The organism is Alcanivorax nanhaiticus (genome assembly GCF_000756665.1).
In the GTDB taxonomy this organism is placed as follows: Bacteria; Pseudomonadota; Gammaproteobacteria; order Pseudomonadales; family Alcanivoracaceae; genus Alcanivorax; species Alcanivorax nanhaiticus.
This window is the reverse complement of the sequence record NZ_ARXV01000004.1, coordinates 287,427-343,849: the sequence shown is the minus strand read 5'-3', so window position 1 is coordinate 343,849 and position 56,423 is coordinate 287,427. Positions and strand designations below refer to the sequence as shown.

The following is a 56,423-nucleotide window of genomic DNA, read 5'->3' as shown; positions in this document are numbered from 1 at the left end:
CGAAACGGTAACCACCTTCTTCTACCAGGCGGGAGCCTTCGCGGACTTGCCATTCCAGTGTTTGGGGCAGGGTGTCGTCGAGCAACAGAACCGCGTGTTTCACGGGGGCACTAATGACTGCTTTAACGATATTACGCAACAGGGATTGCCATTGCTGATCGCTGGGCTGGCTGTCGCCGGTGCCGACCAGCAGGATACGGTCGGCACTGATGCCGGCGGGGTTGTGCAACCAGGCAGTTTGCCCCTTGCTACCGCTAAAGTCGCCAGCCTTGATCAGGGCGGCCAGCTGTTTGCCTGTTTTTTCCGGGAGCGCGGTGGGCAGGTCGCTTTTCTTGCCCATCGTTACAATCAGTGCATCCGCCTTGATCTTGTCCAGGGGGCGGTTTGTTGCCGTGAAATCCATGTTGTCTCCAATTTCGGTGAGCTACTGCTGCATCGGGAAATAGTGGGGCCTCGGCGCAGGAAACGCAATCGGGGGCGCGAACCATTATCACCTTTCATGGTCGGTCAGTTACACTAGGCCAAATTCTCCGCAGTCACTGGTCTGTATTGTTCCCGGTGGCGTTTATTTCGAGCGGAGCGTGTCGGTGTCGCAGGGTTGCCTGCCATTATGGACATCAACATCTCTCTTGCAGACAAGGACGAGTGGGCTACCCCTTGATTCTTCATCGCTATATCAATCGGCAAGTCTTCATGACCACAGTCATGGTCACCTTCATTTTGGTGATGGTGCTGGTCAGTGGTCGTTTCATTAAATATCTGGCGGAAGCGGCGGCGGGTGAAATCGCTGCCGATGCCCTGTTTCTGGTAATGGCATTCCGGATGCCGGAATTCCTGCAGATGATTGTCCCTCTGAGCCTGTATATCGCCCTGTTATTGGTGCTGGGCCGTATGCACATGGATAACGAAATGGTTGTGTTGCAGGCCGGTGGGCAGGGCCATGGCCGGGTCGTGCGCTCATTAGTGGTGCCGGTGTTGATGGCGACCACGGTGGTGGGGATGTTCTCCCTCTATGTGACCCCACGAGGGGATGCGGAGGTCACTCGAATCTTTGAGGAGCAGAAGGATCGCTCCGTGCTGGAATTGCTCACCCCCGGCCGTTTTCATGTGAAAGGGTCCCGTAACGCTCAGCGCGCCACCTATGCCGAGCACCTGAATCGTGAGAAGGGAGTGCTGGAAAATGTGTTCGTGGCTGACGCGCGTTTTGAGGGGCAGGGGGAGGCCAATCGTCTGCTTACCGTGTGGGCCAAGAGCGGCAAGCTGGTTCTGGAAGATGGGGTAAGTTACCTGCTGCTCACCGATGGTTTTCAATATCAGGGTAAGCCGGGCCAGCGAGACTACCGTGAAATTGGCTTTAATGAGGCGAAGGTACGGATCGGTGGCGAGAAATCCGACAGCCGCCCCCCCAAAGTGCGTGGTCGGCCAACCCACGAGCTTGTTGCTGAGCGAGCAGATAACCGCGATGCCATGGCTGAACTGCAGTGGCGCCTGTCGTTGATTCTGACGGTGCCGATTATGGCGCTGGCGGCTATTCCGCTGGCCAGAGTGAATCCCAGGCAGGGGCGCTTTTATCGACTGATTCCCGCCGTGCTGGGCTACATGTTGTATGTGGGCATGTTGCTGGTGTGTCGCAGTGCCATTGAAGATCACCGAGGAGGGCCTGTGCCTTGGTATCTGCACATGGCCTGGATTCATCTGGTGGCCGCAATAACCGTATTCTTTCTGTATTTTGGCGGGCGCATTTTCCGCAGGAGGGCGACAGCATGAGGTTGCTGAATCGCTATTTCTGGCGAGCGGTACTGGTGCCCACCTTGGCGATTCTGGCCATTATCGTAGGCCTGGATTGCCTGTTCGGCTTTATTTATGAACTGGAAGCTTTACGCGGCAACTACCAGGTTTGGCAGGCGTTGCAGTTCATTCTCACCACCACGCCCAGACGAATCTATGAATATCTGCCCATGGCAATTTTGCTGGGTACCCTGATCGGTTTGGGATTGTTGGCCAATAGCGGCGAGCTGTCGGTCATTCGGGCTGCTGGTGTGTCCACGTTGCGGGTGAGCTGGCTGGTGCTGCGCCCGGTGCTGCTAATGATAATTCTGTCCATTCCCTTGGGCGAATATCTGACGCCCTATACCGAGCAGGTGGCGCAGAGTAATCGCTCCATGGCCGAGGGCGGCGGTGAAGCGCTGCGTTCCAAGTACGGTTATTGGCACCGGGAAGGGAAAGAATTTATTCATATCAATGCGGTACAGCCTAACGGCGTACTCTACGGCCTGACCCGTTACCGGTTCGATGAAAGGCACAAGTTGCAGGAAACCCAGTTCGTGGAGCGGGCAATTTATCAGGGGGAGGAGTGGGCTCTGGAAGGCATCACCGGAACCCGGCTAACAGAGGAACGTACCGAAACCTACAGCCGTGACAACGGCCAGTGGGAAACCAAATTGACACCGCAGTTGCTCAGTATTGTGGTACTAAAGCCCGATAATCTGGCGTTAGCCAAGCTGCTGGAATACACCGCTTACCTGAAGCGGCAAGGGTTGGAAACGGCGGATTATATGCTCAGTTTCTGGCAGAAGCTGTTCATGCCGGTGGCGACCATTGGCATGGTGTTGATCGCTATTTCGTTTGTGTTCGGCCCGCTGCGGGAAGTGACCATGGGCCTGCGTCTGACCGCGGGTATCGTGGCTGGGCTGATATTCCATTACGGGCAGCAATTTTTTGGCCAGTTGTCACTGGTATTTAATACCGAGCCATTGGTGGCAGCAGCGTTGCCGCCGGTGCTGTGCTTGATTCTTGGTGTGTGGTTGCTGCAGCGGGTGCGATGAGATGATCTGGAGGGGGCAGGGACGCACTCACAAGGGGAGAAGGGCAGAAAACGAGGATGCACTGGTCTGTCGCGACGGTGATGGCCTGTGGGCGGTTATCGATGGAATGGGGGGTCATGAAGCCGGCGACTTGGCGGCCACCATGGTGCGGGAAAGCCTGGAGTCTTTGTTTCTTGGTGGGGGGATTGCTCACCGGTTAGTTGCAGTGGAGACGGCTCTGCAAACCGTCAACCATGCCATTCGGCACCATGCCGCCATTAATATGCGCAGCAAACCCATGGGGGCCACAGTCGTGGTATTGCTGGTATACCGCGGTGAGGCGGCGGTGATGTGGGCTGGCGATTCCCGGCTTTACCGGTATAACGACGATGCGATGGCCATGTTGACTCGCGATCATACTCCGGTGCAGGCACTGGTGGATGCCGGGCAGTTGACGGAGCAACAGGCCATGGCGCACCCCAGGGCCAATGTGATTTACCAGGCTGTTGGGATTGGAGAGAAGCTGTCGCTGGAGCAGGCCCGCTTTGAGGTGACCGGCGATGAGCGTTTTTTGCTTACCAGTGATGGCGTCCATTCGGTGCTGACCGTTGAGAACCTCGCTTCATTGATGCAACACCGGGTTTCAGCGTCTGGCGTACTGAAAGCCGCGCTGGATCGCCAGAGCCGGGATAATGTGACTGCGGTTATTGTTTCCGCAGACGAGGAAGAATAACTGGAAAAGCCAGCGCGGGCTGGTATACTCGCGCCCCACTGCCAGAGTGGTGGAATTGGTAGACACGACGGATTCAAAATCCGTTGCCTTCACGGGCGTGCCGGTTCAAGTCCGGCCTCTGGTACCAAACAATAAAAAAGCCCGCTTTATGCGGGCTTTTTTATGTCGGATGTCCGACGGAGTGATGCATGACTGATTATGCTCCCCCAGCCGGTTTGCTCAAACGCCTGATGGCGTTGGTCTATGACGGCTTTTTGGTGATGGCGTTGTGGTTCGTCACTGCCGGTATCTTTGTACTGGTATACCCGACCCTTGGCCTGCCCGTGGAATCCATAAATGGCGTGGACAGAGCCGCACCTGCTTATCTGCAGGGGCTGCTTTTCCCCATCCTGATGCTGGAGACATGGCTGTTCTACGCCTGGTTCTGGATGCGTGGCGGCCAGACTCTGGGCATGCGGGCCTGGCGTCTGCAGGTGCGTGATTACAGGGGTGGTCCCGTGAAGTTGTGGCAAACCCTGGCGCGTTTTCTGGCTGCCTGCCTGTCATGGGGGCTGTTTGGCGCCGGCTATCTGGTGGTGCTGATTGCGCCTCACCAGACCCTGCATGACCGTCTTTCTGCCACGGCTACGGTGCAGTTGCCGAAACAGGCAAAGAAGCGCTGATTCCATCCCTCCCTTCTCGCAAAGCCGCTGTAGGCGTTCCTCTTGAGGGACGAATCACGTGTTAGTGAGAAGAACCGCCGGGTTTCTCCAGAGCGAGCTGGAGCCTGGTGCCATTGCATTTCCTCGCCAAGGCTCGGATTCGCCCCTCGAGAGGAGCTCCTACGGGGGACTCCGTAGAAGTCGTGAAGGGTGTTTTTTCCCTTTCCAATAGCGGGTATCCTTGGCACCCCTTGAACTTCCGTGCCGGTACAGTACGTGAACGTCGACGATTTTGATTTTGAACTCCCTGACGGGCTGATTGCCCGCCATCCTCCCGCCCAGCGCCGCGATGCGCGCCTGCTGGCGCTTACCCGTGACAACCTGCAGCACCAGCAATTCCCGGATCTGCTGAGCCATGTGCGTCCTGGGGATCTGTTGATCTTTAATGACACCCGGGTGATCCCTGCCCGACTGTTCGGCCAGAAGGACAGCGGCGGCAAGGTCGAGGTGCTGATTGAGCGGGTGGTGGATGATCACGAGGCGCTGGCCCATGTGCGCGCCTCCAAATCCCCCAAGCCGGGAAGCTGGCTGCAGTTTGACCAGGGCGTACGTGCCCAGGTCACCGGCCGCCGGGATGCCTTGTTTATCCTGCAGTTTCAGGGTTGTGGTTCTTCACAAGAAAGCGGCTGTGGCACCTTGCTGGATGTACTGGAGCAGATCGGCCATGTGCCGCTGCCGCCCTACATCGACCGTCCGGATGAAGTCGGTGACATGGAGCGCTACCAGACGGTCTATGCCCGTGAGCCCGGGGCCGTAGCGGCACCCACTGCCGGCCTGCATTTTGACGACGAGATGCTGGCGGCGCTGGAGCAGCACGGGGTTGATATTGGCTATGTCACCCTCCATGTAGGGGCAGGGACGTTTCAGCCTGTGCGAGTGGACCGGGTGGAAGATCATCACATGCACAGCGAGCGCTACCAGATTCCGGACACGCTGGTTGAACAAGTGGCGCAGGCCCATGCTCGCGGTGGCCGAATTGTGGCGGTTGGGACGACGGCATTGCGTGCGCTGGAAGCAGCCAGCCAGTCCGGCGGCTTGCAGGCAGGGCAGGGGGAAACCGATATCTTCATCTTTCCCGGTTATCAGTTCCGGCTGGTGGAGTGTCTGTTGACCAATTTCCACTTGCCCAAGTCCACGCTGCTGATGCTGATCAGCGCCTTCGCCGGGCAGCAAAGAGTCATGGCCGCCTACCAGGCTGCCATCGAGGCAGAGTACCGTTTCTTCAGTTACGGCGATGCCATGTTTATTGAAAGGCAGTCGGGCGTCGGACGTCCGGCGTCAGACCAGAAGGTCCATCCATGTCCCGAATGACATTCCAGCTCAACACCACCGATGGCGCGGCGCGTCGGGGGGAGATTACCTTTCCGCGGGGTACTATCCAGACTCCGGCGTTCATGCCGGTGGGTACCTATGGCACCGTGAAGGGCATGCTGCCGAAGGATCTGGCCGATACCGGTGCCGAGATCTGTCTGGGTAATACCTTCCATCTGATGCTGCGCCCAGGCACCGAAGTGATTGAGGCCCACGGCTCCCTGCATGGATTCATGCAGTGGGACAAGCCGATTCTGACCGATTCCGGTGGTTTTCAGGTGTTCAGTCTGGGCGAGATGCGCAAGATTTCCGAGCAGGGCGTGGTATTCAAGAACCCGATTAACGGTGACAGGGTGGAGCTGACCCCGGAGCGTGCCATGCAGGTGCAGCGTTCTCTGGGCAGTGATATCTGCATGATCTTTGATGAATGCACCCCGTTTCCTGCCACCGAGCAGCAGGCCCGCGATTCCATGGAGCTGTCGTTGCGCTGGGCGCAACGCTCCAAGGACGCCCATGAGGGCAATGATGCGGCCTGTTTCGGTATTGTTCAGGGCGGCATGTACGACAACCTGCGTCGCGAGTCGCTGGCCGGGCTGGTGGATATTGGCTTTGACGGCTATGCGGTGGGCGGCCTCAGTGTCGGCGAGCCCCAGGAAGAGATGCTCCGAACCCTGGGCAACCTGACCCCGCACATGCCGGAAGATCGCCCCCGTTACCTGATGGGCGTGGGCAAACCGGAAGACATCGTCGAAGCGGTGCGTCGCGGTGTCGATATGTTCGATTGCGTGATGCCCACGCGCAATGCGCGTAACGGTCATCTGTTTACCTCGCAAGGGGTGATCAAGATCCGTAATGCCAAACATCGTCATGACCTGGCTCCCCTGGAGGAAGGTTGTGATTGCTATACCTGCCAGCATTTCTCGCGCAGCTATCTGCATCATCTGGATCGCTGTAATGAAATGCTTGGCTCCCAGCTCAATACCATCCATAACCTGCGCTATTACCAGCGCCTGATGGCTGGATTGCGGGGGGCCATTGAAGGGGGTACATTGTCCGCCTTTGTGGACGACTTCTATGCTGCTCGGGGTGAGCAAACCCCGGCGTTATGACTGTTTACTGGAGTAATCAATGAAAATCGCAATGCGTTCCCTGCTGGCCTTGATGGCGTCCGCCTTGGTTTCCCCGGCGTTTGCTGCGCCTGCTGCACCGGCCGGTCCGGGTGGCGTCGAGCTGATCATGCTGGTCGTGATGATGGTGGTGTTCTACTTCTTCCTGATTCGCCCGCAGCAGAAGCGTGCCAAGGAGCACAAGAGCCTGGTGGAAAATCTGAACAAGGGTGATGAGGTGGTCACCAGTGGTGGCATCCTCGGCAAGATTGCCAAGGTGACCGATGATTTTGTGGTGGTAGAAATCAGCAATAACCTGGAAATCAAACTGCAAAAGCAGAGCATCCAGGCCACTCTGCCTAAAGGCACCATCAAGTCCATCTAGCACCAGGCTCAGCCCCGCCATGACGGGGCTTTTTCATGACACCGGACACAAACCGGAATAAAACACCGGAAAGAGCTATGACACGCTATCCACGCTGGAAATTTTTCCTGCTTTTGGCCGCCCTTGTTGTTTGCGGCCTTTATGCCCTGCCCAACCTTTACCCGGATGCCCCGGCCATCCAGATCAGTCACGCCGATGCGGGTGGTGAAGTCTCTGAAATGAGCCGCCAACGTGTACTGAGCGCTCTGGATTCCGCCGGCCTTCAGCATGGTCCGGGAGAAACCGTAGGGACCTCATTGCTGGTGCGTTTGTCCGACACGGAAGCGCAGCTGCGTGCCCGCGAGCTGGCAGTCGACACCCTCGGCGACAACTATGTGGTCGCCCTCAACCTGGCAGAAACCACCCCGCAATGGCTGCGTGCCATTGGTGCCAGCCCCATGAATCTGGGCCTGGACCTGCGCGGCGGTGTGCACTTTTTGCTGCAGGTAGATATGGATGCGGTGATCACCAGCCGTATGGAAGCCTCGGCGGGGAGTGCCAAGCTGACCCTGCGGGATGCGGGTGTGCGCTATCGCAGCGTGGACGTGGATGGCACCACCCTGACGGTCACCTTTGCTGACCAGGTGGCGGCCGATGCCTCGCGTGCACCACTGCGTCAGGCGCTGAATCAATTCACCATGAAGCCGGCCGGCGATTCACCGGCAACCGTGCTGGTGCTGAATGACAGCGCCTTGAAAGAAATGCAGGACTACGCGGTAGATCAGAACCGTACTGCGTTGAACAAGCGGGTGAACGAACTGGGTGTGGCGGAAGCGGTAGTGCAGCGCCAGGGTTCGGATCGTATTGTGGTGCAGTTGCCAGGTATTCAGGATGCTTCACAGGCACGCCGTATTCTGGGGCGTACCGCGACGCTGGAATTCCGCCTTGTAGACAACAGCGTTTCCTCTGCACGTCTGCGTACCGGCATTGCGCCTCCGGGGCTGGAATTCTTCCCGTTCAAAGGCCAGGAAGGTCGGATCGTTGCCTTGAACAAATCCAAGATTGCCACCGGTGATCAGGTGATTGATGCCCGCATGGGTTTCGATCAGCAGTCCGGCTCGCCGGAAGTGAACGTGACCCTGGATGCCGACGGTGCCAAGCGGATGCAGCGCATCACCGGCAAGAACGTGGGTAACCCCATGGGCGTGCTGTTCATCGAAACCAAGACCGATGTGGAGAAAGTCGAAGGTGACGATGGCAAGTTGGTCGACAAGATCATCAGCTCTACAGACAAATACGTGATTAACGTGGCGACGATCCAGGACACCCTGGGCAGTCGTTTCCGGATTACCGGCCTGGACAATCCCGCTGAAGCCTCTGAACTCGCACTGTTACTGCGTGCCGGTTCTCTGGCGGCTCCGGTGAGCATCGTGGAAGAGCGTACTGTGGGCCCCAGCCTGGGTGCGGAAAACATCGAAGCTGGTCTCAAATCCATGGCGCTTGGGCTGGCGCTGGTGCTGGTGTTTATGGTGGTGTGGTACAAGCTGTTTGGCTTGATTGCCAACGTGGCACTGCTGGGCAACCTGATCATTATTGTCGGCATCATGTCTTTGATTCCGGGGGCCACCATGACGCTGCCGGGTATCGCCGGTATCGTACTGACCGTGGGTATGGCGGTGGATGCGAATGTACTGATCTTCGAGCGAATCAAGGAAGACTTGCGCCGTGGCCTCAATCCCCGTCAAGCCATTGAAGAAGGTTATGCCCGCGCTTTTACCACCATTCTGGATGCCAACATCACCACCCTGATTGTGGCAGTGATCCTGTTCGCCGCCGGTACCGGCTCGGTACAGGGCTTCGCGGTGACCCTGTTTATCGGCATCCTGACGTCAATGTTCACGGCCATTATCGGTACCCGTTCCATGGCTGAACTGGTTTACGGGCGTGGTGCCCGTGCACCGGCGAAACTGAGTATTTAAGGCGGTGATGCGATGAGTAAAGCAACCATGAACATCAATTTTATGGGTGCCCGCAAACCGCTGGGTATCCTCTCTGTGCTGCTGGTAATCGCCTCTGTTGCGTTACTGGTCACTCGTGGGCTGAATCTGGGGCTGGATTTTACTGGCGGTACCACCGTGGTGGTGAAGAGCCCGGTGGATGTGGAGCTCTCCCAGGCGCGGGCGGATCTGGCGGAATCCGGGTTTAGTGATGCGGTTGTACAGCATTACGGCTCCCCCAAGGAAGTGAATATCCGTGTTGCCCCCAAGGAGGGCGATGATGCCGATACCATCGGCCACGATGTGTACGCTGCCCTGAAACTGCACAATGAAGATCTTGAGTTGCTCAAGGTGGAATTTGTGGGGCCTCAGGTTGGAGATGAATTGCGTGATGAATCCGGTACCGCCATGTTGCTGGCGCTGGGTTTGATGATGCTGTACGTGTGGTTCCGGTTCTCCAACAAATTCGGTGTTGCTACCGTCGTGGCACTTTTCCATGACGTTATCATCGTGCTGGGTTTGTTCTCGCTGGTGCAGTGGCCGTTTGATTTGACGGTGCTGGCAGCGGTACTGGCCCTGATCGGTTACTCACTCAATGACTCCATCGTGGTGGCTGACCGGATTCGTGAAGATTTCCGCAATTCCCGGCAAAACGATCCGACCCAGATCATCAACAACGCGGTGAATGCCACTTTCAGCAGAACGATCAACACTTCCTTGACCACCTTGCTGGTATTGGTGGCGTTGTATTTCTTCGGCGGTGAAGTGATGCGAGCCTTCTCTGAGGCGCTGCTGGTGGGTATTGCTGTCGGTACCTATTCTTCCATTTATGTGGTCAGCAACATCTTGTTCATGATGAATGTGAGCAAGGAGGATTTCCTGATTCCTGAGCCGGAAGAAATTGATGAAATGCCGTGAAAAAGCAGTTAACAGTTAATAATTAATAGTTAACAGCTAAAACAAAAAAAGCCGCGATTCGTTCGCGGCTTTTTTGTTCTGGTGTTGCCGCAGGAGCCTGCCAGCAGGCGGTTGTAGTTGCGGGGTGTCAGTTACGAGGTACGAGTAACGATTTTCGAAGAGCAACAGCGGGTTTTGATTTTCGCAACTCGAAACTCGTTCCTCGCTTCTGCCTTACGAAAAGTTCTGTTTCTTCATCCACGGAATGATCCGTTCGAAGGCTTCTTCAATCTGATCCAGGGAAGTGGAATAGCTGATGCGTAACGCGCTCTTGCCGGCTTCGCCGAAGGTGTCGCCTGAGATGGTGCAGACCCCGGTTTCCCGCAGCATTTTCAGGGCCACGTTAGCGCCGTCTACGCCTTCCGGGAGAGAGGGGAAAAGATAGAACGCGCCTTCCGGTCGGTAGCCGGTGAGGTGAGGAGTTTGTTCCACCAATTCCACCAGGCGGTCGCGACGTTGCTGGTATTCTTCCACCATGGCATCAATAAAGTTGTTGCTGCCACGCAGGGCGGCAACGCCGGCCCACTGGCAAGGCGTGTTGGCCACGGTGGTGGTGAACATGTGGTAGCGACGCAGTTTCTTGATGGCGCCCTGGCTACCAATTAGCCAGCCCACTCGCATACCCGCCATGGAAAAGGTTTTCGAGAAGCTGCTAATCACCATGACATGATCCAGGTCAGAGCAGCAGGAGAGCACACTGGGATACTCGCGGCCGTCATAGATCAGATGGTCGTACACTTCGTCGCTGATCACATGGATGCCCCGGTAGGCGGCTTCCTCGACGATGGCTTCAATGGTTTCCCGTGGGTAGATGGTACCGGTGGGGTTGCTGGGGGAATTCAGTACCACCGCAAAGGTATTGGGCCCCATGGCATCGATGACTTCCTGCGGGTCCAGCTGGTGATCATTCTCGGCCCGGGTGGCGATACTTTTGACGGTGCCACCATTCATGCGAATCAGCGGACCGTACAGCATGAAGGATGGGTCTGGCACGATGAATTCGCGCCCCGGAGCAGAGGTTGCGGTGAGGGCCAGGTAAATCGCCTCGGTGGCACCGGTCGTAATCATAAGGTTTTCCGGTGACAACGGCCGGCCATAGCGGGTGCTGTAATAATCTGCCAGTGCTTCCAGTAACTCAGGCAGGCCCGCGTCCATGGTGTAACCGGTCTGGCCGGCGTTGAGGGCATCCACGCCCGCCTGGATCACATGGCCGGGGGGCTTGAAATCCGGTTGGCCGATGGACAGGTGAATCACATCGTCCAGGTCGGCCGCCAGATTCACCATGCGGCGAATGCCCGGTACTGGAATGGTGAGCAACGCCGGGTTCCAGATCGGGTCTTCGCTTTCGTAGAAATCCGTGTCCAGATTGATATTGCCCATCATGTTCTCCTTTCCTGAAAAACCTTATCCGCATGAGCGTCGCTGGCGGTGCGAATAGAACAGTTTCGAGTCACGAGAAACGAGTTTCGAAAGTCAAAAAAATGTCGCTCCTATCTTGAGGTTTTCGTGACTCGTAACTCGTTACTCGCTTCTTTTCAAGGTTATAGCGGTACTGACGAGGCCCCGCGATAATGGTTTATTCCTGCAGCATCGGCGGCAGGTGCACGAACGGTTGTGTTTGTTCGAAGGCATGGCCGGCGGCAAGGACTCTGGCGTCGTCAAAGCGTGCGCCGACAATTTGCAGGCCCATGGGCAAGCCATTGCTGTTCAGGCCCATTGGCACAGACAGGGCGGGTTGCCCGGTCATGTTGAAGGGGTAGGTAAAGGGCGTCCATGTGGGCCAGCGGGTGCTGGGCCAGTCCACGGGCACCTCGCGATCAGTATCGAAGGCGGCGATGGGTAATGTGGGGGTGATCAGCAAATCGTACTTGGTGTGGAATACCGCCATGCGTTCGCTTACCGCCATGCGCTCGTTCATGGCACCCAGATAGTCGAGCATGCTGAGTTTTTCTGCCTTGCTGGCCACCTCCACCAGTGCCGGGTCCATTTGTTCTCGTTGTCGATCACCCAGGTCGCGCATGGCGTTGGCGGCACCGCTGTAGAACAGGTGACTGAATGCGGCCAGCGGATTACTGAACCCCGGGTCGGCTTCCGTGACGATGGCTCCCAACGCTTCGAAAACTTTAGCGGCTTCCTTGAAGGCGTTGACGATTTCGGCATCCACATCCACATAACCCAGATTGGGGCTCATGGCGATCCGCAGGCCTTTCATTGGCTGATGCAGCTCACGGACATAGTCGATGTTGCGGCGCGGAGCCGCCAGGCTGTCGCGAGGGTCCGCTTCGGTCATCACGTTCATCATCAGGGCGGCGTCGGCAACGGTACGCGTCATCGGGCCGGCGTGAGCCAGAGTGCCAAATGGACTGGCGGGCCAGTGTGGAACTTCGCTGAAAGTGGGTTTGTGGCCGACGATGCCGCAGAAACCGGCAGGAATACGGATGGAGCCGCCTGCGTCGGTACCCAGTGCCAGGGGAGCCATGCCGGCCGCCACTGCAGCGGAGCTGCCGCCACTACTGCCTCCGGCGGTTTTACTCGGGTCCCAGGGGTTGTTGGTCGGGCCGCAAAGGGGGCTGTCGGTGATCCCCTTCCAGCCAAACTCGGGGGTTGTGGTTTTACCAAGCGGGACATAGCCATGGCGCTCCAGAGCGGCTACCGCAGGAGAGCGCTTGTTGAGTGTGGACTCAGGATCGATAGTTTTCGACCCCTTCACTGTTGGCCACATGGGGGTGAGGAAGACATCCTTGACCGCAACCGGAACACCGTCAAGCAGCCCCTGTGGTTTGCCATCCTGATAGCGTTGCTCTGATTCCCGCGCCCATTGCAGCGTTGTCTCGCGGTCAATCAGGCACCAGGCATTCAGGGCATCATCGTGTTGCTCGATGTGATCCAGCAGGCTGGTGCAGACCTCCACCGGTGATAATGCACCGGCCTGGTAGGCAGTCTTGAGCGCTTGGGCGCTCATGGTCAGTAATTCCTTGCTCATCGGCATCCCTCCTGGTTTGACGCTACACCTGATTCAGCCGGGGCAGTGAAAAAACCACTGTCCTTCTGGTTCAGGCATTACTTACATAGCCATGTTCCTTGCTGACAGGATTATTCAGGGGCTCGCCTTGCTGCCAGCGTTGAAAGTTATCGACAAACTGTTGGCCCAATGCAGCGCGCCAGCCGATGAAGTCCCCGGCCATGTGGGCAGAGATCATTACGTTGGGCTGATCCCAAAGGGGGTGATCGGCGGGCAGGGGCTCTTCCTCGAACACATCCAGAGCCGCGCCGCCAAGCCGTCCGCTCTGAAGCGCAGCCAGTAATGCCTCAGTCTGAACAATCGGCCCACGGCCCACATTCACCAGTATGGCTCCGGGCTTCATGCGTAAAAACTGGTCGGGATCAAACAGTCCCTCAGTGTCGGGTGTCAGCGGGGCGGTGATAATGACCGCGTCTGCTTCCGGAAGCAGATCCGGCAGTGCCTGTTGGGCGAACACTTTCTCAAAGGCTGCATCTTCCCGTGCATTGCGTGCGGTACCTAGCACATGAACGCCGAGCGCGCGGAGCAGGGTGGCAACTTCACGCCCGATAGAGCCTGCCCCGACCACAACGGCACGGCTATCGCGCAGCAAGCGGGTTTCACGATGCTGCCAGCGGTGTGTCTTCATCAGCGCAAGATTGGTCAGAGAGTCCTTGGCAAACATCAGCAAGGCTCCCAGCACGTATTCAGCAATGCCACGATCAAAAATGCCGCGGGCGTTGGTGACGACAATGTCGCTGTTGCGAATCGGGTCGATCATCAAGGCATCCACCCCGGCGCTGGTGGCATGCACCCAGCGCACAGGACAATTATTCGGCCACACTTCGGCCAGCATCTCGGTACGAAAATCGGTAACCACCAGTACGTCGCTGACGGGGAGCGCTGCTTCCAGTTCGGCACGCGTCCGCGCCTCACGCACCTCGGCCTGACCGGAAAGGGAATCCAGGCCGGGCAGGCTGGGTTCGTCTTCAGCGAGCAGGACGGTGATGGTGGGTTGTGTCATTGGTACTCCTTGGTTTCTGTTGCAAGTTTCCTGTCGAAAGTTACAACGCGGATTAACGACAGGGGGCTTCCGGCTCAGAGTCCGCGACCAAATTATGGTCGCGGCGAGGACGCTTGAATCCCTGTGATGCTCAAGCGCGTTGCAACTTGAAACTTGTCACTTGCAACTCAGGTTTCTTTCAAAGCGGCTTCGAACAGACCCACGGCCTTTTCTATCTCCGCTTCGGTCACGGTGAGCGGTGGCAACCATCGCACGACCTGCCCCTGGCTACCACAACGCAGCATCAGCATCCCGTTCTGTTCGCAATGCTTGAGGATGCGCGCTGCACGATCGCCGTCGGGTTTATGAGGGGCGCTGACCATTTCTACGCCCAGCATCAGGCCGGCACCACGAATCTCGTCGATGCCGTCATGATTTGCCCGCAGTCCTTCCAGATGATTGCGAAGTTGGTTGCCGAGTTTTTCTGCCCGGGCAACCAGCTGTTCTTCTTCAATTACATCCAGTGTGGCCAGTGCAGCTGCACAGGCGACCGCATTGGCGCCATAGGTGCCGCCCTGGGAACCGGGGTAGCCGTGATTCATCAGTTCCTTGCTGGCGGCAATGGCAGAGAGTGGATAGCCACTGGCCAACCCTTTGGCGGTGATAATCATGTCCGGTTTCACGCCGTAATGTTCATGGCTCCAGAACTTGCCGGTACGTCCGTAGCCGGCCTGGATTTCATCAGCGATCAGCAGGATGCCATGCTTGTCACAGCGTTCGCGCAGGCCTTTCATGAAGGTCTCTGTGGCCGGGTAGTAGCCGTACTCACCCTGCACGGGTTCGATGATCATGGCCGCAGTGTCCGCCGGATTACACTCGGTGGCAAAGATATGATCCAGCTCATGCAGGCAGGCCGCCACGCACTCGTCCATGTCCTGGTTGTAGCGGTAGGCATGAGGGAAGGGCGCGATGCTGACCCCTGCCATGAGGGGCTGCCATCCGGTGCGGACCTTGCTGGTGGAGGTGGTCAGCGACGCTGCCGCCAGGGTGCGACCATGGAAGCCGCCCCTGAACGCGATTAGATTGGTGCGTCCGGTCGCTTGCCGCGCGAGTCTCACTGCCGCTTCCACGGATTCACTGCCAGAGTTGGAAAAAGCCACCGCATCCAGGCCTTGTGGAAGGTGGTGATAGAGGCGATCTGTCAATGCCAGCATATTGGGATGGGTGACGGTGGCGTACTGGGCATGCACCAGTTTGGCGACTTGTTGCTGGGTTGCTGCCACGACTTTGGGGTGGCAATGACCGGTGGCCGTTACGCCGATGCCTGATGTGAAATCCAGCCAGCGATTGCCGTCCTTGTCATAGAGCCAGCTTCCTTCGCCGCGCTCCGCACAAATGCCGCTGGACTGTACCAGCAGGGGGGACAGATGACTCATGGCGCCTCCTTTCTGTCGCGTATTGGCGGCGGGGTTATCCCGCAGCCAGTCGTTGACTCAGTCGTTGCCCGGTTTCTCTTGTTCCCGAGAAAGCGTATTTCAGATCCTCTGCAATCAGATCATGCAGATGTTGTGCCGCATTGCCGATGGCGGGATGTTTGTGGGCCAGATAATCCAGCAACATGGCCAGGCTCATCAAGGTAGCTCTGGGGTCGGCCATGTTGCGACCTGCAATATCCGGGGCACTGCCGTGTACAGGCTCAAACAGGGCAGGAATGCGTGCATCCGCCGGATTGAGGTTGGCGGAGGGTGCCAGGCCCGGGCCGCCACACAGTACCGCGGCCAGATCGGTGAGGATGTCGCCGTGCAGGTTGCTGGCCACCACCACATCGAAACGCCAGGGGCATTGCACGAACTTCATGCAGGCGGCATCCACCAGCTCGTGGTGGGTATCCACATCGGGGTATTCCCGGGCAATGCGGGCAAAGGTTTCGGTGTAGAGATCGCCCCAGAAGGGTTGGGCATTTCGCTTGGTGATCAGGCAGACCTGGGCTTCTTTGCCGGTGGCAAAGTGGCGAGGCGTATGGCGAAGCGCGGCCCGCTGGCGGGCGCGATCAAAGGCGTGGCGGATTAATCGTTCGGTGGCACCTGCCGTAAAGACCTCCACTTGGGTGGCTACTTCGTTGGGGGTGCCGGCACGCAGCCGTCCGCCCTGATTACTGTACTCGCCCTCGCTGTTTTCCCGGATCACCAGCATGTCCACGTTATTGGCGCGGGAATCGGCAAGATACTGGGGGGCACCGGGTAGCCAGCGAGCGGGCCGTTCACAGGCCCACAGATTTAATTCCTTGCGAAGGGCCAGCAGGGGGGCGAGAGAGATGCTGTCGGAAAGCACATAGCGCTGCGGATCATCAATGGGGCCGGGATCACCCAGGGCGCCCAGCAGGATGGCATCGAACGCACGCAGCTGATCAACCCCGTCTTCCGGCATCATCTGCCCGTGCTGCTGGTGCCAGCTATGGGATGGCCAGGCAAAGGATTGTACCTCCACCGGCAGCTGAAAGCGCGATACCAGCCCGGCCAAAATCTCCGCGGTAACGGTCATGACCTCCGGGCCGATACCATCACCGGGAAGCAGTGCAATCTTCAGCGTTTGGGTCATCCATAACTCCTGTCAGCTGCGAGCTTCTAGCCATGAGCTTTAAACCGATCTTTGTCATCGGAGTCTGTGCGCGGGCACAGGACTTGAATCATGTATTTCCTGGATCGCGTAGCAGCTCATAGCTAGTAACTGCTTTTAACTCCCCATACACAGGTATTTCTCTTCCAGGTACTCGTCCATGCCCTGGTGGGAGCCTTCCCGGCCGAGGCCGGATTCCTTGACGCCACCGAATGGCGCGGCGGCATTGGAAATAATCCCTTCGTTAACACCGACCATGCCGCTTTCCAGCGCTTCCGCCACACGCCAACAGCGGTGGATGTTGTTGCTGTAAAAGTAGGCCGCCAGTCCATAGGGGGTATCGTTGGCGATGCGAATGGCTTCGTCTTCATCCTTGAAGGTGATCACGGCGGCTAGCGGACCGAAGGTCTCTTCGAGGCAAAGTTGGGCATTCTGGGTGACACCAGTGATCAGGGTGGGCTGTACAAAGCTGCCGCCCTTTTCGTGGCGTTGCCCTCCGGTTACCACCTTGGCGCCTTTGCCGAGCGCATCTTCAATGTGCTCGATAACCTTGTCAGCCGCTCCACGATTGATGAGGGCGGCCTGGGTGACGCCGTCTTCCAGGCCATCACCGATCTTCATGGCTTCGATAGCGGTCTTGAGTTTTTCCACGAAGGCGTCGTGGATGCTGTCCTGTACCAGAAAGCGGTTTACACACACGCAGGTCTGGCCGGTGTTGCGGAACTTGCTGGCCATGGCCCCTTCCACGGCCTTGTCCAGATCTGCATCGTCGAACACGATGAAGGGCGCATTGCCGCCGAGTTCCAGCGATACCTTTTGAATATGCTTGGCGCACTGGGCCATCAGCTTGCTGCCCACCTCGGTGGAACCGGTGAAGCTGAGTTTGCGCACGATGGTGGAGTCAGTCAGTGCGGTAGAGATGGCACCGGCGCTGCCGGTAATGACATTGAATACTCCGGCCGGAATGCCTGCGCGTGCTGCCAGCTCAGCCAGCGCGAGCGCAGAATAGGGTGTGGCGCTGGCCGGCTTGACCACCATGGTGCAGCCTGCTGCGAGTGCGGCACCGGCCTTGCGGGTGATCATGGAAGACGGGAAGTTCCAGGGGGTGATTGCGGCGGTGACGCCGATGGGTTGCTTGATGACCACGATACGCTGGCCCGGCTTGGCACCAGGGATGGTGTCGCCATAGGCGCGACGAGCCTCTTCGGAAAACCATTTCAGGAAGGACGCCGCATAGGCGATTTCCCCCTTGGCTTCAGCCAGCGGTTTGCCCTGCTCCAGTGTCATCAGGCGACCAAGATCGTCCTGATGCTGCATCATCAGGTCATGCCAGGCTTCCAGCAGATTGGCACGCTCGGCGGCGGTCTTGTCCCGCCAGGCAGGGAACGCCGCATTGGCAGCATCAATGGCCTTGCGAGTTTCTGCTTCGCCCATTCGTGGTGCGCTGCCCAGCGTTTCTTCTGTCGCCGGGTTGTCCACCTGAATGGTGCTGCCATCGTCTGCGTCACACCATTGTCCATTGATGTAACACTGCTCACGAAAGAGTGACTGATCCGACAGTTTTACTACGGTCATTCCGGGTCTCCTTGTTAGCTGCTGTCTTTCACGCTAGCAAAGGAGGCGCAGAAGTCCATGCCGAATTGCAAAAATCGGTTTGGGGTCTAAGGAAATCAGCTAAGAGCGATTAGCTGTGGGCTGTGAGAAAAAGCGGAAAAGCAGAAGCAGAAACACTGAAAAGGAAGGACGCTGCCAAAGAGGGCGATGGGGCGCGGCTCAAGAAGTGCAGGTTGGCACTTGGCTTGAGCCGCGTCGCAGCTAGACGCTCGTAGCTGCCTTTATCTCCGCAGGCCGTCGGTGAGGTGCGGTTTGATTTTTTGCAGCAGGCCCTTGAAGACTTTCGGGCTGCCGGCGACGACGCCGCCGCTTTCCAGGAATTTATGGCCACCGCTCAGGTCACCCACCAGGCCGCCGGCTTCGGTAATCAACAGGGCGCCAGCTGCCATGTCCCACTCGGCCAGGCCGAATTCGAAGAAGCCGTCCAGACGGCCGGCGGCCAGCCAGGCCAGATCCAGGGCGGCAGAGCCGGGGCGGCGCAGGCCGGCGGTGCTGGCGGCGATATCGGCGAACATGCCCAGGTAGGCATCCATAAAGGGGGCCTGGTCCTTACGGAACGGGAAACCGGTGCCGATCAGACAGCCTTCCAGGCCGGGGCGATTGGTGCAACGGATGCGGCGGCCGTTAAGGGCGGCACCACGGCCACGGCTGGCGGTGAATTCCTCGTCGCGGTTGGGATCATAGATCACCGCGTGTTCGACCTTGCCCTTGTACTTGAGGGCAATGGACACACAGAACTGGGGAAAGCCATGGATGAAGTTGGTGGTGCCATCGAGGGGATCGATGACCCACTGGTAATCGGCCCCTTCACCCTTGCCCTCGATAATGCCGGATTCCTCGGCGAGGATGCCGTGGTCCGGGTAGGCTTTCAGGAGGGTTTCGATAATGCGTTTTTCAGCCGCACGATCCACTTCGGTGACGAAGTCGTTCATGCCCTTCTTGGTGACAGATACCGGGTCACTGCTTTCCGCAGCACGTCGAATCAGGTTACCCGCGGTACGGGCGGCTCGCAGGGCGATATTCACTTGCGGCGCATGCATGCATCTGTCCTCAAAAAGAAATAGGGCTGTCAAAGAACGCCGGTGCGCAGGGTCAGGCCCTGGCCGGGGCGCGGATTGTAGCAGAGCCTGGGCCTGTTCACACTAATTCGGTGGCCCCTGTTGTGGCCCAAAATGCGCCAATCTAGGCGCGAGGCGAGATGTTTGGTGTCTCCAAATGAACGACGAGCAACAACGAGTGGCGCATTTTGGGCCACAACCCGAAGGGCTGGGCCCTTTTTCCGTCCAGCAGCCCCAACCGTTACTTATGTAGAGCCACTACACTGCGTACCGGTTGGAACTACTGGACAAAAAAATGACTCCAGCAGGGGCCATCGAATTAGTGTGAACAGGCCCTAAGCAGTCATTAATACAGTCCCATGATAACATTGCCATCTTTTACGACCAGACCTCTGTACAGGAACGCTGATGCTGGAAAATGTGCGTATCGTGATGGTGGAAACTACCCATCCCGGCAATATTGGGGCCGCTGCCCGGGCCATGAAGACCATGGGGTTGTCGGATCTGCGTCTGGTGCAGCCGCAGTCCTATCCCAGCGTAGAGGCGACGGCCCGGGCGTCCGGTGCCGGGGATGTGCTAGAAGCTGCCCAGGTATGCCAGAGCGTCGATGAGGCTCTGGAAGGGGCGACCCTGGTGATTGGTACCAGTGCCCGCCAGCGCCGTATTCCCTGGCCGTGTCTGACCCCGCGTCAGCTGGCCGCGCAGCTGTCCCACGAGCCGGAGGAAACCCGCATTGCGGTACTGTTCGGCCGCGAGGATCGGGGTCTCACCAACGACGAGCTGCGTCGCTGTAACTTGCACGTCAGTGTGCCCACCAACCCGGAATACGGGGTGTTGAATGTGGCCTCTGCGGTGCAGCTGATCAGCTATGAATTGCGTCTGGCCCTGCTCGGTGAGGACTTTGATCTGCAGGAATCCCGTTCCCGCAGGGAGGCAATGCCGTTGCCGGAAATGTTCTGGGATGAACCGCTGGCCACCAATGAGGCCGTTTCCGGTTTTCTGGATCATCTGGAAAACGTCATGGAGCAGAGTGGCTTTCTGAATCCCGAGCAGCCGGGGCAGGTCATGACCCGCATGCGACGTTTGTTTATGCGCGCCCGACCGGACAAAATGGAAATGAGCATTTTGCGCGGTGTGTTGGTGGCGCTGGAAAAAAAGATGAAGGAGGGCGGCAACCCGTAACGCATTCGGGGTTGTCGCATCCATAAGGGCTAAGGCCCGAGATGAGGTAGCTATGTTTGATCGAGTTCGCGAGGACATTGCGTCAGTGTTCCACCGGGACCCGGCGGCCCGTAACACCCTGGAGGTGTTGCTTAATTACCCCGGATTGCACGCGGTACTGTTCCACCGCCTGGCTCATGCCTTGTGGCGCCGCAATTTCAAACAGCTGGCACGGTTTGTGTCCACTTTTTCGCGCTGGCTCACCGGGATTGAGATTCACCCCGGTGCCCAGATTGGTCGGCGTTTCTTTATCGACCATGGCATGGGTGTAGTGATTGGGGAAACGGCCGAGATTGGCGATGACGTGACCCTGTATCACGGAGTGACACTGGGAGGTACCAGTTGGAGCAAGGGCAAGCGTCATCCCACTCTGGAAGATGGTGTGGTGGTGGGTGCCGGTGCCAAGGTGCTGGGCCCGTTTATCGTGCGCAAGAATGCCAAGATTGGTTCCAATTCTGTGGTCACCAAGGAAGTCCCTGAGGGCGCCACGGTGGTGGGGATTCCCGGTCGTGTTATCAACAAGCCGATGACCGAGAAAGAAAAGACTCGTCAGGAGATGGCAGAGAAAATCGGGTTCCAGGCCTATGGTGTCAGCAATGACATGCCTGACCCGGTGGCCGAAGCGATCCACCTGTTGCTGGATCACATGCATGCGGTGGACAACAAGCTGGATCGGGTATGCACCAACCTGAAGAAGCAGGGCATTCAGGGCTGTGATGAGAAATTGCCGGAGTTGAAGGATGAAGACTTTGAGCCGGTGAATGCTGGCGGCACTGATTAAATCAGTTAACAGTTAATAGTGAACAGTTAACAGCGAATAAAAAGGCCGCCCTCGGGGGCGGCCTTTTTGTTTGCGTGTTGCCTGAGGCGTGTTGCGTGCCGTGGCGCTTACACATTAAAGCGGAAGTGCACCACGTCGCCGTCCTTGACGATGTATTCCTTGCCTTCCAGACGCCATTTGCCGGCATCCTTGGCGCCGGACTCGCCGTTATACTCGACGTAATCGTCGTAGGCGGTGACTTCGGCGCGGATAAAGCCTTTCTCGAAATCGGTGTGGATCACCCCCGCGGCCTGGGGAGCGGTGGCGCCCACTTTCACGGTCCAGGCCCGGACCTCCTTCTTGCCGGCGGTGAAGTAGGTCTGCAGGCCGAGCAGGCTGAAGCCGGCACGGATTACCCGGTTGAGGCCGGGTTCTTCCATGCCCAGGTCAGCGAGGAAGTCGGCTTTTTCTTCGTCGTCCAGCTCGGCGATTTCGGATTCGATCTTGGCGCAGATCGGCACCACGGAAGAGTTCTCTTTCTCGGCCAGCTCGCGTACGGCATCCAGCAGAGCGTTGTCTTCGAAGCCGCCTTCGTCCACGTTGGCAATGTACATGGTCGGCTTAAGGGTCAGCAGGTTGAGGCTCTTGAGCGCTTTGCGCTCGTCGTCATTCAGTTCCACGGAGCGGGCAGGCTCGCCCTCGTTCAATGCGGGTAATACCTTGTCGAGAACAGGAAGGAGGCCTTTGGCATCCTTGTCCTGGCCCTTGGCGGCTTTGGTGGCACGCAGGTGGGCCTTTTCCACGGTATCCAGATCCGCCAGTGCCAGCTCGGTGTTGATCACGGCGATATCATCCAGTGGAGAGACCTTGCCGGCCACGTGGATGACGTTCTCGTCATCAAAGCAGCGCACCACATGGGCAATAGCATCGGTTTCACGGATATTGGCCAGGAACTTGTTACCCAGACCTTCGCCCTTGGACGCGCCTGCGACCAGGCCGGCGATATCCACGAACTCCATGGTGGCAGGCATGACCCGCTCGGGGCTGACAATGGCTTCCAGCTTGTTCAGCCGGGGGTCCGGTACCGGTACTACGCCGGTGTTGGGCTCAATGGTGCAGAACGGGAAGTTCTCGGCATCAATCCCCGCCTTGGTGAGCGCATTGAACAGGGTGGATTTACCCACGTTGGGCAGACCGACGATACCGCATTTGAAACCCATGACAGACCTCCATAATTCGAGGGCGCAATGCTACTCAACGCGGGCTGAAAAAGCGACCACCACAGGGCGGAAAGACTGGTTGCCGGCGGGACGAACGGGGTAGGCGCTGATGCCGATGTGTGCCCCGCAGGCTGGGCTAGACTGGCCTCTATCATGGCCGATTGATGACATTATGACGGACCGCATTCTCTACCAATTCCCGATCTCTCACTATTGTGAGAAGACCCGTTGGCAACTGGATTACAAGGGGCTCGATTTTCGGGTGAAAAACCTGCTGCCAGGGCCGCACCGGCTGCGCACCCGGTTGATGGCCAGGATCGACACTCTGCCGATCCTCCGGGATGGACGGCGTACGGTGGGGGATTCCACCAAGATTGCCTATTACCTTGAAAAGCACTATCCACAGCGATCCTTGCTGCCCGCCACCCCTGATCAGCGCGCCCGTGTGATTGAGCTGGAGCAGAAGTTTGATCGTCTTGGTGTGGATGTGCGCCGCTGGCTCTACGGACAGATTATTGATCGCCCTGAAGTGATGCAGGCCATGCTCGATCCGTACGGACTGCCTGGTGTTGTGCAATCGGTACTGTCGCCGGTGACTCGTGAAGGGGTGCGGCGTCTGTATCGTATTGAGCCGAAGGCTGTGATGCGCTCTGAGCAGCGGCTGGAAGAGGGGCTGCAGCTGCTGGAGCAAACGCTGAAAAAAGGCTCGGGCAAATACCTGGTAGGAGAGCGTCTCTCATTGGCGGATGTGGCCGCGGCCAGCCTGCTGGCTCCTCTGCTCAGCCCTGAGGGGACTCCCTGGGATATCTTCGATGAAAGCACTCTGAAACCTGCGCTACAGGTGCAACTGCAGAAACTGCGCGACCGCCCGGCGGGGCAGTGGGTGTTGGCCCGGTACGCGGGTGATCGATAATAGTGGGTTGCGAGTTGCGAGTTGCGAGTTGCGAGAAGCGAGAAGCGAGAAGCGAGAAGGTTGGAGGTGTTTGGGGGTGGATTTTCGAAACTCGTGACTCGTCACTCGCTTCTGATTCTAGGCCTTAAACCCGTTCAACTTGTTCATCGCCGTATTGAGATCGCCACGCAGTAAATCCGGGGTGTAATAGACCGCTTCGTCGATGGCGCGGTCGATCAGGTCCCGGTCTGCCTGCGAGGGTTTGTTCAGTACATGCGGGGTGACCAGTGCTGCCGAGCCGGGGTGGCCGATGCCCAACCGCAGTCGATAGAAGTCGCGGCTGTTGCCATGCTTGCTGATGATGTCACGCAGACCGTTATGGCCGCCGTGCCCTCCGCCTACTTTGAAGCGGGCGGTACCGGGAGGCAGGTCCAGCTCGTCGTGGGCGACGAGAATCTGCGAAACGGGAATCTTGAAGAAGTTCGCCAGAGCGGCGGTGGCCTGACCACTGCGGTTCATGAAGGTGGTCGGTACCAGCAGGCGGATGGTCTCACCTTCAAAGGTGAAAGTGCCGGTGAGGCCGAAATATTTCTTGTCTTCGGTAAGGTAGATGCCCTGGCGACGAGCCAGGGCATCTACATACCAGACGCCGGCATTGTGGCGGGTGTCTTCGTATTCGCGGCCTGGATTGCCCAGGCCCACGATCAGTCGAACAGGTTCCGCCACCGTGCGTCTTATTCTTCGCTAGCGGCTTCTTCGCCGGCTTCGTCGTCAGACTCGGAAGCTCGAACTTTCGGCGCGTGAATCGCTGCAACCGGCTGGTCATGATCTGCACCCAGCGCCAGCTGAGTCAGTTCAACACCTTTCGGCAGCTTCAGGTCGGACAGGTGAACGATGGCATTCAGCTCAACGTCGGTCATGTCCACTTCGATGAACTCGGGCAGATCCTGCGGCAGACAGCTCACTTCCACTTCGGAAATGTTGTGTTGGATCTCGCCACCCTGCTTCTTCACGCCTACGGAGGTAGCTTCGTTGATGAAGTGCAGCGGTACGTTCATGGTGATCTTGTGGGTCTTGTCCACACGCAGGAAGTCAGCGTGGGTGGGGAAGCCCTTGGCCGGGTTGCGCTGCAGGTCACGCAGTACAGCCTGTACTTCCTTGCCATCGATCTTGAGGGTCAGGATGTGGCTGTAGAAGGCTTCGTTTTCCAGGGCTTTCTTCAGTTCACGCAGCTCAACGCTGATCATCTGTGGCTCAGCTTCGCCACCGTAAACGATGCCAGGAACACGGTCTTGCAGACGACGCAGGCGGCGGCTCGCACCTTTCCCTGTATCGCTGCGGCTTTCTGCATTCAGCAGGAATTCATTGGACATGGTATGTCTCCAGTATGCTCTCGGGCTTCCCGCGACCAGGTCGGCCAGAGAGGTTAAATAATCCCACGGAGGATTCCGCGGGGGCGCGATTATGCATGAAAAGGACGCCGGATGCCAGACGCCTGATGCCCGATGCGCCCAAAAACAAAAACCCGCTCTAAAAGCGGGTTTCAGCGTCAGGCGTCAAGCATCTGGCCTTCGGCGTTCTATACCAGCTCCAGCCGGTCGAACATGGCGCTCAGGGATTCTTCATTGTTCACCCGGCGGATGGTCTCGGCCAGCATCGGAGCCAGGCTGAGGACGCGGATCTTGTCGCAGGCGCGGCCGGCTTCAGACAGCGGGATGGTGTCAGTGACCACAAGCTGGTCCAGCGAGCTGCCGGCGATGTTGTCGATGGCCGGGCCAGACAGTACCGGGTGAGTAATGTAGGCGTAGACTTTGGCGGCGCCATGCTCTTTCAGGGCGTCGGCGGCCTTGCACAGGGTGCCGGCGGTATCGACCATGTCGTCCACCAGGATACAGGTGCGGCCTTTGACTTCACCGATGATGTGCATGACCTGGGAGACATTGGCTTTGGGGCGGCGCTTGTCGATGATGGCCAGGTCGGCATCGTTAAGTTGCTTGGCCAGGGCGCGGGCACGGACTACGCCGCCCACGTCCGGGGACACTACCATCAGGTCGTCGTGTTTCTGGCGCTCGATGTCAGCCACGATCAGCGGGGTGGCGTAAACGTTGTCTACCGGAATGTCGAAGAAGCCCTGGATCTGGTCGGCGTGCAGGTCAACGGTTACTACGCGGTCGATACCCACGGTGGTGATCATGTCTGCCACCACTTTGGCAGTAATCGGCACTCGTGCGGAGCGCACGCGGCGATCCTGGCGGGCGTAACCAAAGTACGGCATCACGGCGGTAATACGGCCGGCGGAGGAGCGACGCAGGGCGTCGGCCATGACCAGCAGTTCCATGATGTTGTTATTGGTGGGGTTGCAGGTGGACTGGACGATGAATACGTCCTTGCCACGGACATTTTCCTGAATCTCGACGGCCACTTCGCCATCGCTGAAGGTGCCCACATCGGCGTTACCGATCGGCAGATTCAGGTGGTTGACCATCGCGCGGGCCAGTTCGGGGGTAGCATTACCGGTGAAAACGACGAGCTTGGACACTGGCGCCTCTCTTCGTGATGACCTGTCGTGTATTATCCGGCCCCGGGGAAGGGGTGGGGCCGGTGAAGAAATATGGCTGGGGTACCAGGACTCGAACCTGGGAATAACGGGATCAAAACCCGCTGCCTTACCAACTTGGCTATACCCCAACACTCTTTTTCAGGTCTGCACTATTTTTCGATGTGTGCAGATTCGCCTGAATTCTGTGTCTCTCGAAACCTTGCCAGTGCCTCATGAAGAGGGGAGGTGTTTCTGCTTCGAGCGACGAAACCTGTCCAGTGTTGTGGCAACTGTTGCAGCAACTGCTGCCCCTGTTGCGGTCCGGTCAGTCTTGCAAAGCAACAAGCGCCTGTACCGGTCATACGGGAGTTTCCCGCATGTTGCCTGAGCCAGTCCAGCGTCTTTCCTATTTCTGGAAAGTGCCGTTTTGCTACCGCTTCACAGTCATTGTGAAAGTCGCGGGTCAGCACCGCCTCAAGCGAGGCCGGTAATTTACTGATGGGGGTATCCCTTGTCAATTCCCGGTCGCCGAAAATTCGAGCAGTTGATACATGAATTCCGGGGTGAATGACCAAAAAGTGGGCATCAGGCAAAGAAACCGGGGTAATTTGCTCGCCCACGCCTTCCGCCCAGGCGGATTGGCCGAGGACAAACACGGGCACATCGGCGCCCAGCTTCAGGCCTAAATCGGCCAATGTTTCCAGGGACAGGTCTAGTCCCCACAACTGATTCAGGCCGAGCAGGGCGGTGGCGGCATCCGAGGAGCCTCCGCCAACACCGCCCCCCATGGGCAGGCGTTTTTCCAGAGTGATGCTGGCCCCTCCCTGATGGCTGGTATGGTCTTGCAGGAGGCTGGCCGCACGAAGTATCAGGTTGCTCTCGTCGCAAGGTAACTGCGGGTCATTGCAGTGCATCTGCAGTTTGTCGCTGGGCGAGAACGTCAGGCTGTCGCCGTGGTCGAGCAGGGCGAACAGGGTTTGCAGGCAGTGATAGCCATCCGGTCGTTGACCGGTGATATGCAGGAACAGATTGAGTTTGGCTGGGGCCGGGAGCGTGAGGGTCATGGTTTGCCGGGGGCCCATTGCTTGATCAGCAGGGTGAAGCGATTGCCGTTTTGTTGTGCCTTGACGCGATGGGGCAGGCTGACGCCAGCCACTGGCTGGTAGCGATCAAATTCCAGCTGCCAGCCAAGCTGCTCCAGTTCAATTAACTGCTCATTTTCATCATACCGGGCTTCGCCGGGGGCACCCGGCCATGGCAGGCCTCGGGCCCAGTATTGCAAGGCGGAAATGGGCATCCAGAAGCCGGTCAGGTGCCAGGCCAGTTCGCCGGGGCTGCGTGCCTGATACTGCTGTTTGGCGGTAATCAGTTCCGCGCGACCCGGATCCCAGCGTAATTCGGCACTGCCAAAGCCCAGTGGGCCGGAAAAGCGGATGTCACCACGGGTAGGTTGCTGCTGCCATTCGAAGGTGGCGCTGCCGCCGTCGTTGGATGTGCGATAGCCCAGCTTGCCGTCCATCTGCCAGTGTTCAATCTGGCTGGGGTGGGTGAAGGTATCTGTGGTGGTGGGGCGAATCTGACAGCCGGCCAGCACGGTGGCGAGTGCGATCAGGGAAACAAGCGCTTTCACAGACGGGCTCCGAGTCTTTCCATGGTTTCGCGGACATGAGGGGCGTCCGGGTTGCTGTTCAGGGTGTCGCGCCAGATTTCACGTGCCTGGTTCTGGGCTCCGAGCACCCAGAGTACTTCGCCATAATGGGCTGCCACTTCAGGGTCGGGGAATTTTTCATAGGCTCGGCGCAGGTAGTTGCGTGCCTCCTTGAGTTTGCCCTGGCGATAAAGCACCCAGCCCATGGAATCCAGAATCGCTGGGTCGTCGGGGCTCAGGGCCAGTGCCCGGGAGACATAGTCGTGCGCTTCATCGAGACGGGGGGTGCGGTTGGCAAGGGTGTAGCCCAGCGCATTGAGGGCGCTGGCATCGTCCGGGTTAATGCTGAGAATGTGCTTGAGATCCGCTTCAAGCTGGGCCAGGTCACCGTTTTTCTCAGCCATCATGGCGCGGCTGTAGCGCAGCTCGGTATTGTCCGGGGAGCTCTCCAGGGCCTCATTAAGCAGCGTGAGAGCGGCCTCGGAATCACCGTTGCTGTGATACATTTCGGCTTCGCTAAGGGTCAGGCTGGTGGCCATTTCAGGATGTTGCTGTCTCAGGCCTGAGAGCAGGGCATGGGCCTGCTCGGACTGTCCCTGCCGCACCATCAGGCGGGCGGCCTGTACCCGGGCGCGGATGGCTTGCGGGCCTCTAACCTTGAGATAGTGATCAATAGCGGCTTCCAGCTGATTCTGCTGTTCTTCTCCCTGGGCCAGATAAAGATGCACATCGTCAGGACGGTAGTTCAGGGACAGCAGCTCCTGAAGTTGCTCCCGAGCGGTATTGGTGGCACCGGCTTCCAGTGCCAGCAATGCCAGGGAGAATTTCAGGTCCAGATCATCCGGGTTTCGTTCCGCCATGATGCGGAGCTGTTTCTCTGCCTGTTTCACCTCGCCAGATGCCAGCAGCATGCGCACATAGGTGATGCGAGCCCGGCGGGAGTCCGGGTATTTGCGGACCAGCTTCTTGAGATGACGAAGCGCTTGTTTGTGCTCACCAAGTTTGAACAGCAGCTGAGCCTTGAGCAGCAGGGCGTCTTCGTGACGGGGCATGCGTTTGAGTGCCTGCTCATCCGCCTCAAGTGCCGCCTGAAGATTGCCTTCCCGTTCCTGCCATAGCGCGCGGGCATACCACAGTGGGGCCTGTTCCGGGTATTGATCGGTCAGTTGTGCCAGTGCCTGAACCAGTTGCAGGTTCCCTTCCGCATCCAGACCGCGAGCCTGAGCGACCAGGCGGCCCAGCGCCTGTTCGCCGTGGGCGCCCAGCAGGGTGTCCAGATAGCGGGTGGCGGCTTCAGTGTTGCCGAGACGAATTTCCGAGAGAATGGCCAGCTGCAGCGCTTCTTCGTTCTCCGAGTCTTGCTCCAGCCACTGCTGGCTGAGCAGTAGCGCCTGATGATGGTCTTCCAGGTAATGGGCCAGCTGTGAGGCCTGGCTGAGCACTCGGGTGTCGCCAGTGGTTTTGGCAGCTTCAGTGTAGTAACCCAGGGTTACCCCATAAGCCTGCCGTTGGGCGGCCACTTCGGCGACCAGCAGATCCGCCAGCGTGTTGCTGTCGTAGGCGGGCGGCGGTGCTTCGGCGGCTTCCGTCTGTACCGGTGCCGGGGTCGCGGATTCGGGGGCGGCAGGCTGGGTGGTGCATCCCTGCAGCAGTAGAAGGCCACACAGTGGCAAATAGAAAAGACGCGTCATTAAAGGAAATTAGCCTGATTTCAGTTTTGGTTATCATGGCACAGTGGCTGGCAGGCCGAAAACCATATTGCGATGAGAGCCCCGCTCTATGGCCCATATCATTGTTTTAACGGGCGCTTTCGCGCAAAATGCCTGTCCCTTGCAGCCCCGATTTTGCGGGCGAGGCAGGTAGAATGGTACGGACGGGCAAGGGTGCCGCCCGTCGATACTGACGGGCACGAGACACTATGAATCTGGTCGCTGTTGGCGTTAATCACACCACTGCAGATGTGGAATTACGCGAACGCCTGGCGTTTTCTACGCAGCAGGCGCAAGCAGCGCTGGCCAGCCTTCGAGATATGCCAGGTGTCCGGGAAGCGGCGTTGCTTTCCACGTGTAATCGTACCGAACTGTACTGTCTGACTGACGACAGCTGCCCGGATCTGGTGGATTGGCTGGCCCAGCGTCGCAATCTTTCCCGTGACAAGCTGGTTTCCATTCTCTATCGCCACCAGGGTGAGCAGGCGCTGGAGCACATGATGCGTGTGGCTGGCGGTCTGGATTCTCTGGTGTTGGGTGAGCCGCAGATTCTGGGGCAGATGCGTGAAGCCTACGCCCGCGCCCATGAAGCGGGTCTGCTCAATGGTGAGTTGTCGCGGGTTTTCCAGGAAGTCTTTTCCGTTGCCAAACGCATTCGCACGGAAACCGGTATTGGTGCCAACCCGGTATCGGTGGCCTATGCTGCAGTGTCTTTTGCCCGCCATATCTTTGCTGATCTGAAGAAAAGCCGGGCGCTGTTGATTGGCGCGGGTGAGATGATTGAGTTGGTGGCCCGTCATCTTAGTGAACAGCAAGTCAGTGAAATTACCATTGCCAATCGTACTGCCGAGCGTGCCAGTGAACTGGCTGCCAGTGTGGGTGGGCGAGGCATCAGCCTGGAAGAATTGCCCGTGGCGCTGGAGCGTGCCGATATCCTGATTTCCTGTACCGCAGCGCCGTTGCCGATTCTCGGCAAGGGTATGGTGGAGCGTGCGCTCAAACAGCGCCGCCACCGGCCCATGTTCATGGTGGATATTGCTGTGCCCCGCGATATCGAGCCGGAAGTGGGCAATCTGGATGATGTTTACCTGTACACGGTAGATCATCTTCAGGAAGCGATTCAGGAAAATGTGCGCGCCCGACAGGAGGCCGCCCAGGAGGCCGCAGAACTGATTCGCGATGCCATCGTGCGTCATCGTCGCCAGCGCCGTGAGCAAGATGCGGTTTCTGTGCTGCGCGAGTACCGTGAGCAGCGTACCCAACTGGCCGCTGGCGAGCTGGACAAAGCCCTTCAACAATTGAACAACGGTAGCGATCCCGAAGAGGTGTTGCGCCGTTTTCAGCATTCTCTGGTCAACAAGTGGCTGCATGGTCCCAGCGTTACCTTGCGCAGAATGGCGGCGGAAGGGCGCGCGGAAGCGCTGCTCACTGCTCGCGAGTTGCTGCTCGAAGATGACGACAAGACAGATCTGTCTGACCCGGAATAAAGACTGCCCGTAACGGGTTGAGGAAAGTATGAAAGCGTCCCTGCAAACCAAGCTGGACAAGCTGGCCGATCGATTCGAGGAACTGGCTGGTCTGTTGTCTGATCCGGAAGTGATCGGCAACCAGAACCGATTCCGTGATCTGTCCCGGGAATACTCTGAAATTGATCCGGTGGTGAAGTGTTACCGTGAATATCTGCAAAGCGTGGATAACCTGGAAGCAGCCCGAGCCATGCAGGAGGATAGCGACCCGGAAATGCGTGAGATGGGCGCGGAAGAAGCTCGTGAGGCCCAGAGCAGTATGGATGAGCTGGCCGGCGAGCTGCAGATGCTGATGCTGCCCAAGGATCCTCGCGACGGTGCCAATGTTTTCCTGGAAGTGCGTGCTGGCACGGGCGGTGATGAGGCTGCGATTTTCGCGGGTGATCTTTTTCGCATGTATTCCAAGTACGCTGACCAGCGGGGCTGGAAGGTCGAACTGGTGAGTGCCAGCGAAGGGGAGCATGGTGGTTACAAGGAAGTCATTGCCCGAGTCATTGGTGATGGGGTGTATTCCCGGCTGAAATTCGAATCCGGTGCGCACCGGGTGCAACGCGTGCCGGCCACAGAGTCTCAGGGCCGTATTCACACCTCTGCCTGTACTGTGGCGATCATGGCCGAGGCGGAAGACCTGGGGGATATCCAGATCCGTAACGAAGATCTGCGGATTGATACCTATCGCTCTTCCGGGGCGGGTGGTCAGCACGTTAATACCACCGATTCTGCGGTACGGATTACCCACTTGCCCACTGGCGTGGTGGTGGAATGTCAGGATGAGCGTAGCCAGCACAAGAACAAAGCCAAGGCCATGAGTCTGCTGAGCGCCAAATTGTATGATGCCCAGCAGAATGCGGCCCATGCCGAGCAGGCCGCAGAGCGAAAATCCCTGGTGGGTTCCGGGGATCGCTCCGAGCGAATTCGCACCTATAACTATCCCCAGGGACGGGTCACCGATCACCGTATCAACCTGACGCTTTATCGCCTTTCGGAAGTGATGGAAGGGGACCTGGACGAAGTGCTGGGTGCCCTGCTGGCCGAGCACCAGGCAGACCAGTTGGCCGCCCTGGGCGAGCAGTAACATGCGTATTGATGCCGCCCTGCGTGATGCCCGCAGTCGGCTGGCATCGTCGCCTTCCGCCGCGCTGGATGCAGAGTTGTTGCTGTGTCATGTGTTGGATAAGACCCGCACCTGGCTGTTCACCTGGGCTGATCGTGAACTGGATGGCGCCCAGCTGGCGGCCTTCGAAATATTGCTGGCGCGCCGTGAACGCGGCGAGCCGGTGGCGCATCTGGTCGGCGAGCGTGAATTCTTTGGCCGCCCTTTTCAGGTCTCCAGTGACACCCTCATTCCCCGCCCTGATACCGAAACCCTGATCGAGGCCGCCCTGACCTTGCCGTTGCCGAAACAGGCGCGGGTGGTCGATTTGGGGACGGGCACTGGAGCCATTGGTATTACGCTGGCACTGGAGCAGCCGGACTGGGATGTGTCGCTGGTGGATCTCAGTGAGGCCGCGCTCAAGGTGGCTGAGCGGAATGCAGAAGTGTTGCTCGCGCAGGTGCAATGTCTGCATGGCAGTTGGCTTTTGCCTTGTGACGGCCTGTTCGACCTTATCGTCAGCAATCCTCCTTACATTGATGGTGCGGACCACCATCTGCAGGAGGGGGATGTACGCTTTGAGCCTCGCTCTGCGCTGGTGGCAGCGGACAAGGGGCTGGCGGATCTGGCAGAGATTACACGTCAGGCTACGGGCAAGCTGGTTGCCGGTGGCTGGCTGATACTGGAGCATGGATTTGAACAAGGGGCTGTGGTGCATGCGCTGTTGAGCGATGCCGGTTTTGAGCAGGTGCGTACGGTTCAGGATCTGGGCGGCAACGACCGCATTACTCTGGGAAGGCGATAAACCTCGAACCGGAGCTATCAGTCGTCGAAAAGGAAAGTTGCCCCGATTTGGATTGCGAGTGAAGCACATGGGGTGTGGCGGTACATGACTATGTTTAATGACGAACAGCTCGAACGCTACAGCCGCCAGCTGATGGTGAGTGAGGTGGACCTTGCCGGGCAGGAGGCGTTGGCGGGGGCGCAGGTGTTGATTGTTGGTTGCGGTGGGCTGGCCAATCCGGCGGCGTTGTATCTGGCTGGCGCGGGTGTTGGCCGGTTGGTGCTGGCGGATGACGATCATGTGGAGCTGAGTAACCTGCATAGACAGATCGCATTTCGGAGCAGCCAGATCAATCAACCCAAGGCTCAGGCCCTTCGTGATCAGCTGCTGCAATTAAATCCGGATGTGGATATTCAGGCTTGTGTGTCGCGAGTTGACGAGTCCTGGCTGAGTCAGGCGGTGTCTACTGCGTCACTGGTGCTGGATTGCACGGATAACTTCGCCACTCGTCAGGCGGTGAACAGAGCCTGTGTCGCACACAAGGTCCCATTGGTCAGCGGCGCGGCTATTCGCATGGATGGCCAGCTAGCTGTGTTTGATCCGCGTGATGACAGCAGCCCCTGTTACGCCTGTGTTTATGGTGATGGCACGGACGGTGATGTTGCTTGCAGCCAGGCCGGAATCGTTGGTCCGGTTGTGGGGGCGGTGGGAACCATGCAGGCTCTGGCTGCGCTGCAGTTGCTGACGGGGGCCAAACTGTATGGGGTGTTGCACCTGTTTGATGGCCGCTCGTTAACCTGGCGCCAGGTGTCCCTGCGTCGTGACAAGGGGTGCCATGTCTGCGGTGACTCTCAGGAGGGATTGTCCTCCTGCTGAGAAGCCGGGACGCCTTCCATGTCAGGAGAAGGTGGATCCTCTGCCGTCAGCCCGATGATAATCAGAATAATCACCGCAAGAGCAAACGCCGCACCAAGTAAGTGTTTCATGACTACACCTCCGGTTTGGTGATGCACCGTCAATCAGGCCGACAGTTCCACCACCTGTCCATTAAGCGTTTTTATCTGCCGGGCCATATCCGTGAGCAGGCTGTGGATCATGCCCGGGTTGGAGCGAATCAAATCCTTGAACTCGTGCTTGGGCACCTTGACGACGGAACAGCGGCTTTTGGCCCGCACCGTGGCGCTGCGTGGAGAGTGAGTCAGCAAGGCAATGGCACCGAGCACCTCGCCTTCTTGTACTGAACCGACAACAACGTCATCAACCAGCACATCGGCATCGCCTTCAAACAAGCTCAGCACGTAGTTGGCGGGTTCTCCCTGGCGAAGAATGACATCACCGGGTTCAAAATAGGCGAAGCCGGTGGTGGTGTAGGATTCTTCGGGGATATGGGCGGCCAGTAATCTCACCAGCATTGCCTGCTGGGTGGTCAGAATACGGGTCCACAAGCGTGCCAGTTGAGCATCTTCCAGAATGGCTTCCACCAGTTTGACGGTGGGATAGGCGGCCAGTAATACCGCGCTTTCTGCATAGTAGGTAATTTCGTTGTTGCCGGCGTCGGGAAGAATCAGGTCGCCTTCATCCCAGATGAAGAGCTTGCGATCTTCGCAGCGCATACCCAGCATGCCACCCTTGATCACATAGGTGGTGTCTTCACACATTCCATGGCGAAAGGCGTCATCCGTGGGGATCAGGGGAAGGGTTTGTGCCTGCAGGGGCAGCTGCCCGATGAGTTCGTTCACCTGGCGTTTGTACATCCGGGACAAGGCGGCAAAACCGCCACTGGCTTCGGCCACAGATATCATGCAGAGCCTCTCCAAGTGTGTGCTTTTCTTCGAGTATGCAGTAAGAAAGTATTAGAAAACAGTACAGGGTTGGCAGATGTGCATGCCGGCCGTCTGGTGTCTGACGTGAAATGACAGCGTTGCAGCGTTCCGGTTTCTGCTGGCGGGGAAGTTTTACAAAAAAAGCCCGCCGGGTTGTCCTGGCGGGCTTTTAGCGTGTTGCATGACGCAGGATGTGTGCAGGGGCTTCTCTCAATAATCCCGTTCGCGCGGGCCAAACTCTGGTGTCTGCTTTTTCTTGCCGGCGGCCAGCGCTCGGCGGTAGTTCTTGCCGCGCATCAGCTTGAACTGCAGCTTGCTTTCAATATCAAAGGCCTGGGCTTCGGATGCGTTCCAGGTTTGCTGGAACAGGCTCTTGCCGGCACTGATGCCATCCGGAGAACGGGTTTTAATGGCAGCGGCCAGTTTTTCAGCTTCTTCCAGCGGATTCTCCGCGACTCGGGTCACCAGATTCAGGCTTTTTGCTTCCTCGCCGTTGAACAGGCGTCCAGTCATGGTCAGTTCCTTGGCCACGTCCATGGGTACCAGTTCGCGCAGGGTGACTGTGCCAGTCATGTCGGGAATCAGTCCCCACTTGATTTCCATGATGGACATTTCGCAATCCGGGGTTGCAAAACGGAAGTCTGCGGCCAGCGCAATCTGCATGCCGCCGCCGTAGCAGTAGCCGTGCAGTACCGCGATGACCGGTACCGGTAGTTCTCGCCAGCACCAGCAGACTTCCTGGAACAGGTTGGTTTTCTTGATGCCGTATTTGGTGAAACTTTTCAGCACTTTTAACGGTTGTTTCATTACAGTGCCAAAGTCCAGACCGGCGCAGAATGCCTTGCCTTCACCTTGCAGAATCACGGCACGAATGTCGCGGTCCTTTCGCACCGCCCGGGAGGCTTCAATCAAGCCTTCCATCATGTCGAAATCCAGGCCGTTATATTTGTCGGCGCGGGACAGGGTGACGTAAGCGATGGCGCTTTTCTTTTCCAGGGTGACGCGATTCTTGAACGTGGTGCTCATGCTCGAATCCTGTAGCAAACCCGAAGCAGGCGCAGTGCGCCCGCAGCGGTTATTGGTCCAGTTTCTGTTTCAACAGCTGATTCAGCTGTTGCGGGTTGGCTTTGCCTTGAGTGGCTTTCATGGCCTGGCCGACGAAGAAGCCGATTTTTTTCTTGCGCTTGTCATCGTCTGAATTGCGGTAATCCTCTACCTGTGGCGCGTTGTTGGCGATAATGTCGTCAACAATTTTTTCCAGTTCGCCACTATCGCTCATTTGTTTGAGGCCTTTGGCTTCAATAACAACGTCTGGATCACCTTCGCCGGCCCAGCAAGCCTCGAATACCTGCTTGGCAATCTTGGAGCTGATGGTGCCGTCTTTCAGTCGGGCAATCAGCTGACCCAGTTGTTCAGCAGAAACGGGGCTTTCGCCAATGGCTTTCTCTTCCGCATTGAGCTTGGCAGCCAGTTCACCCATGACCCAGTTCGCAGCCAGTTTGGCGTCGCCACCGGCTTTTGTTGCGCCTTCAAAGAAGGCCGCGGTGGCCAGGTCGCCAGAGAGCAGATCGGCGTCATATTCTGATAGCTGATAGTCAGCGATAAAACGTGCCTTGCGGGCATCAGGCAGTTCTGGCATGGCTGCTTTCAGTGCGTCCAGATCAGCGTCGGTAATTTCTACCGGCAGCAGATCGGGGCAGGGGAAGTAGCGGTAATCGTTGGCGTCTTCCTTGCTGCGCATGGAGCGGGCGGTGTGGGTGTCGCCGTTGTACAACCGTGTTTCCTGTACGATCTCGCCGCCGTCTTCCAGTACATCAATCTGACGCTCTACTTCCAGCTTGATCGCACGTTCCATGAAGCGGAAGGAGTTCAGGTTTTTGGTTTCGGTACGGGTGCCGAGAGGCTCGCCAGGCTTGCGGATGGAAACGTTCACATCGAAGCGCATATTGCCCTGGGACATGTCGCCATCACAGATGCCAATGGACGTGACAATGGCGTGCAGTTTTTTTGCAAACGCCACCGCTTCTTCCGCATTGCTCATGTCCGGTTCGGTGACCACTTCGATCAACGGGGTGCCAGCACGGTTCAGGTCGATGCCGGTCATGCCATGGAAGTCTTCGTGCAGGGATTTTCCCGCATCTTCTTCCAGGTGGGCGTGATGAATGCGAACGACTTTTTTCTCACCGCTTTCCAGCTGCACTTCAACGACACCTGCGCCCACGATGGGCTTGTCCAGCTGGGTGGTCTGGTAGCCTTTTGGCAGATCCGGATAAAAATAATTTTTCCGTTCAAACACGCTGTGGCGACAGATATCCGCATTGATGGCCAGACCAAACAGGGCGGCCTTGCGCACCGCTTCCTTGTTCACCACGGGCAGGGTGCCGGGCATGCCCAGATCGACCAGTGATGCCTGGGTGTTTGGCTCGGCGCCGGTGGACAGTTTGCTGCCGGAAAACAGTTTGCTGGTGGTATTGAGCTGGACGTGAATTTCCAGACCAATCACGACTTCCCAACTCATTGTTCACCTCCAAAAGTCGGCAGCTGGCGGTGCCAGTCGGTTACCTGCTGATACTTGTGCGCCACGTTAAGAATCTGGCCTTCACGGAAATAGTTGCCGATGACCTGGGTGCCAGTAGGCAAGCCGTTGATGAAACCGGTGGGCATGGACAGGGCTGGCAGGCCTGCCAGGTTGACGCCGATGGTAAAGACGTCGGCCATGTACATGCTGACTGGGTCATCTTTCTTTGCGCCAAGCTTGAAGGCGGTCTCGGGAGCCGTGGGACCCATCAGTACATCCACCTTTTCAAAGGCGCGGGCAAAGTCATCACGGATCAGACGGCGAACCTGTTGGGCACGACGGTAGTAGGCGTCATAGTAGCCGGCAGACAGCGCATAGGTGCCCACCAGAATGCGGCGCTTCACTTCGTCACCGAAACCTTCGGAACGGGAGCGCTTGTACAGGTCTTCCAGATCCTTCGGGTCGTCGCAGCGGTGACCGAAGCGCACCCCGTCGAAACGGCTCAGGTTGGAGCTGGCTTCCGCCGGAGCAATGACATAGTAGGCTGGCACTGACAGCTTGATGCTGGGCAGCGACACGGACACTACCTTGGCGCCGAGTTTTTCCAGTTCACGGATGGCGGCGCGACTGTTGTCGGCGATGGCGCCGTCCAGAGTGTCCGGGAAGAATTCTTCCGGGATACCGATGGTCAGGCCGCTGATGTCTTCTTTAAGCGCGCCGAGGTAGTCGTCCACTTTCTGATTCAGGCTGGTGGAGTCACGGTGATCATGACCGGCCATGGCCTGCAGCATCAGTGCACAGTCTTCGGCGCTCTGACCCATGGGGCCAGCTTGATCCAGACTGGAGGCGAAGGCAATCATGCCCCAGCGGGAAACCCGCCCGTAGGTAGGTTTGAGACCTGTGATGTTATTGAGCGCGGCTGGTTGGCGAATCGAGCCGCCGGTATCGGTGCCGGTGGCGGCAGGGGCCAGGCGTGCGCCGAGGCAGGCAGCAGCACCGCCGGAGGAGCCGCCGGGAACCCGTTCCAGATCCCAGGGGTTCTTCACTGGCCCGTAGTAGCTGGTTTCATTGGAGGAGCCCATGGCGAACTCGTCCATGTTGGTCTTGCCCAGCATCACCGCGCCCTCGCTGGCCATCTTGTTGACCACGGTGGCGGTGTAGGGAGCAATAAAGGAATCCAGCATTTTGGAGCCGCAGCTGGTGCGCACCCCCTCGGTGCAGAAGATGTCCTTGTGAGCAATGGGCAGGCCGGTAAGCAGTCCCGTCTGCCCTGCGGCGATGGCCTGGTCGGCGGCGTCAGCCTGGGCCAGGGCCTGTTGCTCGGTAACGGTGACGAAGCTGTTCAGCTCGCCGTCGAACTGCTTGATGCGGGCCAGGAAGTGTTCGGTGAGTTCCCTGGAAGAGAAGTCGCCGTTGGCCAGGCCGGCCTTGAGTTCGGTCAGTGTCTTGGTGTGCATGGCGTCACTCATCTGTTATTCGATCACCCGGGGGACCAGGAAGCAGCCGTCTTCGGCGGCGGGGGCGATTTCCAGTGCCTTGTCACGAATGTTCGGCTCGCTGACTTCGTCGTCGCGCAGGGGCTGGGTCACATCCAGAGGGTGGGCCATGGGGGCCACATCAGCGACGTCAGCCTGCTGCAGCTGGTCGACCATCGCGAGGATGTCGTTGAGGCGGCTGGACAGGGCGTCGCTGTCTGCCTGGTCCACTTTCAGGCGGGCCAGGTGGGCAACCTGGGCTACCACCTTGGAATCAATGGCCATGGTTTTCTCCATATTGGCGCGGTATCGGAGCACTGCCGGCGGGGAGTGCAAAGGGGTGCACTCCGTTATACTGGGCCGGAAAGCCGCAAAAAGTACCATAGACCGCCTATCCGCGACCACTGTCCGGCGGTGAGAAAGGGCGAGCAAGCGTGACGCCATTGCTTGCCCAATGATCGCGCCGTTGCTAGAGTTGCGCCATCTTAGCGATGCCCTGCTTTTTGCCGCCGGGCATCGGATTTTCGCGAAAAATTCAGGAAACTGGCCAGGATGTCCATGATCAAGCGTATTCGGGGGATGTTCTCCACCGATCTCTCCATCGATTTGGGGACCGCTAATACTCTTATTTACGTACGCGGCCGCGGCATCGTGCTGGATGAGCCCTCAGTGGTTGCTATCCGTCATCACGGGGCGCAGAAGAGCGTGGCTGCCGTAGGTGCCGACGCCAAGCGTATGCTGGGTCGTACCCCCGGCAATATTACTGCCATCCGGCCGATGAAAGACGGTGTGATTGCCGATTTCGACGTGACCGAGAAGATGCTCCAGTACTTCATCAAGAAGGTTCATGACACTGGCTTCTTCCCGCCGGCGCCCCGTGTGCTGGTGTGTGTGCCCTGTAAATCTACTCAGGTGGAGCGTCGGGCCATTCAGGACTCCGCCTATGGCGCGGGTGCTCGTGATGTCTACCTGATCGAAGAACCCATGGCTGCGGCTATCGGTGCTGGTTTGCCGGTGGAAGAAGCACGCGGTTCCATGGTGGTGGATATCGGTGGTGGTACTACCGAGATCGCCCTGATTTCCCTGAATGGCGTGGTGTACTCCGAATCTGTGCGCATTGGTGGTGACCGCTTCGATGAAGCCATCGTGGCCTTTGTGCGCAAGGAATACGGCTCGCTGATCGGTGAATCCACCGCCGAGCGCATCAAGCACGAGATTGGCACCGCTTACCCGGGTGGCGAGATCCGTGAGATTGACGTGCGTGGCCGTAATCTGGCCGAAGGGGTGCCGCGCAGCTTCACCCTGAATTCCGAAGAAATTCTGGAAGCACTCAAAGAGCCGCTGGCAGCGATTGTCAACGCGGTTAAGAATGCGCTGGAAGCCTCTCCCCCGGAACTGGCATCCGATATCGCAGAGCGTGGCCTGGTGATTACCGGTGGTGGCGCGCTGCTGCGTGATATCGACCGTCTGCTGTCCGAAGAAACCGGCCTGCCGGTGATCATCGCCGATGATCCGCTGACCTGTGTGGCACGCGGTGGTGGCAAGGCGCTGGAGCTGATGGACAGCCAGGGCTTTGACATGCTGGCCATGGGCTGATGACGGCTCCGGCCAATCCTCTTTACCGTCTGCTGATTGCGCTGGTACTCGCCATTATCGCGATGGTGCTGGACCAGCGTACTCCGTGGGCGGGTCCGGTACGGTATTTCCTGGGCGGCCTGACCGCGCCAATTCACTATATTGCCCATCTGCCGGTGGATTCTGGTGAGTGGCTGTCTGAACAGGCGCAGAGCCGCTCTTCGTTGCTGGATGAAAATCGTCGCCTGCAGCGTAAATCCCTGATTCTCGAACAGAAGGTTCAGCGCCTGGCGGTGCTGGAGGCAGAGAACGTGCGCCTGAGGGAATTGCTTAATTCTTCTGCGGATCTGGATGCCAATGTACTGGTGGCGGAAATTATTGGTCTGGATGCGGACCCCAATCGCCAGGAATTGATCATCAACAAGGGGTCTGGCTCCCAGGTGATCACAGGACAGGCGGTGCTGGATGCCCAGGGGCTGATTGGTCAGGTGGTAGAAGCCGGGCCTTTGAGTTCCCGAGTTTTGTTGTTGACCGACGCCAGTCATGCCATGAGTGTGCAGGTGAACCGTAATGGCGTGCGCGCCGTGCTTGCGGGTACCGGTCAGACTGGTGGTCTGCGACTGTTATATGTGCCTGATACTGCAGATATTCAGGAAGGTGATCTCTTGGTAAGCACTGGTCTTGGTCAGCGTTATCCTCGAGGTTACCCGGTGGCGACGATTACCAGTGTGCGCCATCAATCCGGCGCGGCATTTGCCGAGATCACAGCACGACCTACGGCTCGAATTGATCGTGCTAGCCATGTGTTGCTGGTACAGCCGACACCGCAGCCCGAGCGGTCATCTGCGGAGGTGAGTGATGAGGGATGATCGTCCCGCCGGGACAGGCGTTCTGGTGGTTACCTTGTTGCTGGCGGCCCTGCTGGAAGTCATCCCTTTGCCAGAGACTGCCAACTGGGTACGTCCGGAGTGGATGCTGCTGGTGCTGGTCTACTGGGTGTTAACCCTGCCGCGTCGGGTTGGCGTGTTGTGGGGATTCTTTGTCGGGCTTTACATGGATGTGTTGACCGGTGCTACGCTGGGGCAGTGGGGACTGGGCTTTTCCCTCGGTGCCTTCATCATGCTGCTGGCCTACAAGCGCATGCGGGTATTTACGGTGCTACAGCAATGTGCGGTGATCTTCCTGCTGGTGGGGTCCGTCAGTCTGCTGGCTTATCTGGTTCAGGAAGCCGTGGGTCGCACGCTCTATCCTCCCTATACCATCCTGTATTCATCTCTGGCCAGTGCGGTTGTCTGGCGCCCGGTCTGTGCGCTACTGCGCTGGGTTCAGTTACGATTTATTGTACGCTGAGCAATTCAGTTAACAGTGAATAGTTAACAGTGAACAGTTGCGCGGTCGAAGCTTTGACGTGTTCAGAGATCCGGTGCCCGCGGCCGTTCACTGTTGCTCGTTGTTAACTATTCACTGTTAACTGGTTTTTTATGACTCTCTACCTTGCCTCCGGCTCCCCCCGCCGTGCTGAGTTGCTTCAGCAGATCGCGGTTCCGTTTACCGTTTTGAAAGCGCCGGATATTGATGAAACGCCCAGACCAGGCGAAGCGCCCCAGGCCTATGTGGAACGCATGGCGAGGGAAAAATCCTGTGCTGGTGAGAGACTTCGTGCAGCCGAAGGGCTGCCGTTCGGGGTTGTATTGGGGGCAGATACTTCTGTGGTGTTTGAAGACACGATTCTGGGTAAACCCCAGAGCCGTGCTCATGCGCTGGAGATGTTGGCCATGCTGAGTGGCAATCAGCATCAGGTAATTTCTGCATTGGCGCTGACCACGGGACAGGAATGCCGGATTGCATGCAGTATCACTCAGGTTCAATTTCGCGAATTGACCTGTGAGCAGATGGCCCGTTATGTGGATACCGGAGAAGGGAATGATAAAGCCGGAGGATACGGTATTCAGGGGTTGGGTGCGGCGCTGGTGGCATCGTTGACAGGCAGTTACAGTGGGGTGGTTGGTTTGCCTCTGGAGCAAACGGTGTTGTTGCTGGAACAGGCCGGACTCGATTACTGGTGCATTGACTGAATATGGCAAGTATTTCCTTCAAAGCCTGGCGTCGCCTTTACCTCTCTCTGTGGGGGCTGGTCGCGCTGTGCCTGTTGTTGCTTGCGGTCTATGTTGTTCTTGCCCGTCAGGCAATGTTGCTGGTTCCGGATTACCGGGAAAAGCTGGAGCTTTTTTTTGAAGAAAAGCTGCAGACGCCGCTGATCATTGATGAGCTTGATGGAAAGATGGAAGGGTTGGTGCCGCAATTTGTGGCCCGACGCATTCGTCTGCCAGCGCCGGAGGGAGAGTCGCCGCTCGAACTTCAGGAAGTGGTATTGAGCGTGGATGTGTTTCGCTCGCTGCTGGTTCGGGATCTGGTGCTGAAGGAGTTGCGCATTGATGGTGTGGCTCTGCATCTGGTGCGCGGCGAAGATGGAAAGGTTCGGCTGCGTGGGCTGGATATTCAGGGAGGATCATCCAGCAATGATGCCCCTTCTCTGGAGAACATTTTACGCATTTTCTATCGACAGCAACTGTTGACGGTTCACAACGCCAGGTTATCTCTGGAGTGGCCAGGGATGCCTCCTTTGGCTGCCTCAGAACTGGATGCGACACTGATCAATGATGGCGGTAATCACCTGTTGTCGTTAACGGTGGAGGCGAGAGATCGGCCGCTCCGAGTGGAAGCTCGGGCGCACCTTCATGATGATGCCTATGCCTTTGATGAGATAAACGCGGATTTATACCTCAAGGTGCGTGGGCAGCGATTGGAAGAGTGGTTGCCCTCATCTCTGGACTTGCCTCTGACCGTGGAGGCACTGCAGGGCAAGCTGGAAATGTGGGCTGGTCTGGAAGAGGGGCAGCCGCGCAGTGGTCAGGTTGCGCTTTCTGTTCCCGCAGTGACCCTGACCGATCAACAGTCTCGCTGGCCGTTATCCGATGTGACTGCTCGTCTGGCGCTGGATCGTAGCGATGATCAGGCGGTGCTGTCATTGCTGGATCTGTCTGGTCAGACCCCTGCAGGTCAACTCAAGCTGGGGGACATGGCGCTGCAGTGGCAGACACAGGGAGAAGTCCGGCCCTGGCAGTTGCGCACTGGGGATCTGCCGGTGCGGGCGTTGAGCCAGCAATTTCAGCAATGGCCTTTTACGTTACCGACCCAGGCCGACCAGGCGCGGGATTTGCTCAAGGCGTTATCTCCCCAAGGGGTGGTCGATGGCGTCTATCTGAGTGGCGCGGGGCGTTCACTGGACCAGTTTCAAGCCCGCTTCTCGGCACTGGGTAATCAGGCAAAAGACAAGATTCCCGGGGTTACGCGGTTAAGCGGTTGGGTATCGGGCAATGCAGAGCAGGGGCTGGCGCACCTTTACAGCGACAGCCTGTCGCTGGCGTTGCCCCGATTGTTCGAGTTGCCGCTGGCGGGTCAGATGGTGGGTGTCTTCGACTGGCGGCGTGAAGGTGAGCAGCTGCGTGTTCGCTCGGGACGGATCCGAGTGGTGAACGAAGATGCCCATGGCGAAGCTATGCTGTCGGTTGGGGTTCAGCCGGGGCAGGTGCCGGAGTTGCGTCTTGCCGCAGAAATTTATGATGGCAATGGTGCCAATGCCAACCGTTATATTCCGTTGCGACGGCTGCCGGATGGGCTGGCTGGCTGGCTGGGTCAGGCGTTACAGGACGGGCATCTGAATCGAGGCCAGCTACTGTATCAGGGGCCGGTAAAAATTGACCCGGACCGGCAGCAGGACCGCACCTTCCAGATGCGTTATCAAGGGGATGATATCGTCCTGTCTCTGCTTCCTGACTGGCCGCTGGCTCGCGATGTCTCGGCAGATGTTTTCATCAACGGACGTGAAGTGCGTGGCGTCGCCTCGAAGGGGACCATCTACGGGAGCTCGGTGGAACAGGTGTATGTGGATGTGCCGGCATTCACTACGCAAGAAGGTCCGCGGTTGGTGGTCTCCGGTCAGCTAGAAGGGCCCCTGGCGGATCTGGATAGCCTGATGCAGGACACTCCCCTGAAAAAGATGTTGCCGGAGGAGCTGCTGGATTGGCGCATGCAGGCCGGTAGTATGAAAGGCCGATTGTTGCTGGATTTCCCTTTCAAGCGCGAGGCTGGCGGGAGCCCGACGGTGATTGTTGATGCCACGGTTGAGGGGGCGGAGCTGGATAATCCAGAGCGTCGTCTTGCTGTGAGTGATCTAACGGCGCCGGTGTATTTTCATCTGCGCAAGGGGCTCCAGATCCCCGAATTGAAGGCGCGTGTGCTGGGCGGAGAGGTTGGCGGCTACTGGGAAACCACAGGCCAGAATAGTCAGCTGGCCTTGAACGGCGCGGTTCCCGTGAGCCAGTTGCGCGAATGGCTGGGCTTCGCTTGGTTGGCGCCGGCCAGCGGCAAGCTACCGTTCGACATGACATTGGATATTCCCTGGAAAGGGTCGCCCTTCGCGTTGCGGGCGCACTCCAGCCTGCAAGGAGTTGCCATCGATGCTCCGACTCCGCTGGGCAAGCTGGCGGAGCAAAAAAGCAGCCTGGATGTAGAGATTCGTGGTGAAGGGGTTCGGCAAAATCTCTATCTGGATTATGACAATCTGTGGCGTGGGCGCATCGCTCTGGGGCAATCCCCTGTGCGTGGCGATTTGCTGGTTGGGCCGGGCTCACTGGTCCTGCCGGAGTCGGGTATTTCCCTGCGCGGTCAGCTTGCCACTGCCAGCAGCGCTGACTGGATTGATTTTATTTCGGAAAAAATGCTGCCTGCGTTTGAGGGAGGGCAGGGCTCATCGGCGGGGGCAGATGGCCCTTCCATCAGCAAGGTCAATCTGCGCATCGATCAGTTGGACTTGTTTGGCGTGGATGTTTCCCATGCCAGCCTGTCGGTGTTGCCAAATAATCAGGGTTGGGATCTGGCGCTCAGTAGCCAGGCCATTGCCGGCTCGGTGCGGGTGCCTGAAGGATTTTCTGCACGTGGGGAGAAGCCTTTATCGGTATCCGTGAGCAGAATGAACATTGCCATGCCCCAGGCGGCTGAAGGCGGTGCTTCAGCGCCACCACTGTCACCGATGCAGCTACCCACCATGGATGCCCGTCTCGATAACCTGCGTGTTGGCGGCGAGGATTTCGGTCAGTGGAAGGGAAGCATCAGGCCGCTGGCGCAAGGCGTACGAGTGTCTGCGCTGGAAGGACGTTGGCGGTTTACCGAGATTGAGGGCAGTCTGGACTGGACCGAACAGGCAGATGGCGTGGGTCAGTACAGTCGTTTTAGTGGTGTGCTGAGCGCAGATAAACTGGAGCGAGCGCTGAGTGCCTGGGATATGCCAGAGCTGATTGAGTCTGAGGATGCCCAGGCGAAGGTGGTGCTCGGCTGGCATGATTGGCCGTTGAACCCTGATTATCTGGCGCTGGATGGTCAGGCCAGGGTGGATATTGGTGAGTGTCGTATTCCGGAAACAGATACCAAGACATCGTTTTTGCGCGTGCTCGGCATCTTGAATCTGGGCACCATTCAACGCCGTTTACGTTTGAATTTTTCCGATCTCTACAAGAAAGGGTTGAGCTGCGACAGCATCACGGGCGATTTCCGGGTGGAAGGCCCGTTGGTCTCTACCACCAATCTTGCTATTCGTTCACCATCGGCGCTGATTGATGTTCAGGGTCAGATCAATTTGGCCGACGAGACGTTGGACCACAAGATGGAAGTCACCCTCCCGCTATCCAGCAATCTTTACGCGGGGTGTCTGGCTGGTCCGGCCGCCTGTGCCGGGATTTTTGTGGTGGAGCGTATCTGGGGTGACAAGCTTGATCGTACGGCAACCATGGAATATGCGGTGAAGGGCGCCTGGTCCAACCCCAAGGTGTCAGAAACCGAGGGGATTTTCGAATGAGCCAGTCCGTCAATATTGCGGCTATCCAGATGACCAGTGGCGCGGATGTACAGACCAATCTCGATAGCGCTCGTCGTTACCTGCAATTAGCCGCCTCCGAGGGCGCTGCCTTGGCGGTATTGCCGGAAAACTTTGCCCTGTATGGCGGCGATTACCGTGGCCTGTCTGCCCAGTATGCGTGGCTTAAAGAGTGGCTGTGCGAGCAGGCAAAAACATTGGGTATGGCAATCATCGGCGGCAGTATACCGGCAGGTGAGCGGCCCGATGGTAGCCCGGTGCCAGCCCCAAGGGTGCGAACCCGCAGCCTGGCGATTGATGAAAAGGGGCTGGTCCAGGGGGAATACGACAAGCTTCACCTGTTTGATGCCCAGGTTAACGACGCCCAGGGCCGTTATCGTGAATCGGATGTCTTTGAGCCCGGTGATCAGACCCGGGTAGTCAGTTTGGCTGGGCTGAAGGTCGGGTTGGCGATATGCTACGATTTGCGTTTTCCGGCACTGGCTCAGCAGCTTGCCCAGCAAGGGGCAGAATTATTGGTGTACCCGTCGGCGTTTACGGCCGTCACCGGCAAGGCCCACTGGGATCTGCTGTTGCGGGCCACTGCGGTTCAGAGCGGTTGTTATACTCTGGGAGCCAACCAGTGCGGGCAGCATGCTCCGCGCCGGGCCAGCTATGGCCACTCCCTGCTCGCCAATCCATGGGGCGAGGTGGTGGCTTCCCTGGGCGATGATCCCGGTGCCCTTGTTGCCGAGCTGGACCTTGCTACCATGAAGGAAATTCGCCAGCGCATTCCGGTGCAGATGCACCAACGACTCCAGATTAAAGGTCTCTGATGAGCGATACCCTGTCCATTGCAGAATCCATTCTGTTGGCCCCTGCCGGTCTTCATACCGGGCAGCTGGAAACCCTGCTGAACGGTCGGCTGACCGGGCAGGCCGATTATGCCGATATCTATTTCCAGCATAGTCGCCATGAAGCCTGGGTGCTGGAAGACGGTATTGTGCGCGATGCCAGTTTCAGTACTGAGCGGGGGGCCGGTGTGCGTATTGTGCAGGGAGACAAGACCGGTTTTGCCTACAGCGATGATATAACCCTGGCTGCTTTGCAGCAGGCGGGTGGCGCTGCCCGTGCGATTACCCGCCAGGGACAGGATCGTCAGATCCAACTGGCCAGCCGCCATTCCCCGGTTCGCTATCAGGCCCTGGATCCCCTGCAGGGATGGCAGGCTGAACAAAAAGTGGCGTTACTGCAGCGGCTGGATGCCCTGGCGCGTTCACTGGACCCGGCGATTGTAGAAGTCACCGCCAGCCTGAGTGCCGTGCAGGACGTGGTGATGGTGGTTGCCAGTGATGGCACTCTGGCTGCGGATGTGCGGCCACTGATCCGCTGTAATGTCAGTGTGATCGCCGAGCGTAATGGTCGCCGCGAGCGCGGCAGTGCGGGTGGCGGCGGTCGCGTCAGCTATGACTGGTTGCTGGAAGAAAACCGCGTGGAGCATTGGGCTCGGGAAGCGGTGCGTGGTGCGTTGCTGAATCTGGATGCCGAGCCGGCTCCTGCAGGTACCATGCCGGTAGTGCTGGGTCCTGGCTGGCCAGGTGTGCTGCTGCATGAAGCAGTAGGCCATGGTCTGGAAGGGGACTTCAATCGCAAGGGTACCTCCATGTTTGCAAAGAAACTGGGTCAGCAAGTGGCTTCCAGCCTTTGTACAGTGGTGGACGATGGCACGCTGGCAGATCGGCGCGGCTCCCTGAATGTGGACGATGAAGGCACTCCCAGCGCCAGCAACACCCTGATCGAGAAGGGCAAGCTGGTGGGATACATGCAGGACAAGACCAATGCGCGGCTAATGGGTGTTGCGCCCACGGGCAATGGTCGACGGGAATCCTATGCCCACTTGCCCATGCCGCGCATGACGAATACCTACATGCTGCCAGGCGAAAGTGACCCGGAAGAAATTGTGGCCAGCCTGGACCGTGGTATCTACGCGGTGAACTTTGCCGGTGGCCAGGTGGATATCACGTCTGGTCGCTTCGTATTCTCCACCAGCGAGGCCTATCTGGTGGAGAAGGGGAAGATCGTTTGTCCGGTGAAAGGGGCAACACTGATCGGCAGCGGTGCTGAGGTGATGGACCGGATTTCCATGGTCGGTAATGATCTGGCGCTGGACTCCGGTATTGGCGTTTGCGGCAAGGATGGTCAGTCGGTGCCCGTTGGCGTTGGGCAACCCACCCTGCGGGTAGATGCGCTGACGGTGGGGGGAACCGCCTGATGTCCAAGGTGCTGGATACTCTGGCACGCATGCGTCTTTTTGACGGTCTCAGTGAAGACGAGCTGATGCTGCTGGAGAAGCTGGTATTCGTAAATCGGGTGCCCGCCGGGGATACGGTTTGCCGAGAAGGGGACCGCAGTGATTTTGTCTGTTTTGTGGTGCGCGGGTGCCTGGATATCGTCAAGGCGAATGTGGGGGGGGGCGAGGTGGTGATTGCCCATCTTCACCCCGGTGATTCCATGGGGGAAATGGCGCTGGTCGATAAGGAACCTCGCTCTGCTACAGTAAGAGTGGCGGAAGATGCCACGCTGATTGTTCTGACGCACAAAGGTTTGGAGCAGCTGCGCAAACGCAGCCCGAATGCGGTGACCCAGATAATGGAGAATATCGCCCGTCTATTGTGTGTGCATCTGCGTCGTACCTCCTCCCAGCTGGCACAGTTCAAATTGCCGGCGGGTTGATCCCGGCAGCTTGTTGCTACGGAACCATCATCATGAAAAAAGCCACTGTGCTGTTGTTGTCCTTTTTCCTCACTGCCTGTGATCCGGTTCAGCTGTCCGCCGATGTACAGCTGCCTGATGGTGCCGTGTATGACGGTGATATCGAAGACAACCTTTTCCATGGTCAGGGCGAGCTGACCTGGCCTGATGGCCGTCGTTATAGCGGTGAATTCAAGCACGGCCTGATGACGGGGCAAGGGCGTTTGGAAGACCGCGATGGCTGTGTCATGGAAGGGGAATTTGTCAAAGGTGCTTTGAATGGGCAGGGCAGTTACATCTGTGGAGATGATCGTTATCAGGGCACCTTCAAGCAGGGAGAATTGCTCGAGGGTGGCGTTGCCTACGTGGATGGTAATACCTACCAGGGCGAGTTCCGGCATTTTCAGCCCCATGGTCAGGGACGTTGGGAAACCGCATCCGGTGAGGAATACGAAGGCACGTTCGTGGACGGTTATCTGGAAAAAGGGACATACCGGAACCCGGAGGGGCGAGTCTACACAGGAGAGTTCGAGTGGTTCCAGTTTTCCGGCAAAGGTGAACTGACCCGGCCCGATGGTGTGATTATTCGCGCTCACTTTGAAGACGGATTTGCGCAAGGAAAGGGGGTGCGTATTCGTCCGGGGGACGACGGTCCCATTGAGGAAAAGGGTTTCTTTGTGGAGGGCCAGTATTTCCCCAGTGAGCAGGCCTACACGCAGCGGGAGCAGGCTCAGGCGTCAGGTATGGAAGCTCGCCTGTATACCGAGGCTAGTCGCCTGCAATCTGTCCTGTCTTCACTGGCACCGCAGCGTCCCGGCGTACGGGATGTGTACTTTCTTGCCATAGGCGGTGATGGCACGGCCGGGGTATTTAGCCGGGAAGTGGACTGGGTCAGTGAGAGACTGGGTGGGGTGCTTGATCTGAAACGGCGGCAGGTCAGATTGGTGAATGGTGGTGGCGATACTCTGCCTCTCGCGACACGCACCAGTGTGCGTGAAGCGCTAAACGCGCTGGATGCCCTGATGGATCCAGAGGAGGATCTGCTGCTGGTTCACATTGTCAGTCATGGTGCGAGAAACGGTGAGCTGGTGCTGGATGCGCGTAACCTGCAGCTGAATAACCTGACTGTTGCGGATGGCAAACAATGGTTGAATGCTCTCAAGGTGAAGCATCAATGGGTGGTGATTTCGGCTTGTTACTCCGGCCAATGGGTCAATGCGTTGGCCGCGCCACAGCGGGCGGTCTTTTCGTCTGCAGCGCAGGATAGAACGTCATTTGGTTGCGCCGATGATTCCGAGCGAACCTGGTTTAGTCGGGCGTTATATGGCGAGGATATGAGCGCGGGTATTCATGATCCTGATGCCTGGTTTGCCGCCGCGAATGCCCGTGTTACGGCTATGGAGGAAGAGCAGGGAATCGCAGAGAACGAGCATTCCCTGCCGCAGAAATCCGTGGGTAAAGGGTTTGTCAGTTGGTGGCAGAGTGAGACGCTGACGGCGCAGCAGTGATTAAGAGGCGTTGCACGTTGCAACTCCGACCCTGAACGACAGCGAAGGGTGTAACGCGCCCGGCTCAATACAACGGCGCGGTTTTGTCCAGCTGGTTGAGGTAGTTCATTAGCTTGCGGCGTTCACGCTTGAACTTTTCCTTGTCTGCCGCGCTGGCATTTTCTGGATCAGCAACCTTGGCTTTGAGCGCATTGCGAGTCAGGTTGCGCAGCTGTTGGCGATCACCGTGGGGAAAGGTTTCCAGAATCTGCTGCAGGGTCGCATCCGCTTCTTTGGGCTGTTCGCTGGTGGCGATCTGATCCACCCAGTTACTCAGTCGCTGCTGACGGAAAGGATCCTTCAACGCTGCCAGAGCCTGCTCAATCTGTTCCGTGTTGGATTCTCGCACAAGCCGACCGATGTACAGGGAATGGCGACGACGAGCTTCATTGCTGGTGATGCGACGGGCTTCTTCCAAACCCTTTTTTAGTGCGTCACTGAGAGGCAGGCGCTGCTGCTCTCCCTGCTTGAGCTCCATCAGGGATTGACCCAGCTCCTGCAGCGCCAGGTCATCACGTTTCTGTTCTGACTTGCTGGTGTACTGGTCGTCGTTATACTCGGTCATCGTATTCACTATTTATCGTCTAGGTAACGGAAGCGCTATTTTATGTCTGATTCCCCCGTAACGACAGCGGTACTCGATGAAGCTCAACTGCGCCAGGCTGAAGACACGGCCAGTTGGGTGCTGGAGGAGGGTAAACGTCTGGGGCTGGACGGTGTGGAAGTGAATGTCAGCCTCAGCCAGGGTTTTTCTGTGAATGTGCGCCAGGGGGAAGTGGAAACGGTGGAATTTCACCGTGATCGCGGGGTGTCACTCACCGTATTCAAGGGGCAATGCAAAGGCCACGCCAGCAGTTCAGATGACAGCCGGGACAGTTTGCGCGACAGCCTTAAGGCTGCGGCCGCGATTGCCCGCTATACCGAAGCAGACAAATATGCTGGCCTGGCGCCTGCGGCGGATCTGGCGCGTGATATCCCCGATCTGGATCTCTATCACCCTTGGGAAATGGATACACCACGGGCTATCGAAGAAGCGCTCGCCTGCGAAACCGTTGCCCGCAATGACAAACGCATCGTTAATTCCGAAGGGGCCTCGGTAAACAGTGGTGCCAGCCTGCGAGTGTTTGCTACCTCAGAAGGTTTTCTGCATGGCTATCGCGGCACGCACCACAGCCGAGTGTGCAGCGTGGTGGCTGAGGATGCGGAAGGTATGCAGCGCGATTACTGGTATGACGGCGGACGGATTGGCACCGCGCTGCAAAGTGCTCAGGAGGTGGGCGATAAAGCCCGTGAGCGCACCTTGGCCAGGCTGGGGGCGATCATCCCGGAGACCGGTGAATTACCCATTATCTTCGCGCCCCAGGTCGCTTCTGGCCTGCTGGGCCATTTGGTATCGGCAATCAGCGGCGGTTCCATCTACCGTCGCAGCTCTTTCCTGCAGGACAGTCTGGGCAAAGCCGTGTTGCCCAAGGGATTTGTCCTCGGTGAGCAGCCTCACCTCAAGGCCGGGAATTCCTCGGCACCGTTCGATGGCGATGGTCTGCCTACCCGGGAGCAATACTTTGTGGAAGATGGCATTCTCAATCAGTTTGCCCTCGGCTTGTATGCCGGCCGTCGTCTGGGGATGTCGCCGACAGGAAATGGTGGTGGTGTACGCAACCTCCACATCACTGATACGGGAGAATCTCTGGATGCGCTCATGGCCAAGGCTGGCAAGGGCATTCTGGTCACCGAGGTGATGGGGCAAGGGGTGAATGTGGTGACGGGGGATTATTCCCGTGGAGCCAGTGGTTTCCTGTTTGAGAATGGCGTGATTCAGCAGCCATTGCAGGAGTTTACCATTGCTGGACATCTTGGTGAGATGCTGCGGGGGATTCAGGGTAGCGGCACCGATGTGGACCGGCGCGGGAATATTGCCTGCGGCTCGCTGTTGCTGGCCCCAATGAAAATTGCAGGTAAATAGAAAGTTCAACGTAGGGGGAAGAAATAGCAATGGAAGAGAATAATCCGTATCGCCAGCCTGGGACGGCAGACGTCAATGCTGTACCTGAACTGAAACCGTTGATGGTGACCGGCGAAGTAAAGGGCGTCAGTGTTGGGCAGGCGCTGGGATGGCTGTCCCGAGGGATGAGTCTGCTGACCGGGCACTGGGGCGTTATTATTGGTGCGTTGGTGGTCACCGTTCTCTTGCAGGGGGCTGCAGGCTCTATTCCCCTGGTGGGGCTGGTCGCCGGTTATATTCTCATGATGATGCTCTATGGCGGCGTGGTGAAAATTTTCCACCGCATTGATCGCACGGGCGAATCCGATTTTTCTGATCTGTTTGCCGGGTTTTCGGAGCACACCTTGCCGCTATTGCTATTGGGGCTTTTGTATTTTGCGCTGCTATTGGTCAGTGTGGTTGCTGTTGTCGCTGCACTGATGTCCGGTGGTTCATGGCTGGAAGGTGATGCGGCTTCAATGATTGAGGGGACGCAGGTTACCACTATGGTGGTTGCCGGGGGGCTCGGTTTCCTGTTGGTGATGGTGCTGCACTTCCCATTCTACTTTGCTGTTCCCTTGATCTTTCTGGGGCAACGTAAGCTGGGCGAGGCCATGAAGCTGAGTACCAAGGCTTGCTTCAGAAATCTTGTCCCGTTCCTGGTGTACTGGCTGGTCATCACCCTGATATCCCTGATCGCTGCTATCCCTGTTTTTCTCGGCTGGCTAGTGGCGATGCCCATATTGGCGGCGGCCTACTATGTCGGTTTCAAGGATATTTTCGTGGAAGAGTAGGGGCCTTTCTTAAACTTTCCACATGCGGCATATCGAAATGGCCGCCTGTTTACCGAGCAATCGGTGAATAGGCGGCCATTTTCGTCATGACGGTTTGATCTCGTACACGGGTTTAATCTTTTGCCGGTCTCTTCTCAGATATAAGGCGTTTAGGCTGCAGTCCCTTTTTGTTCTGTGAGGTGGTAGCCAATGTCATTGCAGCAATCTTCCGAAGAATTGGGTGGCTTTCAGGTTGGCCCGCTTTGGGCTGAAGCGATGCTCGCTTCTCCTCGTCGTGTGACGATCAGTGAGGCGCTAGGGTGGTTTGATGGTGGTGCCGGTCTCATGAGGGGGAACTGGTGGCTGCTGATAAGCGCTTTGCTGGTGATGCTGTTGTTGAATTTGGTGACGGGATTTTTTCCCTTGGCCGGCGGAATCTTGACGCTGCTTATGACACCGGTGTTCTATGCTGGTTTGGTAAGTGTGCTGCACTTCTCCAAGCGTCATGGCAAGAGGGCGCCATGGTGGCGTGCGCTGGATGGTATCAATCATCGCTTCATGGCATTGGCTGCTTTGCCTGTGATGCAATGTCTCGCGTTCTTCCTGTGTTTTGCGACGGTCATCATTCTGGATTACCTGCTTGGCGTGGATACCATTGAAGCATTCCGAACGCGCAGTGTGGGAATCGCCGAGTATGTGATGATGGCTTTTTTGCTGCTGTCTCTTGTGGTGGCGAATCTGGCGTTCTTCTTCTATGTGCCATTGGTGTTTCTGGGAGATCTTTCGTTGAGAGAAGCAGTCGTTACAAGCTGGAAGGCGTGCCGAGCCAATTTGCTTCCTTTGATCTGTTACCAGCTGATGGTAGCGGTTTTGCTTGCACTGGGGGTCGTTTTCGCTGGCGTTGGCTTGCTTTACGCTGTTCCCTTGATTATCGCTTCTAACTATTTTGGCTTCAGACAGGTGTGTATGGCGGACCGTGGTTGACCTGCGGTCAAGTGAGTAGATTCGCGTAGAGCACCGTAGCCAGCCCCAGGAAAGCCATAAAGCCGACAATGTCGGTGATGGTGGTGAGCACTACGGACCCGGCCAAGGCCGGGTCGATACCCATTTTCTTCATGATCATGGGTAGCAAGGCACCGGCACAGGCGGCCATGATCAGGTTGATGACCATGGCCACGCCAATCACCAGTCCAATGCTTGGATCCTTGAACCAGAGTCCGGCGGTGATGCCGATCACGGTGGCCCACAGCAGGCCATTGATGGCACCTACCGAGAGCTCCTTGAACAACAGGTAGCGGGTGTTGTTGGACTGGATCTGACCCAATGCCATGGCGCGAATCACCAGCGTCAGGGTCTGGCTGCCGGCGATCCCTCCCATACTGGCCACAATGGGCATGAGGATGGCTAAGGCGACTACCTTTTCCAAGGTGGCTTCGAACAGGCCAATCACGGCAGATGCAGCCAGAGCGGTAAGCAGGTTGATGCCCAGCCACAGGGCGCGGCGTCGGGCTGTCTGCCAGACGGAGCCAAAGGTGTCTTCGTCATCATCCAGACCGGCCATGCTCATCAATGAGTGGTCGGCCTCTTCCATGATGACGTCTACCACGTCATCAATGGTGATACGGCCTACCAGCATGCCATCCTCATCGATCACCGGAGCGGTTACCAGGTCGTGTCGCTCAAAGATCTTGGCCACTTCGGAATCAGGCATGGTGGCCGGGATAGACTGGATATCGGTGATCATGGCTTCCCGGACGGTGGTGCCGGGGTCACTGATCAGCACCTTGGTGAGAGGCAGCAGGCCGATGAACTGATTCTTCCGGTTGACCACTGCCAGGTTATCGGTGGTGCGGGGAATCTCGCCACGCAGTCGCAGGTAGCGCTGTACCACCTCAAAGGTGATCTCCGGGCGTACCGTGATCACATCGGTATTCATGATGCCGCCGGCGGTATCCACCGGATAGCTCATGACATGTTCCAATCGCTCGCGATTCTGCTCGTCCAGGCTGGCCATCACCTGGCTGGTGACGTGATCTGGCAGCTCCTGCAGCAAATCCGCCAGGTCATCAGTGTCCAGTTCTTCCACCAGCGAGACCAGCTCGTCGGTGCTCAGGTTACGCAGCAGTTCTACCCGGACTTCTTCGCCCAGATATTGAAGAACTTCGGTTTCCTGTTCCTTGTTGAGCAATTGCCAGAGAATTTCCCGCTCCCGCGGAGGGGAGGATTCCAGCAAGTGAGCGACTTCCGCGCCGGGCAGGTTGTTGATCAGCTGGCGAACCTGGGAATAGGTGCCACTGGCAAGCGCGCGATTGATCGCTTTTAGATGTTGTTGGCTGCGGCTGCTGTCGGCGGGCATGAAGAAATCAGTTAACAGTTAACAGTGAATAGTTAACAGCGAAAACAATGCGTGCTGCTGCTTGGGCTGAGAAAACCACACAGTAACAGCCCTTCCGTATATGTGGTACTTGATTTTTCAACTGTTCACTATTCACTGTTAACTCTTAACTGTCTTTCACTCTCCCTCGTCGAACATACGCGCAAATAAATCTTCCAGCTCTGCCATGGCATCCGCCTCGTCCGGGCCTTCTACCTGAAAGGTAACCTTGCTGCCTTTGGCGGCGCCAAGCATGAGCAGGCCCATGATGCTTTTGGCATCGATGGGATTGCCGTTGTGAATCACGAGGATGCGGCTATCGTAGCGCGAGGCCACGCTGACAACCTTGGCGGCAGCGCGTGCGTGAAGGCCAAGCTTGTTGATTACATCGAGTTGCTTTTCAATCATTTGGTGGGTGTTCCTGACAGGGGGCGGGTCAGTGTTTTTCGCGGTGGCGAACTTGCAGGGGAATGCCCTGTTCGCGCAGACGTTTGGCCAGCTGTTCTACCATGAATACAGAGCGATGTCGGCCGCCGGTGCAGCCGATAGCAACCGTTACGTAGCTGCGGTCACTGTGGGCGAAGGCAGGTAGCCAGCGTTGTACGAAACTGCTGATGTCATCAAGCATGTCGTGGCTGGCTTGGTGCTGTTGCAAAAAATCAATGATTGGCTGATCCATCCCGGTTAGGGGGCGCAGTACAGGATCCCAGTGAGGATTCGGCAACACGCGTACATCAAAGACCAGGTCCGCATCATTGGGCAGCCCGTTCTTGAAGCCAAAGGATTCCAGCTGCAGTGACAGGTTGCTCTGTCGCCGGGCAACCCGTTCACGGATCTGGTTACGCAGGCTGTGAACTTCATAGTTGCTGCTGTCGATCACCAGATCCGCGCGCTGACGGATGTTGGCCAGCAATTCGCGTTCATGCTGGATGGCATCTTCCAGCGTGCGATCGCCGGTGCCCAGGGGGTGGCGTCTGCGGGTGGCGCTGAAACGTTTGAGCAGGGTGTTGTCGTCGGCGTCCAGGTAAACGATTTCGG

General features: G+C 57.9%; 53 protein-coding genes and 2 tRNA genes (2 of these 55 cut by a window edge). 29 read left to right on the top strand and 26 right to left on the bottom strand.

Going from position 1 to position 56,423, the window contains the following annotated elements; all coding sequences use genetic code 11:
* A protein-coding gene (locus Y5S_RS07425) for a leucyl aminopeptidase (protein WP_035231779.1) crosses the window boundary here: on the bottom strand, positions 1-403 show its 5' end (the start). Its footprint begins 1,067 nt before the window's first position; the window shows 403 of its 1,470 coding nt (coding positions 1-403); its start codon is at positions 401-403; its stop codon lies off the left edge, out of view.
* A gap of 242 nt (positions 404-645) precedes the next feature.
* On the opposite strand from Y5S_RS07425, the gene lptF reads away from it, so the two are divergent.
* From lptF to secF, 10 genes are all read left to right on the top strand, one after another.
* Positions 646-1,767, top strand: coding sequence for an LPS export ABC transporter permease LptF (gene lptF / locus Y5S_RS07420; RefSeq protein WP_269319439.1), 1,122 nt, complete (start codon positions 646-648; stop codon positions 1,765-1,767).
* Entirely contained in the window at positions 1,764-2,825 is a 1,062-nt protein-coding gene (gene lptG / locus Y5S_RS07415) for an LPS export ABC transporter permease LptG (protein ID WP_035231776.1), read from the top strand. The genes lptF and lptG overlap by 4 nt, the downstream gene beginning before the upstream one ends.
* Position 2,826: 1 nt before the next feature.
* The gene (locus Y5S_RS07410; protein WP_035231775.1) at positions 2,827-3,537 is read left to right on the top strand and encodes a PP2C family protein-serine/threonine phosphatase; all 711 of its coding nucleotides are present in this window, start codon (positions 2,827-2,829) and stop codon (positions 3,535-3,537) included.
* A gap of 40 nt (positions 3,538-3,577) precedes the next feature.
* Positions 3,578-3,664 (top strand) — tRNA-Leu (locus Y5S_RS07405).
* Positions 3,665-3,725: 61 nt separating this feature from the next.
* A complete protein-coding gene (locus Y5S_RS07400; protein ID WP_035231772.1) occupies positions 3,726-4,199 on the top strand; it encodes an RDD family protein in 474 nt (157 codons plus the stop codon).
* Positions 4,200-4,454: 255 nt separating this feature from the next.
* Positions 4,455-5,549, top strand: coding sequence for a tRNA preQ1(34) S-adenosylmethionine ribosyltransferase-isomerase QueA (gene queA, locus Y5S_RS07395; protein ID WP_035231865.1), 1,095 nt, complete (start codon positions 4,455-4,457; stop codon positions 5,547-5,549).
* Positions 5,546-6,658, top strand: a complete 1,113-nt coding sequence (tgt, locus tag Y5S_RS07390) for a tRNA guanosine(34) transglycosylase Tgt (protein ID WP_035231771.1) — start codon at positions 5,546-5,548, stop codon at positions 6,656-6,658. The genes queA and tgt overlap by 4 nt, the downstream gene beginning before the upstream one ends.
* Positions 6,659-6,677: 19 nt before the next feature.
* Positions 6,678-7,040: a preprotein translocase subunit YajC gene (gene yajC, locus Y5S_RS07385; protein ID WP_156107628.1), complete on the top strand. Its 363-nt coding sequence runs from the start codon at positions 6,678-6,680 to the stop codon at positions 7,038-7,040.
* Between the two features lie 77 nt (positions 7,041-7,117).
* Complete coding sequence (secD, locus tag Y5S_RS07380; RefSeq protein ID WP_035231769.1) at positions 7,118-8,998, top strand: protein translocase subunit SecD; 1,881 nt, start codon at positions 7,118-7,120, stop codon at positions 8,996-8,998.
* Positions 8,999-9,010: 12 nt separating this feature from the next.
* On the top strand, positions 9,011-9,934 hold the full coding sequence (secF, locus tag Y5S_RS07375; protein ID WP_035231766.1) for a protein translocase subunit SecF: 924 nt from the start codon (positions 9,011-9,013) through the stop codon (positions 9,932-9,934).
* 213 nt (positions 9,935-10,147) lie between these two features.
* Here secF and Y5S_RS07370 read toward each other — a convergent pair whose 3' ends face one another.
* From Y5S_RS07370 to Y5S_RS07340, 7 genes are all read right to left on the bottom strand, one after another.
* Complete coding sequence (locus Y5S_RS07370) at positions 10,148-11,356, bottom strand: pyridoxal phosphate-dependent aminotransferase (protein ID WP_035231765.1); 1,209 nt, start codon at positions 11,354-11,356, stop codon at positions 10,148-10,150.
* 193 nt (positions 11,357-11,549) lie between these two features.
* A complete protein-coding gene (locus Y5S_RS07365) occupies positions 11,550-12,956 on the bottom strand; it encodes an amidase (RefSeq protein WP_035231763.1) in 1,407 nt (468 codons plus the stop codon).
* A 70-nt stretch (positions 12,957-13,026) separates the two neighbouring features.
* A complete protein-coding gene (locus tag Y5S_RS07360; protein WP_035231759.1) occupies positions 13,027-13,998 on the bottom strand; it encodes a D-2-hydroxyacid dehydrogenase in 972 nt (323 codons plus the stop codon).
* A gap of 167 nt (positions 13,999-14,165) precedes the next feature.
* Entirely contained in the window at positions 14,166-15,413 is a 1,248-nt protein-coding gene (locus tag Y5S_RS07355; RefSeq protein WP_035231757.1) for an aspartate aminotransferase family protein, read from the bottom strand.
* A 34-nt stretch (positions 15,414-15,447) separates the two neighbouring features.
* Positions 15,448-16,575, bottom strand: coding sequence for an isocitrate/isopropylmalate dehydrogenase family protein (locus Y5S_RS07350; protein ID WP_035231754.1), 1,128 nt, complete (start codon positions 16,573-16,575; stop codon positions 15,448-15,450).
* Positions 16,576-16,710: 135 nt separating this feature from the next.
* The gene (locus Y5S_RS07345) at positions 16,711-18,168 is read right to left on the bottom strand and encodes an NAD-dependent succinate-semialdehyde dehydrogenase (protein ID WP_035231751.1); all 1,458 of its coding nucleotides are present in this window, start codon (positions 18,166-18,168) and stop codon (positions 16,711-16,713) included.
* A gap of 260 nt (positions 18,169-18,428) precedes the next feature.
* On the bottom strand, positions 18,429-19,247 hold the full coding sequence (locus tag Y5S_RS07340) for an inositol monophosphatase family protein (RefSeq protein WP_035231750.1): 819 nt from the start codon (positions 19,245-19,247) through the stop codon (positions 18,429-18,431).
* Between the two features lie 426 nt (positions 19,248-19,673).
* On the opposite strand from Y5S_RS07340, the gene Y5S_RS07335 reads away from it, so the two are divergent.
* A complete protein-coding gene (locus tag Y5S_RS07335) occupies positions 19,674-20,447 on the top strand; it encodes an RNA methyltransferase (RefSeq protein WP_035231749.1) in 774 nt (257 codons plus the stop codon).
* Between the two features lie 52 nt (positions 20,448-20,499).
* Positions 20,500-21,267: a serine O-acetyltransferase gene (cysE, locus tag Y5S_RS07330; RefSeq protein ID WP_035231747.1), complete on the top strand. Its 768-nt coding sequence runs from the start codon at positions 20,500-20,502 to the stop codon at positions 21,265-21,267.
* A gap of 107 nt (positions 21,268-21,374) precedes the next feature.
* On the opposite strand, the gene ychF is transcribed toward cysE, so the two are convergent.
* On the bottom strand, positions 21,375-22,466 hold the full coding sequence (gene ychF / locus Y5S_RS07325) for a redox-regulated ATPase YchF (protein ID WP_035231745.1): 1,092 nt from the start codon (positions 22,464-22,466) through the stop codon (positions 21,375-21,377).
* Positions 22,467-22,638: 172 nt separating this feature from the next.
* Between ychF and Y5S_RS07320 the strand changes: the two genes are divergently transcribed.
* Positions 22,639-23,379, top strand: coding sequence for a glutathione S-transferase family protein (locus tag Y5S_RS07320; protein WP_035231743.1), 741 nt, complete (start codon positions 22,639-22,641; stop codon positions 23,377-23,379).
* A gap of 117 nt (positions 23,380-23,496) precedes the next feature.
* Here the strand turns inward: Y5S_RS07320 and pth are convergent, their stop codons facing one another.
* The 7 genes from pth to Y5S_RS07285 form a co-directional block, all read right to left on the bottom strand.
* On the bottom strand, positions 23,497-24,084 hold the full coding sequence (gene pth, locus Y5S_RS07315; protein ID WP_035231742.1) for an aminoacyl-tRNA hydrolase: 588 nt from the start codon (positions 24,082-24,084) through the stop codon (positions 23,497-23,499).
* Positions 24,085-24,092: 8 nt separating this feature from the next.
* A complete protein-coding gene (locus Y5S_RS07310; protein ID WP_035231740.1) occupies positions 24,093-24,731 on the bottom strand; it encodes a 50S ribosomal protein L25/general stress protein Ctc in 639 nt (212 codons plus the stop codon).
* A gap of 206 nt (positions 24,732-24,937) precedes the next feature.
* Positions 24,938-25,897 (bottom strand): ribose-phosphate pyrophosphokinase, encoded by a 960-nt coding sequence (locus tag Y5S_RS07305; RefSeq protein ID WP_035231737.1) that lies wholly within the window; start codon positions 25,895-25,897, stop codon positions 24,938-24,940.
* Between the two features lie 73 nt (positions 25,898-25,970).
* A tRNA-Gln gene (locus Y5S_RS07300) sits at positions 25,971-26,046 on the bottom strand.
* 21 nt (positions 26,047-26,067) lie between these two features.
* The gene (ispE, locus tag Y5S_RS07295; RefSeq protein WP_035231735.1) at positions 26,068-26,961 is read right to left on the bottom strand and encodes a 4-(cytidine 5'-diphospho)-2-C-methyl-D-erythritol kinase; all 894 of its coding nucleotides are present in this window, start codon (positions 26,959-26,961) and stop codon (positions 26,068-26,070) included.
* A complete protein-coding gene (gene lolB, locus Y5S_RS07290) occupies positions 26,958-27,527 on the bottom strand; it encodes a lipoprotein insertase outer membrane protein LolB (protein ID WP_035231733.1) in 570 nt (189 codons plus the stop codon). Before lolB ends, ispE begins: the two co-directional genes overlap by 4 nt.
* A complete protein-coding gene (locus Y5S_RS07285) occupies positions 27,524-29,236 on the bottom strand; it encodes a tetratricopeptide repeat protein (RefSeq protein WP_035231730.1) in 1,713 nt (570 codons plus the stop codon). The genes lolB and Y5S_RS07285 overlap by 4 nt, the downstream gene beginning before the upstream one ends.
* Before the next feature lie 227 nt (positions 29,237-29,463).
* Between Y5S_RS07285 and hemA the strand changes: the two genes are divergently transcribed.
* The 4 genes from hemA (at position 29,464) to Y5S_RS07265 (ending at position 33,533) form a co-directional block, all read left to right on the top strand.
* Entirely contained in the window at positions 29,464-30,741 is a 1,278-nt protein-coding gene (hemA, locus tag Y5S_RS07280) for a glutamyl-tRNA reductase (RefSeq protein ID WP_035231727.1), read from the top strand.
* A gap of 28 nt (positions 30,742-30,769) precedes the next feature.
* Positions 30,770-31,855 carry a peptide chain release factor 1 gene (gene prfA, locus Y5S_RS07275; RefSeq protein WP_035231724.1) on the top strand — a complete coding sequence of 362 codons (1,086 nt, stop codon included), beginning with the start codon at positions 30,770-30,772 and terminating at the stop codon, positions 31,853-31,855.
* Position 31,856: 1 nt separating this feature from the next.
* Positions 31,857-32,678 carry a peptide chain release factor N(5)-glutamine methyltransferase gene (gene prmC / locus Y5S_RS07270; RefSeq protein WP_035231722.1) on the top strand — a complete coding sequence of 274 codons (822 nt, stop codon included), beginning with the start codon at positions 31,857-31,859 and terminating at the stop codon, positions 32,676-32,678.
* Positions 32,679-32,768: 90 nt separating this feature from the next.
* Positions 32,769-33,533, top strand: a complete 765-nt coding sequence (locus Y5S_RS07265) for a HesA/MoeB/ThiF family protein (RefSeq protein ID WP_035231861.1) — start codon at positions 32,769-32,771, stop codon at positions 33,531-33,533.
* On the opposite strand, the gene Y5S_RS20105 is transcribed toward Y5S_RS07265, so the two are convergent.
* The 6 genes from Y5S_RS20105 to gatC form a co-directional block, all read right to left on the bottom strand.
* Entirely contained in the window at positions 33,509-33,643 is a 135-nt protein-coding gene (locus Y5S_RS20105; protein WP_269319438.1) for a hypothetical protein, read from the bottom strand. The two genes, Y5S_RS07265 and Y5S_RS20105, sit on opposite strands and share 25 nt — an antisense overlap.
* Positions 33,644-33,676: 33 nt before the next feature.
* Positions 33,677-34,459: a cyclic nucleotide-binding domain-containing protein gene (locus tag Y5S_RS07260; protein WP_035231719.1), complete on the bottom strand. Its 783-nt coding sequence runs from the start codon at positions 34,457-34,459 to the stop codon at positions 33,677-33,679.
* 231 nt (positions 34,460-34,690) lie between these two features.
* Complete coding sequence (locus Y5S_RS07255) at positions 34,691-35,506, bottom strand: crotonase/enoyl-CoA hydratase family protein (RefSeq protein WP_035231716.1); 816 nt, start codon at positions 35,504-35,506, stop codon at positions 34,691-34,693.
* Between the two features lie 49 nt (positions 35,507-35,555).
* Entirely contained in the window at positions 35,556-36,998 is a 1,443-nt protein-coding gene (gene gatB / locus Y5S_RS07250) for an Asp-tRNA(Asn)/Glu-tRNA(Gln) amidotransferase subunit GatB (protein WP_035231714.1), read from the bottom strand.
* Positions 36,995-38,455, bottom strand: a complete 1,461-nt coding sequence (gatA, locus tag Y5S_RS07245; protein WP_035231711.1) for an Asp-tRNA(Asn)/Glu-tRNA(Gln) amidotransferase subunit GatA — start codon at positions 38,453-38,455, stop codon at positions 36,995-36,997. The genes gatB and gatA overlap by 4 nt, the downstream gene beginning before the upstream one ends.
* A gap of 15 nt (positions 38,456-38,470) precedes the next feature.
* On the bottom strand, positions 38,471-38,758 hold the full coding sequence (gene gatC, locus Y5S_RS07240; protein WP_035231708.1) for an Asp-tRNA(Asn)/Glu-tRNA(Gln) amidotransferase subunit GatC: 288 nt from the start codon (positions 38,756-38,758) through the stop codon (positions 38,471-38,473).
* 273 nt (positions 38,759-39,031) lie between these two features.
* Here gatC and Y5S_RS07235 point away from each other — a divergent pair, with 273 nt between their 5' ends.
* The 9 genes from Y5S_RS07235 to Y5S_RS07195 all read left to right on the top strand — a co-directional run bounded on the left by Y5S_RS07235 (position 39,032) and on the right by Y5S_RS07195 (position 50,218).
* Positions 39,032-40,069, top strand: coding sequence for a rod shape-determining protein (locus Y5S_RS07235; protein WP_035231859.1), 1,038 nt, complete (start codon positions 39,032-39,034; stop codon positions 40,067-40,069).
* Positions 40,069-40,917: a rod shape-determining protein MreC gene (mreC, locus tag Y5S_RS07230; RefSeq protein ID WP_035231705.1), complete on the top strand. Its 849-nt coding sequence runs from the start codon at positions 40,069-40,071 to the stop codon at positions 40,915-40,917. The genes Y5S_RS07235 and mreC overlap by 1 nt, the downstream gene beginning before the upstream one ends.
* Complete coding sequence (gene mreD / locus Y5S_RS07225; protein ID WP_035231703.1) at positions 40,907-41,398, top strand: rod shape-determining protein MreD; 492 nt, start codon at positions 40,907-40,909, stop codon at positions 41,396-41,398. Before mreC ends, mreD begins: the two co-directional genes overlap by 11 nt.
* Before the next feature lie 131 nt (positions 41,399-41,529).
* The gene (locus tag Y5S_RS07220; RefSeq protein ID WP_035231700.1) at positions 41,530-42,123 is read left to right on the top strand and encodes a Maf family protein; all 594 of its coding nucleotides are present in this window, start codon (positions 41,530-41,532) and stop codon (positions 42,121-42,123) included.
* 2 nt (positions 42,124-42,125) lie between these two features.
* Entirely contained in the window at positions 42,126-45,962 is a 3,837-nt protein-coding gene (locus Y5S_RS07215; RefSeq protein ID WP_035231698.1) for a YhdP family protein, read from the top strand.
* The gene (locus Y5S_RS07210) at positions 45,959-46,795 is read left to right on the top strand and encodes a carbon-nitrogen hydrolase family protein (RefSeq protein WP_035231696.1); all 837 of its coding nucleotides are present in this window, start codon (positions 45,959-45,961) and stop codon (positions 46,793-46,795) included. The genes Y5S_RS07215 and Y5S_RS07210 overlap by 4 nt, the downstream gene beginning before the upstream one ends.
* Positions 46,795-48,231: a metalloprotease TldD gene (gene tldD, locus Y5S_RS07205; protein ID WP_035231695.1), complete on the top strand. Its 1,437-nt coding sequence runs from the start codon at positions 46,795-46,797 to the stop codon at positions 48,229-48,231. Before Y5S_RS07210 ends, tldD begins: the two co-directional genes overlap by 1 nt.
* Positions 48,231-48,692, top strand: a complete 462-nt coding sequence (locus Y5S_RS07200) for a Crp/Fnr family transcriptional regulator (RefSeq protein WP_035231692.1) — start codon at positions 48,231-48,233, stop codon at positions 48,690-48,692. The genes tldD and Y5S_RS07200 overlap by 1 nt, the downstream gene beginning before the upstream one ends.
* Positions 48,693-48,724: 32 nt before the next feature.
* Positions 48,725-50,218: a C13 family peptidase gene (locus Y5S_RS07195; RefSeq protein WP_035231689.1), complete on the top strand. Its 1,494-nt coding sequence runs from the start codon at positions 48,725-48,727 to the stop codon at positions 50,216-50,218.
* Positions 50,219-50,282: 64 nt separating this feature from the next.
* On the opposite strand, the gene yjgA is transcribed toward Y5S_RS07195, so the two are convergent.
* Positions 50,283-50,822 carry a ribosome biogenesis factor YjgA gene (gene yjgA, locus Y5S_RS07190; RefSeq protein ID WP_035231687.1) on the bottom strand — a complete coding sequence of 180 codons (540 nt, stop codon included), beginning with the start codon at positions 50,820-50,822 and terminating at the stop codon, positions 50,283-50,285.
* Positions 50,823-50,864: 42 nt separating this feature from the next.
* Here yjgA and pmbA point away from each other — a divergent pair, with 42 nt between their 5' ends.
* The 3 genes from pmbA (at position 50,865) to Y5S_RS07175 (ending at position 53,995) form a co-directional block, all read left to right on the top strand.
* Positions 50,865-52,220 (top strand): metalloprotease PmbA, encoded by a 1,356-nt coding sequence (gene pmbA / locus Y5S_RS07185; RefSeq protein WP_035231685.1) that lies wholly within the window; start codon positions 50,865-50,867, stop codon positions 52,218-52,220.
* 29 nt (positions 52,221-52,249) lie between these two features.
* Positions 52,250-53,032 carry a BPSS1780 family membrane protein gene (locus Y5S_RS07180; RefSeq protein WP_035231683.1) on the top strand — a complete coding sequence of 261 codons (783 nt, stop codon included), beginning with the start codon at positions 52,250-52,252 and terminating at the stop codon, positions 53,030-53,032.
* Positions 53,033-53,221: 189 nt separating this feature from the next.
* A complete protein-coding gene (locus Y5S_RS07175; RefSeq protein WP_035231681.1) occupies positions 53,222-53,995 on the top strand; it encodes a DUF2189 domain-containing protein in 774 nt (257 codons plus the stop codon).
* A 7-nt stretch (positions 53,996-54,002) separates the two neighbouring features.
* Here the strand turns inward: Y5S_RS07175 and mgtE are convergent, their stop codons facing one another.
* The 3 genes from mgtE to rapZ all read right to left on the bottom strand — a co-directional run.
* A complete protein-coding gene (gene mgtE / locus Y5S_RS07170) occupies positions 54,003-55,367 on the bottom strand; it encodes a magnesium transporter (protein WP_035231680.1) in 1,365 nt (454 codons plus the stop codon).
* Positions 55,368-55,523: 156 nt separating this feature from the next.
* Positions 55,524-55,793 (bottom strand): HPr family phosphocarrier protein, encoded by a 270-nt coding sequence (locus tag Y5S_RS07165; protein WP_035231678.1) that lies wholly within the window; start codon positions 55,791-55,793, stop codon positions 55,524-55,526.
* Positions 55,794-55,821: 28 nt separating this feature from the next.
* Positions 55,822-56,423 carry the 3' portion of an RNase adapter RapZ gene (rapZ, locus tag Y5S_RS07160; protein WP_035231677.1) on the bottom strand. The gene runs 250 nt beyond the window's last position, so only the last 602 of its 852 coding nucleotides appear in the window; its start codon lies off the right edge, out of view — the gene reads right to left on this strand; its stop codon occupies positions 55,822-55,824.

Excerpts from the sequence above, each read along its gene's own strand:
- lptG (WP_035231776.1), top strand. The coding sequence starts at position 1,764 with ATGAGGTTGCTGAATCGCTATTTCTGGCGAGCGGTACTGGTGCCCACC.
- Y5S_RS07410 (WP_035231775.1), top strand. The coding sequence starts at position 2,827 with ATGATCTGGAGGGGGCAGGGACGCACTCACAAGGGGAGAAGGGCAGAA.
- Y5S_RS07400 (WP_035231772.1), top strand. The coding sequence starts at position 3,726 with ATGACTGATTATGCTCCCCCAGCCGGTTTGCTCAAACGCCTGATGGCG.
- tgt (WP_035231771.1), top strand. The coding sequence starts at position 5,546 with ATGACATTCCAGCTCAACACCACCGATGGCGCGGCGCGTCGGGGGGAG.
- yajC (WP_156107628.1), top strand. The coding sequence starts at position 6,678 with ATGAAAATCGCAATGCGTTCCCTGCTGGCCTTGATGGCGTCCGCCTTG.
- secD (WP_035231769.1), top strand. The coding sequence starts at position 7,118 with ATGACACGCTATCCACGCTGGAAATTTTTCCTGCTTTTGGCCGCCCTT.
- secF (WP_035231766.1), top strand. The coding sequence starts at position 9,011 with ATGAGTAAAGCAACCATGAACATCAATTTTATGGGTGCCCGCAAACCG.
- Y5S_RS07370 (WP_035231765.1), bottom strand. The coding sequence starts at position 11,356 with ATGATGGGCAATATCAATCTGGACACGGATTTCTACGAAAGCGAAGAC.
- Y5S_RS07365 (WP_035231763.1), bottom strand. The coding sequence starts at position 12,956 with ATGAGCAAGGAATTACTGACCATGAGCGCCCAAGCGCTCAAGACTGCC.
- Y5S_RS07360 (WP_035231759.1), bottom strand. The coding sequence starts at position 13,998 with ATGACACAACCCACCATCACCGTCCTGCTCGCTGAAGACGAACCCAGC.
- Y5S_RS07355 (WP_035231757.1), bottom strand. The coding sequence starts at position 15,413 with ATGAGTCATCTGTCCCCCCTGCTGGTACAGTCCAGCGGCATTTGTGCG.
- Y5S_RS07350 (WP_035231754.1), bottom strand. The coding sequence starts at position 16,575 with ATGACCCAAACGCTGAAGATTGCACTGCTTCCCGGTGATGGTATCGGC.
- Y5S_RS07345 (WP_035231751.1), bottom strand. The coding sequence starts at position 18,168 with ATGACCGTAGTAAAACTGTCGGATCAGTCACTCTTTCGTGAGCAGTGT.
- Y5S_RS07340 (WP_035231750.1), bottom strand. The coding sequence starts at position 19,247 with ATGCATGCGCCGCAAGTGAATATCGCCCTGCGAGCCGCCCGTACCGCG.
- Y5S_RS07335 (WP_035231749.1), top strand. The coding sequence starts at position 19,674 with ATGCTGGAAAATGTGCGTATCGTGATGGTGGAAACTACCCATCCCGGC.
- cysE (WP_035231747.1), top strand. The coding sequence starts at position 20,500 with ATGTTTGATCGAGTTCGCGAGGACATTGCGTCAGTGTTCCACCGGGAC.
- ychF (WP_035231745.1), bottom strand. The coding sequence starts at position 22,466 with ATGGGTTTCAAATGCGGTATCGTCGGTCTGCCCAACGTGGGTAAATCC.
- Y5S_RS07320 (WP_035231743.1), top strand. The coding sequence starts at position 22,639 with ATGACGGACCGCATTCTCTACCAATTCCCGATCTCTCACTATTGTGAG.
- Y5S_RS07310 (WP_035231740.1), bottom strand. The coding sequence starts at position 24,731 with ATGTCCAATGAATTCCTGCTGAATGCAGAAAGCCGCAGCGATACAGGG.
- ispE (WP_035231735.1), bottom strand. The coding sequence starts at position 26,961 with ATGACCCTCACGCTCCCGGCCCCAGCCAAACTCAATCTGTTCCTGCAT.
- Y5S_RS07285 (WP_035231730.1), bottom strand. The coding sequence starts at position 29,236 with ATGACGCGTCTTTTCTATTTGCCACTGTGTGGCCTTCTACTGCTGCAG.
- hemA (WP_035231727.1), top strand. The coding sequence starts at position 29,464 with ATGAATCTGGTCGCTGTTGGCGTTAATCACACCACTGCAGATGTGGAA.
- prfA (WP_035231724.1), top strand. The coding sequence starts at position 30,770 with ATGAAAGCGTCCCTGCAAACCAAGCTGGACAAGCTGGCCGATCGATTC.
- prmC (WP_035231722.1), top strand. The coding sequence starts at position 31,857 with ATGCGTATTGATGCCGCCCTGCGTGATGCCCGCAGTCGGCTGGCATCG.
- Y5S_RS07265 (WP_035231861.1), top strand. The coding sequence starts at position 32,769 with ATGTTTAATGACGAACAGCTCGAACGCTACAGCCGCCAGCTGATGGTG.
- Y5S_RS20105 (WP_269319438.1), bottom strand. The coding sequence starts at position 33,643 with ATGAAACACTTACTTGGTGCGGCGTTTGCTCTTGCGGTGATTATTCTG.
- Y5S_RS07260 (WP_035231719.1), bottom strand. The coding sequence starts at position 34,459 with ATGATATCTGTGGCCGAAGCCAGTGGCGGTTTTGCCGCCTTGTCCCGG.
- Y5S_RS07255 (WP_035231716.1), bottom strand. The coding sequence starts at position 35,506 with ATGAGCACCACGTTCAAGAATCGCGTCACCCTGGAAAAGAAAAGCGCC.
- gatB (WP_035231714.1), bottom strand. The coding sequence starts at position 36,998 with ATGAGTTGGGAAGTCGTGATTGGTCTGGAAATTCACGTCCAGCTCAAT.
- gatA (WP_035231711.1), bottom strand. The coding sequence starts at position 38,455 with ATGCACACCAAGACACTGACCGAACTCAAGGCCGGCCTGGCCAACGGC.
- gatC (WP_035231708.1), bottom strand. The coding sequence starts at position 38,758 with ATGGCCATTGATTCCAAGGTGGTAGCCCAGGTTGCCCACCTGGCCCGC.
- Y5S_RS07235 (WP_035231859.1), top strand. The coding sequence starts at position 39,032 with ATGATCAAGCGTATTCGGGGGATGTTCTCCACCGATCTCTCCATCGAT.
- mreC (WP_035231705.1), top strand. The coding sequence starts at position 40,069 with ATGACGGCTCCGGCCAATCCTCTTTACCGTCTGCTGATTGCGCTGGTA.
- mreD (WP_035231703.1), top strand. The coding sequence starts at position 40,907 with ATGAGGGATGATCGTCCCGCCGGGACAGGCGTTCTGGTGGTTACCTTG.
- Y5S_RS07220 (WP_035231700.1), top strand. The coding sequence starts at position 41,530 with ATGACTCTCTACCTTGCCTCCGGCTCCCCCCGCCGTGCTGAGTTGCTT.
- Y5S_RS07215 (WP_035231698.1), top strand. The coding sequence starts at position 42,126 with ATGGCAAGTATTTCCTTCAAAGCCTGGCGTCGCCTTTACCTCTCTCTG.
- Y5S_RS07210 (WP_035231696.1), top strand. The coding sequence starts at position 45,959 with ATGAGCCAGTCCGTCAATATTGCGGCTATCCAGATGACCAGTGGCGCG.
- tldD (WP_035231695.1), top strand. The coding sequence starts at position 46,795 with ATGAGCGATACCCTGTCCATTGCAGAATCCATTCTGTTGGCCCCTGCC.
- Y5S_RS07200 (WP_035231692.1), top strand. The coding sequence starts at position 48,231 with ATGTCCAAGGTGCTGGATACTCTGGCACGCATGCGTCTTTTTGACGGT.
- Y5S_RS07195 (WP_035231689.1), top strand. The coding sequence starts at position 48,725 with ATGAAAAAAGCCACTGTGCTGTTGTTGTCCTTTTTCCTCACTGCCTGT.
- yjgA (WP_035231687.1), bottom strand. The coding sequence starts at position 50,822 with ATGACCGAGTATAACGACGACCAGTACACCAGCAAGTCAGAACAGAAA.
- pmbA (WP_035231685.1), top strand. The coding sequence starts at position 50,865 with ATGTCTGATTCCCCCGTAACGACAGCGGTACTCGATGAAGCTCAACTG.
- Y5S_RS07180 (WP_035231683.1), top strand. The coding sequence starts at position 52,250 with ATGGAAGAGAATAATCCGTATCGCCAGCCTGGGACGGCAGACGTCAAT.
- Y5S_RS07175 (WP_035231681.1), top strand. The coding sequence starts at position 53,222 with ATGTCATTGCAGCAATCTTCCGAAGAATTGGGTGGCTTTCAGGTTGGC.
- mgtE (WP_035231680.1), bottom strand. The coding sequence starts at position 55,367 with ATGCCCGCCGACAGCAGCCGCAGCCAACAACATCTAAAAGCGATCAAT.
- Y5S_RS07165 (WP_035231678.1), bottom strand. The coding sequence starts at position 55,793 with ATGATTGAAAAGCAACTCGATGTAATCAACAAGCTTGGCCTTCACGCA.